Source organism: Paraglaciecola sp. (assembly GCF_030730205.1).
In the GTDB taxonomy this organism is placed as follows: domain Bacteria; phylum Pseudomonadota; class Gammaproteobacteria; order Enterobacterales; family Alteromonadaceae; genus Paraglaciecola.
The window spans coordinates 1-57,671 of the sequence record NZ_JANQVQ010000331.1; the positions used below are offsets into that span (position 1 = coordinate 1).

Below are 57,671 nucleotides of genomic sequence, written 5' to 3' on the forward strand. Positions count from 1 at the left end.
ACTGCAATCGCGATGCGATTGAGTTTTGTGTTTCTTAACATTGTGTGCTTCCTAAGTGTTGTGGTTATCTTATTAGTTTAAGTGCTGCGTATTATTTGTTGTTTTTATTTCATTTATATTACTTTGCTGGTCAACAAACAACCAGTAGTACCCAATCAGCGAAAAAACTTTTATTCGTCATTAAACACTTACGGAACTTATCTACAAAATTCGGACCGAAGGATTGGCTTGTTTACGACGATTCAAATTTTCTCACAGCTAGTCTGCAGATCCCACGCTAAATAAAAACTATTTATTGATATTCATAACTACTTATCAATAGTCTTTATTTATCAAACAATTAGCCATCTTAAATAAACTTATCTATTGCAATAAGTAAGACTAAATGGTCAAATTATCTTAACTGGTAAAAACATAAAAAAGTCATGCCGTTTAAAATAGTTTATCTAAGCAAAAACAGTTTGTTACTTGTGACCATATTTTTAACCTTGCTAAGTGGTTATATGGGTTACCTGAATAAAGAAAAAATAATTGTTGAAATACCCAATTTAATTACTGAATCACTGTCCTGTAAGACCCAATCCTCTACAAATAACGAAAAGTTCGAAGCATTTATTACCGATCAACCCATGGCACAGCAATTATTAACCAACCTTTGCACTAACCCCGTCATTAACCGGCAGTACGGTAAAGTTGAGGTTCATTGGAGCCACAACGAGCAAGAAATCTCTCAATACGTAGGTAAAGGCATCGCCAATTTAGCCTTGGTAAAAGAAAACGTCATGCAGGCTTTTGCGACGCAAGTTACGCACGGTTATAAAATTATTGCTCAATATAAAGACTACTCGGCGTACTTCTTTTCATTGAAAGAAAAGCCTCTTTTAACTAAAGAGTACCTATGGGGCAAAAGACTGGGGCTACTAGACTATCCAAGTAGCCGCTCAGGTCACATTGTACCAAAAAGATTGCTGACAGAGTTAGGCATCGGCGATAACAATATGCAAATCACTTACGTAAAATCCCATGAGGCGCTAAGAGAATTATTAGCAGCAGGAAAGGTAGATATCATTTCAAGTTTTTGGCAAGAGCAAGACAAAGAGCGTTTTTCGGCTAACTATATCACGCCAATCGAAACCCAAGTGAGTGGCAGCAAATGGTATTTAAAAATGGAGACCAACAATACCGATTTACTGTGCGCGCTACAGCAATCCTTATTTGAGCTATCTAACGAAATACATTCGCAATATTACAGTACCTTAAAGCTCGACTCGTATGGCTGCAATACGACCACTGATGCTCAACCTGTGGAGCATAGTAACGATGAACCGTAAGCTATCACTATCTTTATTGTTTTTGGCTCTTTGGCTGCTATTTCAAACGGCTTTTACCCTAGGTCAGCTTTATCAAAATAAATTAAACAATGAGCGATTTATTGCCAGCATTGAAACTCGGGTGGCTTTAGATCTGTCTCGACTGAAATTAGCCAACGAAAAGTTTCGCACCGCTGCTGATCCTGATTCGATAGAACAATATATGGCACAAATGAACGAGAATTTAGCACGGCTTAATTCTTCTGCTCTAATCGTTAGTTTGCAAAATATAGACTTAGCGACCTTAGAACCATCTAATAATGTGCAAAAACGTGTGTTAAAAAGTCCTGAACAAAGCGTTGAAATTGCGATTCAATTATTGCCGATCAATTGGCGGGACGGTTTGACCCTTATCGCACCTCTCTTTGCCTTAATGATTGCAGGTTGGCGTTATCTCACCCCGCCCGCTAAAAGAAGTAGATACAGATTGCCACAAAACACATCTCCTGAACTCGAAGCTGAAATTCAAAAACTCATTATCAATCTCAAAGATAAATCTATTCAATTCGGTTCAGACGGCCCTGCTATTTTGCTACCCAATAAACCATTTTGTTTTTATGCAGCACTTGTGGATTATTGTATTCAAACGGATGCGCCAAATCTAAAACACAATATTGACGTTCCAAATGAACTTATATTGATCGCTAACAAGTATTTTTATCGCTTAATTGAATTGGGTCACACAAAGCGTAAAAGACCTGACTTTGGCGCAAACTTAGACAAAACCTTAAGTGAAATCCGCTCGGCCCTAGACGAAGCTTTTAAACATAATTCAGATATGAAAGACTTATTTTATCCGCCCAAAGCCCAAGGAGAGGGGTCGCGCTCAAAAATGCATAACTACGCTATTACGAATGATCATCCGGAATTAGTAGAGTTTATTGGTAAGTAGCCTTAAGCAGAGTAACTCAACATTTTTACACTTTATCCACTCGTCTTTTCTTGACCAAATGGTCCATTAATCGTAATGTGACTTTCAGAGGTCACCTGAAACCACTGAGACGTATTTAAAATTCAATTTAATGCGCCTTATTGCAGCATAATTTCTACTCTTAAACTGACTTTTATGCCGTTCACTGGTATCTTTCGTGCAATTTCTAAATTTACATTTTGGAGTGGTATGTCTACCCCTTTAGTTATTGCAATATCAGGCGCTTCAGGCTCTGGAAAATCGTTATTTACAGAAAATTTACTCAAAGAATTTTCGGAAGAAGGCAAACAAGTGCAGATCTTGCGTGAAGATCATTACTATCGTGCACAAGATCATTTGCCCATGGCGGAGCGTGAAAAGAATAACTACGATCACCCAAAAGCCTTCGAACATGAGTTATTAGTTGAGCATTTGAAAGCCTTAAAGTTGTGGCAACCTATTCAGTATCCACACTACTGCTATAAGACCCACACTCGTTTGCAGGAAACGGAAACACTTATATCGGCCCCAGTAATTATTATTGAAGGCATTATGTTGTTAGCAAGCCCACCCCTGCTTGAGTTGTTTGATATAAAGATATTTGTCGATACCCCACTAGACATCTGCTTACTGCGCAGAATGAAACGGGATATTGCAGAAAGAGGCAGAACATTAGATTCAGTAGCTAAACAATATGAATCAACGGTTAAACCCATGTACCACCAATTTATCGCTCCAAGTCGATTCACTGCTGATGTGATTGTGACTCAGGGTGGTAAAAATAGAATTGCTTTGGATGTCATAAAATCTCACATCCAACAAAGCTTGTTATAAACACAATAAAAATAAACCTAAAATTAGAATTATAAAAAGGACCCCTAATGATCAGCTTAATCGGTGTTGCACTACTCCTCCTTATTGCGTATTTGCTATCAGCACATCGCAAATCGATTAATTGGCGCACAGTAGGTGGAGCATTTGCAATCCAAGCAGTCATTGGGGCCTTTGTTCTTTATTTCCCGCCTGGTATAAAGATGCTACTCGCACTCACTGAGTACGTGAAAAACATCCTCGCCTACAGTCAAGAAGGCATCAACTTTATCTTTGGCCCTGTTGGTAATAAATCGTTGGGATTTATATTTGCCTTTAATGTACTGCCCGTTATCGTATTTTTCTCTTCCTTAATTACCGTTTTATATCATTTAGGCATTATGTCGTGGGTGATAAGATTGATTGGCGGCTTTTTACAATTTGCCCTTAAAACCAGTCGTCCTGAATCAATGTCTGCTGCAGCAAACATCTTTGTTGGACAAACAGAAGCACCTCTCGTGGTTAAACCTTTTATTCCCCATATGACTAAGTCTGAGCTGTTTGCCATCATGGTAGGGGGGTTAGCCTCTATTGCGGGATCTGTTATGGCGGGATACGCTGGCATGGGCGTTGAAATCAAATATTTGTTGGCCGCTAGCTTTATGGCAGCTCCCGGTGGATTATTAATGGCTAAAATAATTATGCCTGAAACAAAGCAGTTCAAAAATGAATTGACCGAGTTAGAAGGTAAAGATGAGAAATACGCCAATATTTTTGATGCAGCTGCCAGTGGCGCGGCATCAGGTATGAATTTAGCTCTAAATGTCGGGGCAATGTTATTGGCGTTTATCGCTTTAATTGCCTTGTTAAACGGGATCATTGGTTGGGCCGGCGGCTTATTTGGTATGGATGACCTTACCTTTCAAGTTATTTTGGGCTATGTCTTTCAACCCATCGCTTGGGCCTTAGGTGTTCCATGGGACGAAGCCAATATTGCAGGCAGCTTTATCGGGCAAAAAATGGTGGTGAACGAGTTTGTCGCTTACTTAGACTTTTTAAAGTACCAGGCTGATTTGTCGCCGCAAACTCAAGCGATTGTCATCTTTGCACTATGCGGTTTTGCCAACTTTTCGTCCATCGCCATTTTAATGGGGGGCATAGGAGCCTTGGCGCCAACCCGCCGTAAAGAGATAGCTCAACTCGGATTAAAAGCAGTATTAGCGGCCACCTTAGCAAATTTAATGAGCGCCGCCCTAGCCGGACTTTTCTTAAGTTTGTAAACATTTAGACATTTGAACAACAGGTAACGAAATATGTTGGAACTAGTAGCAATAGATTATAGAGACCCTGACGCAGATAAAAAATTTGTTGAATCACTGCATCAAACAGGGTTCGGGGTGTTGAAAAACCACCCTATTGAGCAACAAATGGTGTCACAAATTTATAAAGACTGGCAGGCATTTTTTAATAGTGAAGAAAAACACAATTTTGCCTACGACAAAGCAACCCATGATGGTTTTTTTTCAACCCAAGTATCAGAAACAGCTAAGGGCTTTAAGAAAAAAGACATCAAAGAGTATTTTCATTATTACCCTTGGGGTAGATGCCCTGAAGCATTGAAGCAACAAGCGGTCGATTACTATAAAGCGGCAACTGACCTTGCATCAGAATTGCTATCTTGGGTTGAGAAATACTCACCGGAAACGGTCTCTGCGCTTTATTCACAGTCACTGTCTTCTATGGCTGAAAATAGCGAACAAACCTTATTACGTATTTTACACTACCCACCGCTAACTGGCTCAGAAGAACCTGATGCCATTAGAGCTGCTGCGCACGAAGACATTAACTTGCTTACTATCTTGCCTGCAGCTAATGAGCCTGGATTGCAAGTGAAGGGAACGGGCGATAGCTGGATTGATGTTCCATGTGATTTTGGTAACTTAATTGTAAACATCGGAGACATGTTACAAGAAGCATCAGGCGGGTATTTCCCGTCCACAACCCACCGAGTGATTAACCCTGAGGGAAGCGATCAAAGCAAATCGCGTATTTCTTTACCGCTATTTTTGCATCCTAATCCACAGGTTGTTTTGTCCGAGAGACATACGGCGAAAAGCTATTTACAAGAAAGATTGCGAGAGCTTGGAGTAGCATAAGTAATAATACGACGATAACGCCGACATTTGCTTCGTCGGCGTTATCGTTTATCAGTACATATTAATAAGCAAGTAAACAACTCAACTTAACGCATCCACAGCCAAATTTGGATGTTAGTGCAAAATAGAGTTTTCATTGAATTCAGTTAAAAAACGTAATTTACTTTCATAACGTCTCTCGTCATTGACACTAACGGAAAAATCTTTGGCCAATTGCAAATAGTGCTCAGTTAGGTCCAACTCGCCTAATTCAAAATAGACTTGCGCCAAACCAAAATACACTTCATGTCTTTTTCGATCTAATGCCATCGCGTCTTTGAAATAACTTATCGCCTCTTTGTAATCGCCAGATTCAAGTTTTTGTTCGCCTAAGTTAATGTAAAAATAGGGATTGCTCGCGCGTTTTTCCTCTACCTTAGCGAGTATCCTATTGGCTTGCTCTTCTCGCCCAGAAGAAAGATACAAATAAGACAGATTTTCCCAGGCCGTTAAATTATCTGGATTAAGATCTAGGGCATACCGATAGCTCTCTTCTGCTTGTTTTATATAGCCTTTTAAACGGTATAAAAAGCCCAGATTACCAGCGGTCGACTCAAATGATTCATCCACTAACAAGGCTTTGCGAAAATAGGCATACGCTTCGTCTAATCGGTCATTAATCAGAGCATCAGCGCCTTTATTATTGTAAAACATCGCCATTACAGTGGACTTACTAAGCAGACGTTTTTTAAAATGATTACGAGAAGAAAGTGGGTCAAAGTCCACTAAGAAACCTTTGTTAACAAAAGGATGTTCCGTTTGCGCTGACTTCGGCGATAGACGCAAATTTATGTGTCCATTGAGCATGCTAAATCCTTGGTTGCGCGTCCAGTATTCAGGAATATCGATATCTTGAAACTGCGCCTTAAACCCCGCCTCTTCTGCCAAAGCATAAGTCATGATGGATAAAGAAAGGCAGTTTGCCGCTTTTAATGTAAATGTATCATTGGCCACAGTGTTTGCGTTACCGTCGTACAGAATGTTAAAGTCGGCACGGTCAAATAAGGCGTAAACTAAGGCCTTTATCTGCTCTAAAGGCTCTTGTTGCTCACTGGTAGCACGTTTAACAAAAGCCTTCGCTTCCTCTTCTAATTTAAAAATATCTGTTTCACTTTCAATGATAATTTGATCTGAATGAGTGAAGCCTTCATCATACAAAATAGTATGCACATCAAGCGGGGCACGACTGACAGATTGACAAGCGGTTAACAAAACAGCAAAGCTAAAATGTATCAAATAGAAACTAGCGCGGTTAATAGACGCCATAACAACCCCCTTCTGAACAAAGCCAAAAATCTAGTATCGAAACAGCTTATTAGCGAATGTACTCGTCGCAAGAAACCGCTCACTCAACTTGTTGTTGCTGACAACATCTGACGGCGTAAAAACTCAATTTTAGCAGCGTAGACATTGGCCTCTTCCTGATAACGTGACTTTTGATAAGCTAATTGTAAAAAGTGCTCACTGCGCTTCAACTTACCCAATTCGTAATATGTTTTGGCTAAACCAAAAAATACTTCGTGCAAAGTTTTGTCGAGGGACAGGGCTTTTCTATAGTGGTCAAGGGCAGAATCCCAATTGTGTTTTTCAAACGCGGTCTCTCCCAAACTTAGGTGGTAGAAAGGATTATTTGCACGCTTGCGCTCTAAGCGAGTGAGTATTTCGGCTGCTTTTTCTTCTTGTTGAACATGTTTATACAATAAAGCCAAATTTTGCCAGACAGTTAAATTGTTCGTATCAATATGTAAAGCTAATTGATAAGCCTTTTCAGCCTTTGCATAGTGACCGTTCAGACGATATAAGTAGCCTAAATTTGCCAGTAAATGCGCCTGTCTGGGATCAGCCAAGTAACTCGCGCGAAAATAAGCATAAGCCCTTAAATCGTCTCGGCGCAGCAGCGCATCACTGCCCTTATTGTTGTAAAACAGCGCGATCACCTGCGACTCACTGAGCAAGCTTCGTTTATCGTGCTTTCGCGTTGCTTGCGCATCAAAATCCACTTCAAATCCTTGCCTAGTTAACTCCACATAGGCTCTGTTTTGTTTGGGCACTATTTGCAAATTGATGTGTGAGTTAAGAATACGCTGCCCCTCTCTGCGGGTCCAATATTCAGGAATTTCAACATGCTGAAAGCGCGCACCAAAGCCAAGGTGACGAGCCAAGGCGTAGGTCATGATGGACAAAGATAGACAATTTGCCGCCCTATTTTCAAAAGTCGTCTGGGCTACAGTATTGGCATCAGCTCGATACAACAGATTAAAATCAGAATGATCGAAAATAGCGCGAACCATCGATTTAATCTGCTCTTGAGGGTTAGGAATATTTTTTACAGATTGTTTTGCAAATCCTTTTGCATCATCAGCTAGAAAAAAAATCTCATCGGGACTTTCAATTTTTATTTTTTCAAAATGTAAATATTTGTCATCGACTAACACAACGCTCGCTTGTGTAAATTGAGGGCTTATTGAAGCGCACCCAGACAGCAAGATAAGTAATAAAACACATAGCGCTATACGCATAATAACTGGCCCGTTAAGTGCGCTCCTTAACCAGCAGTTTTACTCCCAAAACGGGCCGGCAAAATGGCGCATGACATATGGTTTATAAAAATGTCGTTTCGTAATAAACTAAGGTCAAACAAATTTGACTCATTGAGTGTAGATGAAAATTGCAATTCTTGGTGCGATGGATGAAGAAATCAGTCTTTTACGCGCTTCACTAACAAACGTTACTGAAAGAAAAATAGCCCATTTGACGGTATATTTTGGTGAGCTTAACAATACCGAAGTTGCCTTAGTAAAATGCGGAATTGGAAAAGTTGCGGCTGCGGTTTCGACCACCTTATTGGTGATGAACTTTCAACCAGACTATGTGATTAATACTGGCTCTGCTGGCGGCTTTTCCAAAGAGAGAGTGATTGGAGATATCGTTATTGCAACTGAGTTACGCCACTATGATGCGGATCTGACTTTTTTTGGTTACGAGTTAGGACAATGTGCGGGCATGCCTGCTAAATATGAATGTGACACAAAGCTAATTACTTGTGCACAACAAGCAATGCAAAGCTTAGATCACATTGGATATGAATTGGGTTTGATCTGTTCAGGCGATTCTTTTGTGGGCAGCGATGAAGGAGCCGAGAAAATTCGACAAAATTTCCCCTCTATTAGTGCCGTGGAAATGGAAGGTGTGGCAATTGGCCAAACTTGTCATTTGTTGAATGTACCTTTTCTTGTCATTCGCTCATTGTCTGATATTGCAGGTGTCACCTCAACGGTGTCTTTCCAAACCTATTTGGAAACTGCCGGCAAACACTCAGCACAAATTGTAATGCAAACCCTTGCTTTACTGGCTAAGCAAAACTAATAGAATGATATCTTGATTGAATTTATTAATTGATCAATTTGGCAGCATTAACTTGCTGCCTTTGTATTCCGTTTTAATTGTGGTTTTAATAGAAAGACACCTTAGATTAGCGGATAAATTTCACCCCTTAACCTTTGCTAAACTTGTTGCTTTGCGTGTAGCATATAAAGTTCATAGTAAAAATCCTGGCACACCCTTACAGCAGATGATAGCAGGCACACTAGCTCCTATTGTGCTACTTTCCCCATTTATGCTTTTGCTAGCTGTACTCATTTATTTATCAGAATACCCCATCTTTTTTGATAGCTTATTACTACTGCTTGCGCTGAGATTTACGCCGGTAATGATGAGGATTAAAAAAGTTGAACGCTGCCTAAAAACCAACAAGAAAACCTTGGCCAAACAACATTTACAGACATTGGTGTTAAGAGAAACCGCACAACTCTCTCCCTTTGGCATAGCAAAAGCAGCCATTGAATCCTTAATGTTGAGATTTGCAGCGCAATTTTGCTGCGTCATTGTTTTATATTTAGTTGGAGGCGGCTTGTTGGCACTCAGTTATCGCCTGCTATTTGAGTTTTCACAATGCTGGCATACTAAACAAGGTAGTTATGCTTATTTTGGCAAACCCATTCGCTTGTGCTTGGCCCTTATTCTATGGCTACCAGCCAGAATTACAGCCCTGTGCTTCATTATAGGGCAAAACATTTCACAAGGGCTCAGAGCGCTCACTCAAGGCAAAAACCTATTATGCAGCCGTTATTTTGTTTTAAGCTTGCAAGGCGCCGCCCTAGGTGTTGAACTCGGTGGTCCAGTATTTTATGGTGATAATAAAGTTCGATTAGCAAAATGTGGAGGCACACGCCCCATCGCCTTAGAGGATATAAACAGAGCACTTAATGGGATTAAAAAAGCCCAATGGGTTTTTCTGACCTTGTGTTTTATCGCTTGCCTGTTACTCAATATAGGGACTTAGCCGCATTGTTTACTATTAAAAAGAATGCTTTGTCATTCATTATCATCATAAGTGCCATGTTTCACTTTTCTGTACAAGCTACTGCGCAACGAATAATAAGTTTAGCGCCACATACTACTGAATTAATTTACGCACTTGGCATGGGAGAGCATCTCGTTGGGGTGAGTGATTACAGTAATTATCCGCCTCAAGCAGAACAACTCCCCTCTGTAGCAAACTACAATGGCCTCGACTTTGAAGCCATTATGCAACTTAAGCCTGATTTAATAGTGGCTTGGCAAGGCGGTAATAAGCCTCAAGATATTGCCCGCTTGAGTTCGTTAGGCTTTAGCGTTTATTCATCAGCGCCTCAATCCCCAGATGATATCAGTAAAGACATTGTGAAATTAGGTGAAACACTGGGACGGAGTGAGCAGGCTTTAATATTAGCTAATCAGTTTCAGGCTGAACTCGACCAGTTAAAGCAGCGTTATCTAACGCAAGCTAAAATCCGAGTTTTTTACTACATGTGGACCGCACCATTGATGACAATAGGAGCTGACGCTTGGGCGACTAAGTTACTTGATATTTGCGGAGCGACTCAAATATTTAACGATTCCATGGTTGCCTATCCTGAAGTCAGTAAAGAACAGGTCATATCACGTCAGCCCACCCTGTTAATTGCCGCGATGAAAATTAAAGAGTTAGATGCCCAACAATTCTGGCAGCCAACACATTCGTTGTTAAAGGCACCTGTTGTTGTGGTTAATCCTGATGAACTTCATCGATTTACGCCACGATTAATCAATGGGTTAACTTCCATGTGCAAACAAATAAATGGTTTCTAAATAGAAATCTGTGCTATTTATCAATGGAGTGATTAAATTCAATTAGCATGACAACGCTAGCAATTTGAAACTGGAGGCTTTATGCGAGGTAATCTCAGTTATCATGATAAGTTTGGCCAATACTCTATGTGGATCGAAGGTAAAATTTTGTTTTGTATTGTCCATGGCGCAATTGGCGAAACCGTCGCGAAACATTTTCATCTTCATTTTTGTCAATTGGCCGATAAATTAGCGCCAAACCCTTGGGCCTATTGTGCCGACTTGTCCGCCTGTGAAGGCTATACTCCAGAAGCGGCAAATCGAGTAAAAGCATCGCACCAATATGGTATTAGTCGGGGTTGCATCGTTGATGCTTACCAAATTTCATCGCCATTACTGATAAATCAGTCACAGAAATTCCGCGAGGCACTTGGCCTAGATACGCATATTAATGATAGGATCTTCAGTAATGATAAAAGCTGCATAGCGTTTCTTACTGCTGAGCTGTCAAAAACCCGAGATCATATTTGAGCCAAATGAATATTACCCTAACCACACCAGCTATGTTATTTCCTGCAATATCCTTGCTACTTCTTGCCTACACCAACCGTTTTTTAACCTTGGCATCGGTGATCAGAAACTTTGATTTAAGCCATCAAACCGACAATGCTCAAGCGCAAATTGCTAATTTACGCTCTCGTATTTTATTGATTAAACGTATGCAAGAAGCTGGTGCCGGTAGTTTCTTTTTGTGTGTTTTGTCGATGTTAGCGGTTTATGCAGACTATCAAGCGATTGGAAGCTCAATTTTTGCCTTTAGCTTAGTTTTGTTGCTGTATTCGCTTTGGCTCTCGGTAAGAGAAATTAGGATATCGGTAGAGGCTTTAGACATGCATTTAAGTTATGTAAATATTCCCATCGGGAAAAAATCAAAATAACTCTTTGTTTTGGGTCTAGTCGTAATAACTAGACCCAAAACCACATTAATAAGCTAAATTAGCTAAGCGTTACCCGAGCGAATTTGCGTTTACCCACTTGGAAAACATACTCAGCAGCATCTTGATAAACCAATTTGCTATCTTGCACTTTTTCACCGTCTTGTTTTACTGCGCCTTGTTTGATCATTCGCATAGCTTCAGACGTGGAAGCAACCAATCCAGCGTCTTTTAATAGATTAGCGACCGGCAAACCAGCAGTACCAAGAGCAAGAGTAAACTCAGGCATTTCATCTGGAATAACATTTTTTTGGAAACGTTGAACAAATTCTTCATGAGCCGATTCGGCGTCAGTGTCAGAATGGAAACGAGCGATAATTTCTTTCGCTAGCGCGATTTTATAATCTCTTGGGTTGCTACCCCCAGCAACTTCCTGTTTAAACTCATTGATGGTGTCTTTGGGCAAAAAACTAAGTAAGTCATAATAACGCCACATCAAGTCATCAGAGATTGACATGATTTTTCCGAACATATCATTAGGCGCATCGGTAATACCGATATAATTACCCAAAGATTTAGACATTTTTTGCACACCATCAAGCCCTTCCAACAAGGGCATCATTAATACTGTTTGCTGACGCTGCCCTTCTGATTTTTGTAGTTCGCGGCCCATCAATAAATTAAAACGTTGGTCGGTACCACCTAATTCGACATCGGCCTTAAGTGCTACAGAGTCCCACCCTTGAACTAATGGATATAAAAATTCATGAATAGCAATGGGCTGATTATTAGCATATCGCTTTTTAAAATCGTCACGCTCTAACATTCGAGCAACTGTCTGGTTGGCCGCTAACTTTATCATCCCAGCCGCCCCCAGTTGCTCCATCCATTCTGAGTTAAAGCGAATGGTTGTTAATTTAGGATCCAGAATTTTGAAAACTTGCTCTTTATACGTTTCAGCATTTGCCAACACATCTTCCTTGGTTAAGGGCTTGCGTGTCACATTTTTGCCAGTTGGATCACCGATCATCCCAGTAAAATCACCGATTAAAAAGATAACCTCATGACCTAGCTGCTGAAACGTTCGAAGTTTATTAATTAAAACAGTATGTCCTAAATGCAAATCAGGTGCGGTGGGATCAAAGCCTGCTTTTATTTTTAAAGGCTTGCCTTCTTTTAATTTAGCAATAAGCTCATCAAGCAAAAGAATATCATCTGCACCTCGTTGAATTTCCGCTATCGCACTCTGCCAATCAACCATCGTTTACAACCTTGCCATTTCATCGTACTTTAAAATTAGCCGCGCATTTTACGTGTCAACCTTTAGCATTGAAAGGGTTGAAACACTTTTTATGTGTTAATTGCTCAGATACCAACAAAAGATAAACTGTTCAAAAAACAAGCAACACCTAGAAAACAATTTCATTTCAGTATATTCTGCAGGGATTCAGTTAGTTTGAGCAGTATTCTTCGTGGCTAAAATCTCCTTAAAGCACTTACCCAAACCCCACAAATGGACAATTTCAGCCCTTGCTGGTGTGTTGTTAGTTCTCATCCTTTTTCCATCTGACCCTGTCAGCGCTTACAAAAACACGCCAGTTCCTACCTTAGAAATTGGTAAACGTTACGACTTAGCTGTTGATTTTAATAACTTACCTGAGGCGGAAATAAGTGCCTTTGATAATGCGATAGAGCGCAAAACTTATAAAGTAAAAAAGGGCGATAACTTAGCCAAAATATTTAACCGCGCCGGACTTACTCCGCAAGAAACCTATCGAGTATCCAAAGTAGAAGATCACGCCAGTAAGTTACTCAGTTTGATGCCGGGTGAATCATTGGGCTTAGAAATTGATGACGAGGGCAAATTAAAATCTCTTAGTTACATGTATTCTCCTACCGAGACCTTATTACTTGAGATTAACGCCGACAACAGCTTTTCAGGTCATATTGAATCTAAGCAAGTAGAAACCCGCTTAAATTACGCCCAAGGTGAAGTATCTAGCAGTTTTTGGAACGCAGGTATTAAAGCGAACTTAAGTGAAAATCAGATCATGAGCCTAGCTGGTATTTTTGGTTGGGATATCGACTTTGCTTTAGAACTGCGAGCGGGTGATAGCTTTTATGTAATGTATGAAGAACACTTTATTGATGGCGAATACATCGAAAACGGCGACATAGTGGCGGCTCAATTTGTCAATCAAGGTGAAACGTACACCGCAATTCGCCATTCTGATGGTAATTTTTATACGCCTGACGGGCGTAGCTTGCGCAAAAGCTTTTTACGCGCACCTGTGAACTTTAAGTATATTAGTTCAAATTTTAACCCCAACCGTTTTCATCCAATTCAGAAACGCTACAAACCACACAATGGTATCGATTATCGAGCAGCAAAAGGCACGCCCGTAGTGGCTGCCGGCGACGGTAAAGTGATCGAAGCGGGATATAATCGTTTTAACGGAAACTATGTGTTTATCCAACATGGTGAAAACTATACGACCAAATACTTACACTTTTCTAAATCTGCTGTAAAAAATGGCGCAAAGGTCAAACAAGGCCAAGTGATTGGTTATGTGGGCGCAACAGGGATGGCAGAAGCGCCTCACTTACATTACGAATTTTTAGTCGATGGTGTACATCGTAACCCTCGCACAGTAGCCTTACCCAAGGCACAGCCAATTGATAAAGCAGAAGCTAAAGCTTTTGCAAGTATCTCTGCACAAAGACTGACGCAGCTAAATAATAATAAACGTATTATGTTGGCGATGAACTAACAGGAGAGAGTTTGTGTCGCAGTTGTATGTTGGCCTTATGTCAGGCACCAGTATGGACGGTGTTGATGTGGCTTTGGTGGATTTCTCTGGCCTTCATCCTCACCTCCTAGATTGCCAAACATTTCCTTATCCTAAACCGTTGCTGGAGGAGCTCCATCAACTTTGTGGCTCAAGTAGTGACGAAATAGTCTTAATGGGGCATGCTGATAGGGCGATTGCAGAAGTCTTTGCTCAGGCGAGTCTGCAAGTCCTCAGAGACAACTATATTCGTCCTGATCAAGTTACAGCCATTGGCTCCCACGGCCAAACTATTCGTCACTTCCCAGCAGGAAACCATGGTTTTAGCTTACAAATTGGCGATCCTAATACTTTAGCCGTAATAACCGGTATCGATGTTATTGCTGATTTTCGGCGTAAAGACATTGCGCTTGGCGGACAAGGCGCCCCACTCGTTCCTGCATTCCACAAAGCAGTTTTTGCTCATCCTAAGCAATCTCGCATCGTCATTAATATTGGCGGCATCGCTAACCTTACCTATTTACCTAAAGATGGCTTGGGCAAGGTATTAGGCTACGATACCGGACCAGGCAATACCCTGATGGACTTATGGTGTAATAAACACACAGGTCAAGCGTATGACTTTAAAGGTGAATGGGCAGCACAAAGTACGGTCTCAGGCAGTTTGTTAGACAGCTTGAGTAAACATGACTATTTTTCACTTTCGCCACCTAAAAGTACTGGCCGAGAATTGTTCAACTTGCCTTGGTTAGAGCAACACATTTCAAAGAGTGCTAAAACCTATAGCCCACAAGAGGTGCAAGCCACCCTAGCGATGTTAACAGCGCAAACTATTGCCCAAGAAATATTACGTTTCCCAGATGTTGAGCAAGTTTATGTATGTGGCGGCGGGGCAAAAAACGAATTTTTAATGGAATGTTTAGAGTCGCTGTTACATGAGTGTGAGTTAAGCACTACTGAGTCTTTGGGCATTGATCCAGATGCTGTGGAAGCCATGGCCTTTGCATGGCTAGCTTACGCCCATAAGCATAAGATAGTGGGAAGCCTAGCAAGTGTGACTGGAGCAAGTCGAGATGCTGTGTTAGGCACATTTTGCCCGGGCCACGAGTCATGAATCAGCGCCGCATATTAGACACTACCGATTTAGCTATTTTGGCACTTTTGTATGAAGATGCTCGATTAAATAATAAGGATATCGCCGAACAAGTAGGACTGGCACCTTCGTCGTGTTTGGAGCGTATAAAAAAATTACAAGCAGACAATGTTATTTTAGGCTCAAACCTAGAAGTAAACTTGCAACTGCTTGGCGGTAATATTCAAGCGATGATTTCTGTTAAGCTATCTGATCACAATCGCGCTACGGTGGTTAATTTACAGCAAAAGTGGTTAGCCTTACCTGAGGTGTTGAGCCTTTTTCACATGGGCGGCGACATTGATTTTTTTGTTCACGTCAGCGTGGCAGACACCTCACATCTGCGGGACTTTGTATTTAATCAAATCACTGCGTTTAACGAAGTCAGTCATGTCGAAACGGCTCTTGTTTACGAACATACTAAGAGTATCACCTTGCCCAGTGTTTAAGGGCTTGCTTCAAGTTCGAAAAACTCAGTAAAGCATTTATATAACTGAGTACCGCTCAGCACTGAAGCTGAAGGAAAATGCAGAATAGCAATCACATCACAAGGTGCAACGATATCAGTTGTAGCGCGCTCATCTTCTAGCGTATCGACATTTAACACCCGCGCTAATACTTGTCCTTTTTTAATGAGTTCACCAGGTTGTGCAAGGTATTCAACTATACCGCCTTGCTGGGTATATAAAATCTTATAATTATTTAAGGTTACAGCAATGCGTCGCATCAATTCAGGTTCAAAGCTATGACTTAAAAAACTTCCTTTAGCACTTAAAAAAGCCATGATACTTTTAGCATCGTATTCGCCATCATTAAAACTAATCACCTCTTGGCTGCCCATTTCTAAGGTAAATGCTTCAACGCCAAAATCGATAGAGGTTTGACGCTTCGCAGACAGTAATTCCTGTAATGTCCACCATGGGCAAAACGTTGCTTCGTCTAAAGCACCAGAGAATACATTAGGGATTAAAATGACATGAGGGATATTAAACGACATAGCTGCTTTTCTAGCATATTCAGGCACATAGATATGACGAGTCGATACAGGTCCATTGTGTAAATCCAACACAAAATCAGCGTCAAATGCCAATTGCTGCAACTTTAAATTTAAACGTTGAGCCAAACCTAGGCCCCACTCCTGCTCAAGTTTTTGTTGAATTTGCTGTTTTATCTGCTGACGAAATTTACATTTAATATCAGGGATAGTCTCATCATTGGTCACCTCCTGAGCAAATTGCTGAACGAGTTTTTCATCAAAAAAATACCCCCTGTTCCAATTCGTCCCGTTGACGGGATCAAATCGTCCAAGGGTGTACTCACCCGCTTTGATATTGGTGCCAACCGGATTACAATTTGGCACTAAGATAATTTCCCCACAAATAGGCAGGGTCTTTAGCCACTGCACCAAATGGTAAATCACCACATTTCCCTGCACTTCAGCGCCATGTATAGAACTTTGGATATACACTTTAGGACCAGGCAGCGTCCCAATAAATCGATAAAGCGGCACGTTCATGTTGCGGCCAGAGGCATTCTGCGCCACAACTAAGTATTCTTTGATAAATTTATTCATGTTTTGGCCTGCTCACCATCAGGTGATCTGAAGGCGTTTACGCTTTGCTTTCGGGAAAGTGTGGCGATATGGATTTTCTGACACCGTTGCCCCAGACTATCGCTTCATTGAACAAGCTATGTAAACGTTTTTGGTCAATTTCTAGTATTTTGGCAATACGAATGACCTTCAGCCAATTACCGCTTTCAAAAGCTTTGACCAATAGTAGATACATCGACAAGTCATTTTGACCACCACACAGAGCCACTTTGACGTCTTCAACCAAGGGCAATTTATCAACCAATACCTTCATTTCCTGATTAAGTAAGGCATCCAATAACGAAAATAACCCCACTAAAAAACCCAGAGGCGGGTTAGATCCCAGTTTTTTCTCTGTGCCCACAAGATCACAGAATTTTGCCCTGACTAATGACAAGTGAATGAGCTCACTTGGTTTATCGCTACTCAAATTAGCAATGGCTAACAAAGCGATAAACTTCTTAATCTCGACTTCGCCCATGTAATTTAATGCATGGCGTAAAGACGTAATTTTATATCGCTTATTAATTGTCGGATTATTAATAAACCGCAATAACATGTATGACAAACCAACATCGTGTTCTATCACACTGTTGATACTATCAATATCAAATGAGGCGCTTGAACTTGCCCCCATAAGCTCCACTAACGTTAGCTGAGAGGTAGGAATGTTCTTCTGAGCAATGGCTTCTGGTCTGGCAAAGAAATAGCCCTGAAAATAATCAAAACCCATCTCGCGATAAATAGCAAAATCCTGTTGCGTCTCTATTTTTTCTGCAATCAGTTGTACGCCGGAGTCTTTATATAAACTGAGCGTTTTGGCCACGCCCTCATAATCATCTTTAACTGTGTTCACTTTAACCATATCGATATATGGCACAAAGTCGCCCCACTTTTGGTCAAGTCGGTGGCCTTCAACAGCTAACTTAAAACCCATGTTTTTTACATGTTTGCAAACCGATAACAGGGTGTCATGGCTAAAAGCGCCATCATAAATTTCAACAATAACATTTTCGGGATCTAGGGAAGAAGGAAAGCCGTTTAACACGGTTTCTGCTTGGAAATTGATGAACGATTTTTTACTGCATGATATGTCGTCAAGGCCTAAAGTAAGATAATTTCTGGCAATTAGCTGGGCTGTAGCTTCATCACGGACAATATCAGGGTAGCAGTTATTCTTCCCATCGCGAAAAAATAGCTCGTAAGCAAAAACTTCTTTTTCTCTATCTAAAACAGGTTGCCGGGCGATAAACGCAAACATGAATATCCTATGAAATAGTTATAGTTATTTTAATGTAGACCGATAATCGAATAAGGGTAAAATTTTCCAGAACCGCAACGACTTAACAAGTGAAGAAGTCGCGTAACTTAGTCGACTAAATACACAAACTGACCAATAAACACACTCATAATCTAACATCTAGGTCAGCGATTAGTCACTAATTAATTGTTTCATTGCATGGCCCCACTTGATTGCTTCATTGTAAAAGCTCTGCGTCATGGCGAGATGAATATCCAACTCTTTGGAGTAGCGGGCGACATTTTGCCAGTGGCCAACTTCGTAAGCTCTTATTAGATTAAGATAACCTTGCAATTCATTCTTTTCACCACAAAGAGCGGCTTTCAATTCATCGCCTAAGGGCAATTTTTCAACAACCGAGCGCATGCTTGAATCTAAAATTGCATCTAGCAAAGAGAACAAACCGAGCAAGAAACCTGTAGGCGGATTTTTAGCCAATTTCATTGCTTGTCCGATAAGCTCGCAAAATTTTGCCCGAACTAAAGACATGTGCAACAACTCAATGGTTTTGCTGTCTCCCAAATTTGCTAAAGCCACCAGCGCGATAAACTTTTTCACTTCAATTTCGCCCATGTAATTTAATGCATGGCGTAAACTACTGATACTATTGCTCTTGTTTATTAACGGGTTATTGATAAAACGTAATAGTTTATAAGACAAAGAGACATCTCGTTCGATAATATCGTTTACCCTACCAAGGTTGAAGTCGGTAGCGGCACTGACACTAATTAAATCGAGTAAGGCAAGTTGGCTTGTAGGTATTCTTTTTTGTTTCACGATCTCAGGACGTGCAAAAAAGTAACCTTGAAAGTAATCAAAGCCTAAGGCCTTGTATTCTTCGAATTCTTCGTGAGTTTCTATTTTTTCTGCAACGAGTTTTATATTAGCTAACTTGAGTTTTTCTATATTACTGCGCATTAGTTGTTGATCGCACTCTACGATGTCAACTTTCACGATATCTGCGTAAGGCAACAGTACGTCCCATTTCGGATCAAACGCGAAATCGTCGAGCGCTAACTTATAACCCATCTCTTTAATATTGATGCAGGCCTGAATAAGTTTTTCACTAAGATTCACTGTTTCAACCACTTCTATAACGACAAGCTTTTGATCAAGGGAAGTAGGAAAGCGATATTCTAATGTGTCTTGGTGAAAATTTATAAACGCTAGCTTTCCACCAGTAATTTCATCAAGACCCATATCGAGATGGTTGTTAGTTAAAATCTTGGATGTTGCTTCATCTGGACAAATATTTGGAAAAAAGTTTTGCTCACCCTCGCGAAAAAGAAGCTCGTAAGCATACAACTCTTTTTTATCATCTAAAATCGCTTGGCGCGCAACATAGCTAAACATAGAAGGTCCGTTACAAAGTGAACTAATAGAGCAGATTAACGTAAAACAGATACTATTAGAATTTTATATTTAACATCAATCATTGATAATAATTTTTTAAGCACTATTTATCACCACTGATGCAATTTTTTACAAATTGTCTGGTCTATTACGTTAGGAAACGATAGATTTATGGTCGCAAAATTAGCATATTTTTGATAAACTTGCTTCCATTGTGTAATACGAGGTTACTATGAGTACAGATTTACGCACATTGACATTGACCGTCCCACAAACTGGGAGCATCGAGACTTACATACAAGCTGTAAGTGGCATCAGCATGCTCAGTGCAGACGAAGAGCGTAGCTTAGCCGAACGTCTTCAACAAGATGATGACTTACAAGCCGCTAGAAAACTGATTATGTCTCACCTACGTTTTGTAGTGCATATCGCTAAATCCTATTCAGGTTATGGTTTGCCTCAAGCAGACCTAATCCAAGAAGGTAATATCGGTCTGATGAAAGCGGTAAAACGCTTTGATCCTACCATGGGTGTTAGATTGGTTTCTTTCGCGGTGCATTGGATCAAAGCGGAAATTCACGAATTTGTGTTACGTAATTGGCGTATTGTGAAAGTGGCTACAACCAAAGCACAGCGTAAATTATTCTTCAATCTACGCAAAAATAAAAAACGTTTGGGTTGGTTTACCCATGCAGAAGTGCAAAAGGTCGCTGAGGAGTTGGGCGTTAGCACAAAAGAAGTGTTGCAGATGGAAGCTCGAATGAGCAGCCAAGATCAGGCGTTTGACTTGTCAGCTGACGAAGATGAAAGCAGCACTTTTGCGCCAGTTCAATATTTAGAAGACAAATCTGCAGATGTTGAAAGCGGTGTAGTAAATGCCAATTGGGATTCTAACGCTTCTGACAAACTATACTCTGCTATTAAAACCCTAGATGAGCGTAGCCAATACATCATTCAAACTCGTTGGTTGTCTGATGATAAAATTACTCTGCAAGATTTGGCTGAAAAATATCAAGTTTCTGCTGAACGAGTTCGCCAAATTGAAAAAAATGCAATGAAAAAATTGCAGAGCGCCATGACTGCCGCCGCTTAGTTGCAAAATTAGGTAACAAAAAAGCACGCTATGCGTGCTTTTTTTATGTTTATACCTATCAAATTGGATAGTTAAACCCATTCGCAATGATAATAGGGTTAACTTAGCTGTTCTTCAGCATCTTCAGAAATAGGTAATACTCCAAATAATCCGGAAAACTCTGCGACTGGTGTATCACCGTCTAATATGGCCACTTGTAATTTAATAAAACACTTTTTATTTTTGAGCAGACCGTCAAATTTGCCATTAAAAGATTCAATGTTACATAAGGCTCGTGGTTGCATGGTAATAGGCTTGTGAAAGTGGATGTTGCCATCACCTAAAACAATATCACCGACCAAGCCTTTTTCTTTGAGCTGTAAAAAGATCATGCCCCAGCCAGTTAACGTTGCCAAAGAAAAAATACTGCCAGCAAACATGGTACCGTGTAAGTTGATGTTTTTATTTAAAGACGCTCTAGTTTCTAAGGTTCGGCCTGAATATTGATAAATCTTAATACCCATTTGTTCACTAATAGGAATGGTCTCATACCAAGTATCTTGCAGTGTTTTACACCACTTGGGATGCAAAAGAATGGTGTTAGGACTGCTTAGCCTTTTAACCATTTGTTGGCGTTTTAGCTTGCCAAATTCATTGGGTGCTTCTTTTTCAATTTCAAAACCAGCACTTTCAAAAAATGGTATTGATATTTGACGACTATTCGTGACTAACCTAATCGCTCCTTCTTCTCGCGCAACCGATTCAAGGGCTGCTAAAATTAATTTAGCTAAACCCTTACCCTGATATTCTTTATCAACAGCAATATGACGGACTTGCGCCTCGTCTGACGAATTCATGTGAATACGACCAACTGCAACAACATCGCCATTGTGATTGCGGATCATTCGATGCTGACTTACCTGCTCGTATTCATCTTTTTCTGAACCTAAGGGGTAATTCCAAGGTTGCCGCAACATTTTCCAGCGCATCTCAAAGTACTGTGCAAAATCTTGTTCGCTAATTGGCGTATCAATTTTATACATAGTTCCTATTTTCTCTTAAGTGGCTACCTACAACACTTCACAAAGGCGAAGCTAGCCGACTATTAAATCCTATTAATGCAGGCTCGGCAATTTATACTTGTAACATGAAGGTCACTGGACCATCGTTTTGCAACGACACCTGCATGTCAGCCGCGTATATCCCTGTTTGGCAAGGCACTGACGACTGCTTCGCTAAATACACGAAATGGTTATACAACTCTTTCCCAAGCGCTGCAGGCGCCCCGCAAGAAAAACTTGGGCGATTACCGCTTTGGGTGTCTGCGACCAAGGTAAATTGCGATACGATCAACAGCTGCCCTTGCACCTGCTGGACATTGAGATTCATCTTGCCATTTTCATCCGAAAACACCCGATAATTAAGAATTTTCTTACACAGTTTTTCAGCACTCAGTTGGCTATCTTGCTGTTCAACGCCCAACAACACCAATAGTCCTTGGTTTATTTCACCAACAACCTCCCCTTCTACCTCCACTTTGGCGTGCTTGACACGCTGAATTAACCCTTTCACGTTGTCTCCTGTAAAAATTTTGCCATGGCTTTAGTTGCCAGACTTAATGCCGCCGCTATCTTGCTTTCAAATGCACTGTGGCCAGATTCAGGAACAATAGTCAGCTGACTGTTTTTCATCACCTGATGCAGGCTATAAGCTGCCTCAAGCTTGCAAACACTATCGTAACGTCCGTGGATTATATTGGTGGGAATATCTTTAATTTTATCGATTTGCTCGATGATAAAATTTTCGGGAATAAAACACTGATTTTTTACGTAGTGACATTCTAAAATCGCCAAACTGATGGCATTGTGCACGTCACCCACCAATTTATCTTCGTCAAATTGAGCATGCAGACGGCTAATACGGGTTTCCCATAAGTACCAAGATTTGATCGCATGCATCTTACTAATTTCATCATCGCTGATAAATAAGTCATGGTAAGCATCAACCAAGGTTTTACGATTTAGTTGGGATTTCACCGGTTCAACAAAATCTTGATAATAGTCGGCAAAAAGCTGTGCTGCACCACCGTCATCAGCGAGAAACCAATCATAATCTTGTTGTCGAGCTAGAAAGATCCCCCTTAGTATTAAGCCGCTTACCGTATCTGGTTGGTCAATCGCAGCTAATAAGGCCAAGGTCGAGCCCCAAGAGCCACCGAATAGTAGCCACTTTTTAATAGCAAAATGTTCACGAATGGCTGAAATATCAGCTAATAAATCTTGGCTAGTATTGTGAGTGATCGCGCCAAAAGGAATGGATTGGCCACAACCCCGTTGATCGAAGCCAATTATCCGGTACAACTGGGGATCAAAAAAACGTCGATAGTCTTGACCTATGCCAGCGCCTGGCCCGCCATGAAGAAACAAAACAGGGATCCCTTTTGGATTTCCGGTTTGTTCAATATACAGGGTATGTCCATTCCGTACAGGCAACATTTGGCTGTCATAAGGCTTAATTGCTGGATATAGCTCACTCATAGGTATTTACACTTCCGGTTTGTCAATTACACAATTATGATTTAACTTAGCTGATGAATACCAGCCCCAAAATACATTAGGAGTTAAAAATGGCAGGACAAGGTTCAGGTGGAAATGTATTAGCCGCTATTTGCAGCTTTTTTATCCCAGGTTTAGGCCAGCTCGTACAAGGCAGAATATTAGCGGCAATACTGTTTTTTATTTTTGCGGGTATATCTGTTGCATTATTTATTCTTTTAGTTGGCTATGTTTTGTACCCCATTATTTGGCTGTGGGGAATCATTGATGCCGCACGTTATAAGGGTAGCCTATGAAAAAGTTAATTTTAGTTAGCCTGATAATTTTAGTCAGTGCATGCCAAAGTGCCTATTATGCGGCGTGGGAAAAAGTGGGGGTTGAAAAGCGCGATATCTTGGTTGACCGTGTTGAAAATGCGAAAGACTCTCAAGAAGAGGCACAAGAACAATTTACCTCCGCACTTGAACAACTGAGCGTTTTAATTAATTTTGATGGCGGAGAACTACAAGACGTATATGACGCCTTAAAAAATGAATTTGAAGCCAGTGAGAAGTCTGCAGAAGAGGTCAGTGCACGTATTAATAAAGTTGAAAGTGTGGCAGAGGCCTTATTTGACGAATGGCAAGACGAGCTAGACCAATATACTAACGCCAGCTTAAAACGTGATAGTCAAGCCAAGTTACGAGATACACAAAAACGCTACAAAACATTGTTAGCGGCCATGCGCAAAGCTGAATCTAAAATGCCCCCCGTACTCGATGCATTGCGCGATAATGTGCTATATCTCAAGCATAACCTGAATGCTAACGCGATTGGTGCATTGCAAGCCGAATTTAAAGGTATTAAAAATGATATTGGAAAACTGATTGTAGATATGAATAAAGCAATCAAAGAATCGAATACGTTTATTGCAAATATGCAAACTGAATAAGCCTTACTATTACATGAGAGAGTAGAGCCTAGCCTTTGCTCTCTTGTTCAAACATCTCTTCTGGCTCTTCGTACAAGTACACCTCTAATACGTGGGTAAATTCTGCCCCCAGTAGCACCACAACCCAAGATAAATACACCCAAACAAATAGAATAGGAATAACTGCTAAAGCGCCATAAATAAGCTGGTAAGAAGGAAAACTGGTTATATAAAAAGCGAAGGCTTTTTTCGATAATTCAAACAACAAAGCGGCAACAAAAGCCCCAGCAATAGCGTACTGGGGTTTTATTCTTTTATTAGGCACAAGCATATAGACCAAAAAGAAGGCGCTAATAGAAGCTAATAGCGGCACTGCTTTTAATAAAAGCGTCGCTAAGCCGGGCGTATATTCATGGGCATAACTGGCTAAGCTCACCAAATAGGAACTCACCAATACGCTTGAGCCAATCAACAGAGGTCCCAAGGTCAATACCATCCAATAAATCGCAAAGGTGAATATCATTGGCCGCTCGCTCTTAGCCTGCCAAATTCGATTCAGTGTTTTGTCGATATTTGATATGAGTAACAAAGCGACCACCACCAGCGATGCAATACCCACTGCGCCCATTCCGGATGCGTTACCGATAAAGGTTGTCATGTACTGTTGCAGTTGCTCACTGGATTGAGGCACTAAATTACCAAAAATTAAGGCCTCTAGTTCACCTCGCGCTTCTGAAAATGCAGGGAATGCCGATAATATCGTGAAAAACACCATAATAAACGGCACCAAAGACAATAGTGAGACATAGGCCAAGTGACCCGCTGAAACCGTAATACGGTCCTGGCTACAATGATCAACAAATAAACGGCCAAACGCCCACGCATGTTTGCTCGCCCCGATACATTTACTTTGCCATTGCATTATTGTCGTCATGACTTGTTTTACTTAGCTCTATTTGGAAGCAGTAAAGCACTGCTTGATTGTCAATTAGCAAGCTAGTTTACCTACTTATCGGCTCTAACTCCAAGCATATGACAAATGGCATAACTTAATTCACTGCGATTTAAAGTATAAAAATGGAAGTTTCGTACCCCTTCTTTCGCTAATACTTTCACCATATCCATCGCAATACTCGCGCCCATCAAATTGCGCGTAGTCTGATCGTCTTGCTCTAAACCATCATACATTTTGTGCAACCACTGTGGTACGTGCACATTAGTGAAACCAGCAAATCGCTGTAAGGTTTGATAGTTTGTCACGGGTAAAATACCGGGCACGATATCCAAATCAATCCCTGCTGCTGCAGCGCGATCTCTAAAACGTAAAAACACCTCTGCATCAAAGAAAAACTGACTGATTGCCTCTGTTGCACCAGCGTCTGCTTTGCGTTTTAAATTAAGTAAATCGAATTGGCTGTTGGGTGCTTCGGGGTGTTTTTCAGGATAAGCCGCAACCGCGATATCAAAATCTGCAACACTTTTTAACAGTGCCACTAAATCAGCAGCATAAGATTGGGGCTTTTCAACGCCAGGGGGCAAGTCTCCCCTTAAGGCAACAATTTTTCGAATGCCGCTGGCCCAATAATCTTTTGCTATTTGAATTAACTCTTCTTTAGTTGCATCAACACAAGTCAAATGCGGTACTGCGGCAATTCCTGTTTCAGCTTGGATACGTTTAACAACATCGTGTGTACGATCTCGCTCACCGCTGTTTGCTCCGTAAGTCACCGACATATAAGCAGGCTTTAATGGAGCCAAACGCTCTACTGATTTCCACAAAGTGCGTTCCATAGCATCTGTTTTAGGCGGGAAAAACTCAAACGAAACATTAATCCCTTTCACTTCAGATAAGGACTGATTTAATGCATCTATGCCTTGTGCATATGACACCATGTTAACTCCAATATAATATTTAGCCGTTTAGACGTCTAAACTAAACTTTGTACGTAAAGCCGTCAAGATGTTTAGCAGTCTATCATTGACCTTTAGCCCGTATTAGTTAGAATTTCGGCGTATAAGAAAGATAAAAGCGAGTAATAATGGCAAATTCAACAAAATGGAATGGCGAATATATTCATCCCTACGCCGACCATGGTAAAAAAAGTGAGTTAGTTAAAAAAGTTACGGTATCTATTCCACTGAAAGTACTTAAAGTATTAACTGATGAACGCACGCGGCGTCAGGTAAATAATTTGCGTCATGCCACTAATTCTGAATTATTGTGTGAAGCTTTCTTGCACGCATTTACTGGCCAACCTTTGCCAGATGATGGAGATCTCGATAAAGATAACGATCTGCATATCCCCAAAGAGGCACGTCGCCAAATGCGTGAGATGGGGCTTGAGATTGAGGACGAAAAAGAATAAACCTACCCTAGCTGCATTATCACTTACGATAATGCAGCTAGAATTATGCTAATTAACACTTACACTGCCAGCAAAAACCCCTTTTAAGCGTAATCGTATTTACCTCCCCTCGCCAACGCCGCTTGATACGCAGCTCTGTCATGCACCTTTTTAACAAAGGCAGCAATATGAGGGAATTGCTGAGCAGCTCCGCGCGACACAGCTGCTTCCAATGGAAAACTCATCTGAACATCTGCCCCCGACATCTGCTCGCCAGCAAACCATGTGTGGCTTGCCAAGTGTTGTTCAATAAACTGCATGTTAGCCGTAATGTTGGGTCCAAAATATCCGCCCATGACCTTATCTGCAATTTTGTTAGCAATGATTTTAACAAAAAATGGTTTTGCATTTGCACGCACCTTATCAAACACCAATTTAGCAACCATCGGTGGCATTAAGGTACCTTCAGCAAAATGCAACCAATAGCTGTATTGTCTATGCGCTTCTGTCCCCATTGGCGGTAACATACTTTCTTTGCCATAGGTGTACGCTAAATATTCAATGATAGCGCCTGATTCTGCGATGGTAATAGCACCATCCGTAATCACTGGAGACTTACCGAGGGGGTGAACTTGCTTCAGCTCTTTGGGCGCTAAATTCGTTTGTGCATCTCTTTGATAAGATTTGATTTCGTAAGGCACACCAAGCTCTTCCAACATCCATAAAATACGTTGTGAGCGAGAGTTATTTAAATGATGAACAATGACCATAGGACTTCCTTTTTATGTCTGATGTGGGTGCTTACGCATTTGTCGATAAATTAGACCATGGCAAAGGCTATTCAATGTCGAGACCAACCGCTAAAGCTTTTTCCATTACTTGTTCTTTTACCCAAGCCCATAAAGCAGGATTTGCTTTTTCGATTGCTGCATTTTTGCTTAAAATTTGCTTGACGCTCACGTTGTGACTCAACCAGCTTTGGCAACCATTCTGCAGGTTTTGCAAAATCGGCATCAAACGGTCTATCGCCTTAGCAAACTGTGCTTCGGGGCTTTTCGCCTCTTCAAACTCTTCCCACAAAGCCAAAAACTCATCACCTAAAGGCGCTGGCAATAAGGCAAATAAGCGTACTGCTGCTGCATGTTCATTGGCGTAATCATCATGATTTGCATCATAAGCAAACTTATCGCCCGTATCGATTTCCACCACATCGTGCAGTAGCAGCATAGTGACAACTTTCAGTTCGTTAACCGACTGACTGGCATAGCGGCTTAAGGTCAGAGCGAGCAAGGCAATCTGCCAACTGTGTTCGGCACTGTTTTCAAAACGTGATAAACCTGCGGGCTTAATCCGTCTTTCAACATTTTTTAGTTTTTCAAGCTCAACAATAAACGCGATGATGGCTTTAAATTCTGCTATCTGTTGCATAAAAGCCCTACTATTTTCCTGAAGGATCGAGGCTTGCGTAATAAGCTGCTAAGTTTTCAATGTCAGTGTCAGTTAAGCCAGATACCATAGGCGACATCAGCATATTTTTTCTTTCACCATCCCTAAACGCTTTTAATTGAAGCACTAAATACTGCGCTTTTTGTCCTGCTAAATTAGGATACATTGGGATCATTGAAACCCCTTTGCTACCATGACACGCATTACAGCTAACGGATTTCGCTTTTCCTGCCTCAATATCGGCCGACCAAACAGAAAAATGCAAGCCAGAGGTGACTGCGATACTGAAGATGAAAATTGTTTTTTTTAATAATGACATCGTGACTCCCTATCTAATGATATTAACAACGGATAACTTTACTTTGGAACGTGTAATTTAATGATCTTAGACCATTCATATGCTAATGAACTCAATGAATTAGTGACGCACCTTAAACCCCAATCGCTAAAGAATGCGCGAGTCGTCGCGATAAATCAATCTTTACGAAGTCAACTAAATCTGCCGTGGGAAACTCAAGACGCATGGCTTAAGGCGCTCTTTTCAGTTAATAGTCCCTTGACCCAACACTCTGTTGCGCAAAAATATGGTGGTCATCAATTTGGACATTGGAATCCCGACCTCGGAGACGGTAGAGGCTTATTACTCAGTGAAGTGGTAACGCCTGAGGGCAAACGATTTGACCTGCACTTAAAAGGCTCAGGGCCTACACCCTACTCTCGGTTTGCCGATGGTCGCGCAGTATTGCGCTCAACAATTCGAGAATACTTGGCGAGTGAAGCCCTGTTTCACTTAGGTATTCCAAGCTCCAGAGCTTTATGCTTGTTAACAAGTGATGAGATGGTTTACCGTGAAAAGTCTGAAAAAGCAGCAATGTTAATCAGAGTAAGTCAGAGCCATCTGCGCTTTGGTCACTTTGAATATTATTTTCACAGCCAGCAACTTGAAAAACTGCAATCTTTGTTTGATTACAGCTTTAAATACCATTTTAGCGAGTATGCTGACCAAGCAAATCCATATGCTTTAATGCTAAGTAAAATTGTCCACGATACCGCGACGATGATCGCCAAGTGGCAAGCCTATGGTTTTAATCATGGCGTAATGAATACCGATAATATGTCGATTCATGGCATTACCTTTGACTTCGGTCCTTATGCCTTTTTAGATGACTTTGACCCTCGCTTTATTTGCAATCACTCTGATCCTCAGGGTCGCTATTCCTTTGACAGTCAACCCGGGATTGGTTTGTGGAATCTCAATGCCTTAGCAATGGCCTTTACTCCTTACTTAAGTCGGCAAGAAATAACCAACATTCTGCAAGAGTACGAACAACAACTGCTCAAAGAGTACGCCAAGATAATGCGCGCTAAATGCGGTTTGATCGAATTTGGCGCCCATAATTCAACTATTATTAACGAATGGTTAGACATGTTGGCGAGCGAAAAAAAGGATTACAGTCAATACTTTAGGTTTTTATGTGATTTTGATCCTACGCTTAAGGATACATCTCTGCGGGATAGCTTCATCGACCGTCCACGCTTTGAACGATGGGCAGAAAGGCTATCCCAATCAATCGCCGAGCAAGATTGGACAAATGAACAACGAAGCGCCAGTATGAAAAAACACAATCCTAATTATATTTTGCGCAACTATTTAGCACAGCAAGTTATCGACCGAGCTGAAGAAGGGGATTTTAGTCTTTTTGATGCTTACTTAACGGCCTTATCTTGCCCTTTTAACGAGCATCCTGAATACGCTAAGTTTGCTGCACCGCCGCCAGATTGGGGTAAAAAAATTGAAATATCGTGCAGTAGTTAAGCTAATGAGCAACATCTTATCATTACCATTTTGCGTATCCTGCTTATGTTTCACAACACATTTTAGAATTAATGCGATAATGTTGTCGCGTATCGCTTATCCATCGGAAAAATAATGCAGCCCAAAAGCCAATTTTTATTCTTGTATCTTTTGTTGATGACTCTGTTTTCAGCCCCCTTGTACGCTGAAAACAAGCAGTCAATAGTACAAATAAGCCACAGCGATAGCCGCCTTAACTTACTTAACCGCATGAGTTGGATGGTGACAGATAGTCACATTCAGTTGTCCGACACACAATTGCTTGAAAATTGGCAGCAAACCTTGCCTAAAGGGCCGCTGGCTTCACATCAGAGCATTTGGGGAAGATTAGAGCTCGATTTTAATTATAGCAGTCAACATAGCTACTTTTTCACCATAGGTAATCCACAACTAGACTACGTGGATTTATACCTATTAGATGATAAAAACCGTATTTTGAGCTCCTACCTATTGGGGGCAAATCGTGAATTTGATAAACGCCCGATTAATCATCGATTGTTTGTTGTGCCACTGACGCCTAGTCAACAGGGTCGAGTGAAAGTTTATATTAAAATCACCGATGACGGCCCCTTGGTAGTTCCCATAGAATTATCAACTCAAGCATCGACCTTAGCCAAAGAACAATTGGTATTAGTAGCCATCGGGTATCTGGGTGGTGGACTGAGTCTTTTGGCCGCATATTTTCTACTTACCTATATCTTTTTACGCAGCCCCATCCGTTTTTGGTTTGCTATCTCGTGTGGTTTGTATTTGTTACTGTCGCTGAATATCTCTGGCTTTATCGCGCAATTGATTGGGGTCAGTGCTTACATATCCCACACCAATAACGCTTTATTTGGTTTGTTGCTGCTTTCTACCGCTAAAGTCTGCTTTGTCATACTTGAACGGGTACCAACGTTTTGGCGCTACTGCTCTTACCTTATCGGTTTTTTGACTATTTTTTCGAGCTTAATACAAAACAGCTATCAGCAAATTACCGGGGCTAGCTTTTTAGCTTTGCTAGAGGGTTTTCTACTGATAGTTTTAGCTCTGTTTTATCATAAAAAAGATAAGGCTTTACCTAACTTGGTTGGCCTAATCGCGTTAACTATTATTTCAACAATCAGCATCATTCAAGTCAGCCTATTTATTTCTGGCACAGTAATAAGCAATTCGGTTACGTGGTTTTTTACCCTAGCGTCGGTGGGCGCCATTATGATGATCGCCTTAGCAATCGAAGCCCATGAACGAGTGTTGGTTAAACGCCAGCAAATTAAACAACAATCCGCTATTACTGACCTTCAACACTTTTATGATTTGTTTCGCAATTCAGCAGAAGGCCTTTATACCTCAACCTTGGATGGTAAATTAATTTCAGTTAATCCTGCTATGTGCAATTTGTTTGGTTATGACAGTGAAGAACAATTGATTGAAAGCGTAACTAATACCAGTCAATTTTACGCTGAACCACGAGACCGAGAGTTACTCCTAGGAGAGCTGTATCAAAACGGCAAAGTCATCGGTAAAGAGCTACGAGGATTGCGCAAGGACGGCAGTGAGTTTTGGTTTTGTATCTCTACCCAAATTAAGCAAGAGAACACCACTAAGTATATGTTTGGCTCAATTTTTGATATTACCGAACGTAAACAATCTAACATTAGCCTCGAGTTTTTGGCCACCCATGATTCGTTAACGGGGGTGTTTAACCGCCGTGAATTTGAAAAACGATTGAGCAATGGCTTACAAGAAGCTCAAAAAAACAACAGTGAATTAACGTTGCTTTACATGGACTTAGATCAATTTAAAGTGGTGAATGACACCTGCGGCCATAAAGCGGGTGATGTACTGATTAAACAGCTCGCACAAAAATTACAAGATGTGGTGCAAGACAAAGGATTGCTGGCGCGGCTAGGTGGCGATGAATTTGGTGTATTACTCTTAGGTGATAATGCCCAAATGGCCTACCTATTAGCGAACAAATTATTGAATACCGTCAAAGAATTTCGTTTTATTTGGGAAAATCGCATTTTTACCTTAGGTGTCAGTATTGGACAGGTGCCTTGGTTTCAAGATATCAAAACCCCCGAACAGCTGTTGAGCATGGCTGATTCTGCTTGTTATTTAGCTAAAGAAATGGGCCGAAACCAAATTCATACTTATTCTTTTCACGACAAGCAAATGCAACGTTATGAATCAGAAATTACTTGGGTTTCAGACATAAACTACGCCTTACAACATGACTGTTTTGTACTGTATTACCAGCACTATCAGTCTTTACAAAAGTCTGCGAGCGGTCATCATTATGAGATATTACTGCGCATGCTTGACCAAGATAACAACATTATTGCGCCCAACGCTTTTTTACCGGCAGCTGAACGCTATAACTTGACCTCTAAAATTGATCGCTGGGTGGTTGAACACTATTTCTCTTGGTTGCAAGCAAACCCCGAACATCAAGAACAGCTAACTCGCTGTAACATTAACCTAAGTGGGCACTCACTCGCTGACAAAGACTTAAAATTATTTATATTAAATGCCTTTGAAAAACATTCGATTCCGTATCATAAAATTTGTTTCGAGATTACAGAGAGCATGGCCATTGTCAAAATGGATGAAACGTTGGAGTTTATTAATACCTTCCATCGTCTGGGTTGCCAGTTTTCACTTGACGACTTTGGCAGTGGCTTTTCATCGTATTCTTACTTAAAAACGTTACCGGTAGACCAAGTTAAGATTGACGGCAGTTTTGTAAAAGATATCTTGCTTGATCCCATTGACATGGCCATGGTGAACTCAATAAATGATGTAGCTAAGGCGATGGGAATGGAAACCGTAGCCGAATTTGTTGAGTCTTCAGAAATTCTGGTTGAATTAGGTAAGATGGGCGTAGATTATGCGCAAGGATATGGAGTAGCCAAACCTACGTCCCTGAGCGAATTTAGCAGCTTAAGCTAATTCGGCGGAAAAATTGCCTTGTAAAATGGCTAAATATGCCCATATCTGGTCAATCAAAGTATCGGTATATTTTTACTTAAGAGTCTAATTTTTTGAATACTACAACGTCCTCACTTTATCAGTATGTCAGTTCGGCCAAATTACCCACGCGTTGGGGATTATTTTATATTCATGGTTTTGTCGAAACCGCCACGGCTCAAGAGCATGTTGCTTTGTCTTTTGGTGAATGGCAGTCTGATGAAGTTATTCCTATTCGTATCCACTCTGAGTGCTTAACCGGGGACGCATTATTTAGCACCCGTTGTGATTGCGGCACCCAATTAGAAAAAGGCTTACAAAATATTGTGGCTAACGGTAAAGGCGTACTATTGTATTTGCGTCAAGAGGGTCGTGGTATTGGCCTCTTAAACAAAATCCGAGCGTATAAGCTGCAAGATAGTGGCATGGACACCGTAGAGGCCAACGAACATTTAGGTTTTGATGCCGATATGCGTGACTATGGTATTTGCAAACTGATGCTTGAAAAATTACAGGTTAAAAAAGTCAACTTGATGACGAATAATCCTAAGAAACTCAAAGCCTTGGAGTCATTAGGAATAGAAGTCGTTAAACGTACCCCGATTGATCACGGAATTACTGATGACAATCGTCACTATATTCGCACCAAAACAGAAAAATTGGGTCATGAGTTTGACCCCCATTTATTGAAATAAGCGGCTTGTTTCTTTCCAATACAGTTATGATTGTGTAAGGCCTTATCTGCTGAGATCTGGCCTTTCATAATATTTAATGTTCTATTCAGTTTTGGTTAAGGCCATTGGGTTTATAACTTAACTTAATGATTGTTATGCAAACCTCCTTGCATAACACCTTGATTAGGAAACTGATATGTCACACCCCAAAAGCAATATTAAACATTACCTATCGCTAATACCCATGCTTGTGGCTTTAAACATTCAGCCAAGTACTGCCCAAACTCAAGTCATTCAATTGAAAGGGCCGGATGCAACAACTCTTGCAAATACCGATGAAACAGCAGTAGAACTCAATCAAGCTGAGCTTGACCAGTTGCTTGCACCTATTGCACTTTACCCAGACACTTTATTATCTCATATCCTTGTTGCAGCAACTTATCCTTTAGAAGTTATTCAAGCCGCTCGGTGGCGTGCAGCCAATGAAGAGTTTGACGAAGACCAAGCTTTAAATGCAGTTGAAGATAAAGATTGGGACCCTAGTGTAAAAGCACTTATCCCTTTTAACGAACTATTACAAAAATTCAGTGACGATTTGGATTGGCTGCAATCATTAGGTGATGCATTTTTAAATAATGAAGGACAAGTGTTAAGCACCGTGCAAAACCTGCGTCAAAAAGCCTATGCCCAAGGTAATTTGAATAACAACGATTACCTTGAAGTGAATCAAGAGAACGATCAAATCACTATTCAACCGGTAAATAGAGAAGTTATTTATGTGCCTTACTACGATACCAGAGTGGTTTACGGTCCTTGGTGGTGGGATACATACCAACCCTATTATTGGACTCGACCTGCTTCGTATGTTTGGCATTCTGGTTTCTATTGGAGTCATCGTTATACCATTACTCCAACATTCTATTTTGGTGGTTTTAGATGGCGCGAGCGTTATGTTTACGCTGATTATAACTACCGAAGCCGTGGTTACAGAAACTGGTCACACAGTAATCGCCAAGTTGTATTAAATAGAGAATATTCAAAATGGCAACACAACCAAGTGCATCGCCGTGGTGTGCACTACACCACTGCGGGTAAAGCCAGCAGTCGAGACTATCGAAATTTAAAAACCAACCCAAATCGCTATGTTACGCACTCTACTGAATATTCAGGACCAAAGCGTCAGCAACTCGATAAACAACGGGTGCTTGACATTAATGAACATAAAAAAGAAAGAACTTATCGAACGGAACACGCCCTACATGATGAAAAGCGAGCGCAAAAAGTTCAACGAGATTTACAGACCAAAAAGTACGATAGCCACGACAGACAGCGTTCGGACAGTAACGCCACCCAGCAACAATGGAATCAAAAACGGGAGAATAAACAACGAGATATATCAGCGAACGCACAACAACAGCGTTTCGAGAAACAAGAGAAAAAAACGAACTGGCAATCTGCTAATACTCAAAAACAACAGAAAACAGATAATCAAAGAACAGAAAAAGCCCAAAATAACAGACAAGAGCAAAGCCACTATCGCGACACGAATAAAACCAACCGTCAGCGAGAATCGTCGCAAAATAACGATCGCAGCCAACGAGGTCATAGGAGTGAAAGTGCCCAACGGAGTAAATCTAACCACGCTGAACGTCGTTCCAAAGAATAAGCAATCAGTTAGGATTTTTTAAGCCAATACTTCTTACTAATAGGTGTTAACACCCTCACACACCTTTTAGTATGAATCTTTTTGATAAATGCTATTGTGCAGCCTGCGGTGTATCGTACGTAACTTGCTTCAAATAACGCAACCAATCTAAGCGTGCTCGCAAAAAAATGCAGTAAAAACAGGCACAAAGCTAGCAACCTCAAGTTCAAATATAGGCAACTCACTCTTCGCAACAAATAAGTGCTAAAAGCTCATATTTTCTCTCCACTGCTCACTGAACTTTGCTAAAATACCCAACACTTTTTACCCAATGGTATGTGCGAATTTATGAAGTTTGAAGGCAGTCATATTCTCTCCGTCAATCAATTTGACCGCGAAGCAATTGAAAAAGTGTTCAGTATTGCCAATCAGATGTTGCCTTATGCAAAACGTGAAAAGCGCACCACAGTATTAGATGGTGCCATACTTGGTAACTTGTTCTTTGAGCCCAGTACACGAACTCGTGTCAGTTTTGGTTCTGCCTTCAATTTACTTGGTGGCGATGTACGCGAAACCACCGGAATGAGCAATTCGGCGCTAGCCAAGGGTGAATCATTGTATGATACAGCCAGAGTGTTGAGTGGATATTCAGATATTATTGCCATGCGCCACCCGGACTCTGGTTCTGTGGCGGAGTTTGCCGAAGGAAGTCGCGTTCCGGTTATTAACGGCGGTGATGGCGCCAACGAACACCCAACCCAAGCTTTATTGGATTTATATACGATTCAAAAAGAGTTGACCTATCATGGCGCTAACATTGATGGTATGCATATCGCGATGATTGGTGATTTAAAATATGGGCGTACAGTTCATTCACTTTCTAAACTTTTATGTTTGTTTAAAAATGTACGCTTTACTTTAATTTCACCCAAAGAATTAGCTATGCCCACAGCGATTATTGATGCAATCGATAAAGCTGGGCATAAGTACACGATCACTGAACAGCTTGAAGGCTATTTAGACGCCGACATTTGTTATCAAACCCGAATTCAGGAAGAACGCTTCCCCTCGCAGCAAGAAGCCAATTTATATCGGGGTAAGTTTCGCTTAAATCAGTCTATTTATACCAAACATTTTCAGTCTAAGACCGTTATCATGCATCCATTGCCTCGTGATTCTCGAGCAGAAGCGAACGAATTAGACAATGACTTAAATATCAATCCTAATCTCGCGATTTTTAGACAAACAGACAATGGCATATTGGTAAGAATGGCACTGTTTGCCTTAACACTAGGTGTACAAGATATTGTGCACAAATTTGATCGTGACGTGCATTGGCACGTAAAGAATTAACTGTTGTGGGTTATGCCACGTTAGAAACACACTGGCATAACACTATTTTTAATGGCCTTAGGGCTTTGTTAAGAAGTAATTATGCAAAAATCAATCGACTTATTTCATCGTGCGCAAAACCATATTCCCGGTGGCGTTAATTCACCAGTGAGAGCATTCAAAGCGGTAGGTGGCACGCCCCCCTTTATCAGCAAGGCTGACGGCCCTTATATCTTCGACGTCGACCAGAAACGTTATATTGACTACGTGCAATCATGGGGACCAATGGTACTTGGCCATAACCATCCTGAGATCCGCAATGCACTAATAGAGGCGGCTCACAAAGGTTTAAGTTTTGGCGCCCCGACTGAAGCGGAAGTCAACATGGCTGAGTTGGTCAACAAGTTAGTCCCCTCTATGGAAATGCTGCGTATGGTCAACTCTGGCACTGAAGCTACCATGAGTGCCATACGCTTAGCCCGTGGTTACACCAATCGCAATAAAATTTTGAAATTTGAAGGCTGTTATCACGGCCACGCGGATTCCTTATTGGTCAAAGCGGGCTCAGGTGCATTAACATTTGGCGTGCCCAGTTCGCCTGGCGTTCCGGCAGATTTTGCTCAACACACCTTAACAGTAGAATTTAACAATCTCGACTCAGTGGCAGAAGCCTTCGCTCAGCACCCTGACGATATCGCGTGTATTATTGTTGAACCTGTCGCAGGCAATATGAACTGCATCCCGCCAGTAGACGGATTTTTAAGTGGCTTACGGGATATCTGTAATCAATATGGCGCCTTACTCATTTTTGACGAAGTGATGACAGGCTTTCGTGTTGCCCTAGGTGGCGCACAGCAAAAATACGCCATCACCCCAGATTTAACCTGCTTAGGGAAGGTAATTGGTGGCGGTATGCCAGTAGGCGCTTTTGGTGGGAAACGTGAAATTATGGAACGTTTAGCACCCGTTGGGCCTGTTTATCAAGCGGGGACTTTATCGGGTAATCCGGTCGCTATGGCGGCAGGTTTAGCGGCGTTAACGGCTATTCAGCAAAATGGACTGTACGAACAACTGACTGAAAATACTAAAATGTTAGCGGAAGGCTTTAAAAGCATGGCCCACAAGCACGGTATTCCAATGACAGTGAATTATGCTGGTAGCATGTTCGGTTTGTTTTTTACCGACGTAGAACGCGTAACGAACTACCAACAAGCGATAAACTGCAATACCAAGCAATTTAATCAGTTTTATCACGGTATGTTAGAAAATGGCGTTTACTTAGCCCCAGCATCATATGAGGCGGGATTTGTATCTGCTGCCCATACAGCTGATATCATCGAGCAAACCTTGCTTATAGCTGATAAAGTGCTAGCTGAAGTGGCTGCCACTAAGTAGTATCAGTCAAATCGGCCTACCAAACCTCGTTTTGTAGGCCATTTTCCTCATTGCTTAAGGGCACATTACATGACCAGTATTGCATGCTAGCTCAGTTGACTCAGCCACTGCCCCTAAGCTTGTTGGTCATCATCGTGGTATATACGCTGCTACTGATCCTTATGTGGCGCAAACTACCACGCCCCGAAAAACAAATGTTTCCTTTACTGAGTGCATCATCGAGCAAAGTAGATGAGCATCAAGATGCTGAAGCCATTCAACGCTTCAAAGAAAAAGCCGATGAATCCATGCGCTTAACTCAGACCTTCCGAAAGTTTGTGCCCAAACAGTTTGTCGATCATTTTGCCAAACACGGTTCTTCATCTCTTGAACTAGGCCGCGCTGATGAAGACGAACTAGCGATCTTATTTTGTGATATTCGCGGCTTTACTGGCCTGTCTGAAAAAATGAGCCCACAAGAATTAATGAATTTTCTCAATTCTTACTTTTTGCGGATGAACGACCCCATTCATCAAAATGGGGGCTTTATCGATAAATTTATTGGTGACGCCATTATGGCTTTGTTTGATCGTCCGGAAGGCGAAAACTCCGACAAAGCGCAAGACGCCATTCGGGCGGCACTTGATTTACGTTATGCCATCAATATTTATAACCAACATCGGAGTAACTCAAATTATCCGCCGATCAATATTGGCATAGGAATTCACTTTGGCCCTGTCATCATTGGTACCGTTGGGTCTGATGATCGCATGGATACCACTGTCATTGGTGATAGCGTGAATATTGCATTTCGCTTAGAAGCCTTAGCGCCACTTTACCAAACAGATATCGTAGTGAGTGCCGCAACCCTTGACGTTGCAGAAGCCAAGGCGCACTTTAGTTTTCGAGTATTAGATCTGGTGAGGGTAAAAGGTCGTCGTTCACCTATAGAAATTTATGAAATCATTGATCACTTACCCATTGAAACCCAGCGTTTGAAATTAGCCAATTCAGACTTAATCGCCAAGGGCTTACGCAATCGTATTAAACAAAACTGGCCTAAAGCGCTAGGGTATTTTGAACAAGCACGGCAGATCAATCCACACGACTCATTGGTAAGACATCACTTAGAACAATGCAAAAAATTACAGCAACTCGAGTTAGGCACTGATTGGGATGGCGCGGTTTTACTGTAATAGTAAAGAACAGCGTTTATTGATTTTTGGCGTGTTGCTTAATAAAGTTTACCGATGGCGCAAAAAAAGCACCGCCAGTTTGGGCATTCATATAATCCAGTAATCTGTCGTACATACCTTGTTCTGTTCCAAATATCATGCTGCGCAACATCTTTTTAAAGGGTTGTGGACTGCTTGCACAACTAACAAACATACTGCCTTGCACCGACATATCCCCAAAAGGCATACTGTGGCGTAATAACTCAATTTTTTCTAGATTATCAGCGCTATGGTGACTGCGCTTGGCGTGCGAGTAGTCAGCCATTTCGTCAGTATCAAAGGGGACATTGGCACTCTTACTGCAGCCCATAATGTCCTCTTGCGTGGACTCATGCAGTAATTGCCAGCTTTGCATATTAATTTGATAGCGTTGCACGTGCACATAGCTGCCACCAGCAAAATCAGGATCCTTGTCACCCACAACTGCAATAGCAAATTTCTGCATGCCCTTGGGATTAGAAACCGACTCCATAAAACCGGTTAATTCACGCCCATCTAAATAGCGAAAACCTCTCACCTCCTCCACTAAATCTACATGAGGTTTAAGTAACTGACAAATTTCGACGCCTAAGGCATGGCATACATCGAGTCTATCGGCGCGAATTTGCACGAATAGGTCGCCAGGTGAAACTGGGGCATTGCGATCTTCGCAATGCATATCAGGAAATGGCGCTAACTCTTGAGGAATCAAACCAGGATACAGCTCGTGCCAATAATGCGCGCCAATGGCGATAATGCCAGACACCATGGCCTCATAATATTCGTCATCAAAATGGGTAAACAATTCCAAAATGTAAGCCAGCTTCGTGCGTATAGCTTCATCTTCATCGTCGACAACGTTGAAGATTAAGTACAAAGAGTGCAAATTCGGCTCTGCACAAATGCCTTTCTGGGCTTGGGTCATATAACCAATAGTCGCTTAAATTTCTTAAGCTAACTATACGTTATTATTGAATTTATTGAAGTTTTTAGTGGCAATTTTGCGCCATAAAAAAACCCCGCTATTTGCGGGGTTATGGCCTTCCTGGCTTAGGTATACGAGAGATTTTTAATCTCTCGGCCCCATGGTGCTTTTATTATTTTTATACCATTTAACTCTTTGAAAAATTAACCGCGTTGGCTAGTGAAATCAGGATAGGCTTCTAAGCCACACTCGCTAATGTCAACACCTTCGAACTCTTCTTCTTCACTGACGCGGATACCGATGACTGCTTTGATAATGGCCCAAACAATTAAGCTCACTACAAATACCCAAACAAAGATGGTAGCAGCGCCAATAAGTTGACCAGAGAAGCTTACGCCGTCGTTAGTCACTGGCACGAGTAATAGACCTAATAAGCCGACTACACCGTGAACCGAAATCGCACCAACAGGATCATCAATTTTTAATTTATCTAAACCTAGAATACTTAATACAACCAAGATACCACCCAAAGCGCCAAACAAGGTTGCTTCTAATGGAGAAGGTGTTAAAGGCTCTGCAGTGATTGCCACTAAACCAGCTAAAGCGCCGTTTAATGCCATGGTTAAGTCCGCTTTTTTGAATAAGATACGCGCTAAAATAAGAGCGGCAACTAAACCACCAGCAGCAGCTGCATTAGTGTTTAAGAATACTAATGCGACTGAGTTAGCACTTTCAACACTGGCAAGGGCTAATACTGAACCACCGTTAAAACCAAACCAGCCCATCCATAAGATAAACGTACCTAGCGTTGCTAAAGGTAGGTTAGAACCAGGAATAGCATGAGTTTTTCCATCAGCGCTATATTTACCTTTACGAGCACCAAGTAATAACACACCGGCTAAGGCTGCAGCAGCACCTGCCATGTGGACGATACCTGAACCTGCGAAGTCAGAAAATCCTAAATCACCAAGAGTGTACATACCAAATACAGACTGTCCGCCCCACGTCCAGCTACCTTCCATTGGATAGATGAATGCTGTCATGACAACTGCGAAAGCTAAGAATGCCCATAACTTCATACGCTCAGCGACCGCGCCAGATACAATTGACATTGCGGTAGCAACAAAAACAACTTGGAAAAAGAAGTCTGAAGCAGGTGAGTACGTAGCTGGCTCTTCGGCTACGCCAGTTGCACCATCCGCAGCGATACCTGATAAGAACATAACAAACTCATCGCCACCGTACATGATTGAGTAACCACAAACCATGAACATGATGCAAGAAATCGCATACAACGCGACGTTTTTAGTTAAAATTTCAGTGGTGTTTTTAGCACGGACTAAGCCCGCTTCTAACATGGTGAAACCAGCAGCCATCCACATGACTAAGGCACCACAGATTAAAAAGTAAAATGTATCGAGGGCATAGCCCAATTCAAATGTAATTTCCATTGTTCTCTCCTAAGCTACTAAATGGCTTCGCCGTCGATTTCACCAGTACGAATACGTACAGCGTGCTCTAAGTCATAGACAAATACTTTACCGTCACCGATTTTTCCGGTTTTAGCCGAACCCACAATGGCTTCCACTAGACGGTCGACATGATCGTCTTGAACTGCAATTTCTAATTTTACCTTAGGCAAAAAATCAACCTGATATTCTGCACCACGGTAAAGTTCTGTATGACCTTTCTGACGACCAAAGCCTTTAACTTCGGTTACAGTTAAACCATCGATTCCAATTTCGGAGATTGCTTCGCGTACATCATCAAGCTTGAAAGGCTTAATGATCGCAGTTACTAATTTCATGGTGTTGCTCCCAGTGTTTTATTGATTTTGTATTGCAAGTCGCTGAACAACACATAACAAGTCCTATGCCACAAACAAAAAACATTATATTTCAATGTGTTAATCAAATTACGACCCCAAAAACATGTTTTTTTTGCACACAATTGGTTCGCAAAACGGTTTTCGACCCACTTTGGTGCATCAAAGCGTTTTGCTGGCCCTGATGAGTAACAAGATAAACAGTCGTCAAAGAAAATTGCTTCCCTTATAATCACTTATCATCATCTCACTTGGTAAACTTTTCTCTGAGCCGGTGAAGCCACACTGTTTCAGCCTAAAAAGGAGCGCGTATGCAATATGAAATAAGTACTGTTAACGACACCGTTACGGTTAAATTTGAGGGGACCCTTAGCGCATTAGATTTAATTTTTATGAATCAAGATCCAAGCTATCGACAAGCGCTGAATCACAACACTAAGTTGTTTTTAGACTTCAGCCAAATTGTTGGCTCAACGCTCACTGCCGAAGATACTACTGGTTTAGCATTATTAGGCAAACGGGATGCCGAAAAAGCCACCAACATCCATTTGGTGATATTGCTTGGGTATGCTGAAGCTGAAAGTATTGGTATGGTTTTAAAAACTATTTTTGCCGGGAGCACTTGGAAAGTAACGGTTGCAGAAACTCGAGACGAAGCTCGACAAGCACTGCAACAATAGAACCTGAGGGGCGAAGGGAACTTTATGCTTTTTATAGGCTCTACGCTTGACGCAAATAAAATGGATAGGTCGATTCGATAAGTGCTAAAAAATCAAAATAGTCGATTGGGCATTATCGTAGTTGCTTCCATTTTAATCCATGCTGTTCTCATTGCCGCGCTTTATTTTGGCAAAAAAGCTCCGATTGCCCTCCCTGAGACGCCGTCAATAATTCAAGCCGAATTGCTGTTTGTAGATACGGCAAGCTTTTTACCTGCCGAAGCATCACAAGCTCAAGAAGAGGAACTGCCCGCTCCCGAGCCAGAACCTGAACCTGAACCTGAACCTGAGAAACCTAAACCAAGCCCAGCGACGACTGAAGAAAAAACGCGAGCACAGGCGATTATTTCTGAGCCGAATGAGCCGACTCCTCTACCAAAGCCAGAGGTAGAAGAACAGCAAGAAGACCAAGAATTGACAGATGACGTCGTGCCTAATGAAACACAAGAGCCTTTTGCCAACGATACCATCTTGTCTGCAACTGAAGCTGTAAAAAGCTCAGAAAACACGATTTATCAACAACCCATACAGGACGTTGCAAAAAGTCAGCTGCATTCACTCCAACAACGTCAGTTAAATAGCTTAGCTGCGCAAGCAGCGAGTGAGTACCGGCAACAGCGTGATCATCCAACAATAGGTGCGCCAGAAGGGGATTCATTCTTAACTGAGGAAGAACGATTTACGCAAAAAATCACAACCAGTGTTGATTGCAGCTCAACCACTAATCAAACGCTAGCGGTTGTGATGGGAATAATGGGCGGTCGAGTAAAATGCAGTGAACCGCCCCCTTTTGATTCATTTATTCAAAAGCGCTTAAACAAACGCGCAGAGTTACCCGCATTGCAAGATAAAAACAAGCCGTAAAACGGGTAGCCCTGGCATCACGCTCTTTGCGATTATCCGAACAATCGTTCCCACAGGCTTTTGGATTTTTCTGGCTTGTTTGACTCACCGATGCAGTTTTTCGGTGCCTTAGGTAAGGCAGCGCTAATGGCAGGCAAGCTCATGGTATTTTTACACCCTGCCTGACTGACCATACCGCTAGCAATGTCAAAATGCGCAATACTGAGGCCCTCAGGAAAACGTCTTACAAACGATTTGGGCGCTTGGCGCTTTTGATAATCGATAAAGATTTGCATTGCGCCGCTGGCACCACTTAGGTTGACCGGTTGATTGTTGTCTTTGCCAATCCATGTTGTCACCAAAATATTATTATCATAACCACTGAACCAGCTATCACGATAATCATCCGTTGTACCGGTTTTACCCGCCATATTGATGTCAGCAAACTGCTGATGAACTTGTTTAGCCGTACCTTCTAACGTTACTTTATGTAGCGCATAATTTAGAAGATAGGTGGCTTGTTCGTCCACCCTTTGCTCGGCCGCTTCAGTAAAGCGCCATAACAAATCGTTATCTGGCGACATGATGTTAGTAATGCTATGCAAGGGTAGATAACGGCCATGATTCGCGATAGTTTGAAACATTTGATTGACTTGTATAGGCGAGAAATTTACCGCGCCTAAGGTCAAAGCAGGATACAAATCAATATCCTCTTCAACGCCTAGCCGCCAAATTGTATCGCTTATCGCGCCTAATCCGAGTTGCATACCTAGCGACACGGTAGGAACATTTAAAGACTGCACCAAAGCCGTCATCAAAGGCACTTGCCCTCTAAAGGTTTTGTCAGAGTTCAGCGGCTCCCACACCTTTCCTTGACTACTCTTTAGGGTGATGGGTTCGTCGGTAAGCAAGGTCGCTAAGTTATACTCAGCAGATTGCTCGAGTGCAGTAAGATAAATGGCTGGCTTGACTAAAGAACCAATGGCGCGCTTCGCATCGATGGCACGATTAAAGCCAGCATAATTAAAGTCTTTGCCTCCCACCAAGGCACGAATTTCACCTCTGGCAATATCCGTTACTACCATCGCACCTTCAAATTCTGTTTTTCCTAAGCGCTTCTCTTGTTTCGCCACGCCTTCTGAAAGAGCAAGCTCGGCCTTAATTTGTGCATTGGTATCTAGGGTAGTAAACACCTTCAAACCCGACTGGCGAATGTCAGGATTAATCAACACTGTATTGAGTTCACGGCGTACCTTATCCATGAAGGCAGGGTGTTTGTCTTTTTTCAAACTCGCACCAGAGGCGAGTTGCAGATTATTGGCGACCGAATTTTTGTAATCCTTAGGCGTCAATAGGTTATTTTCCAACATGATGCGCAACACCAGATCACGGCGTTCTTTAACACGTTCAGGGTGTTTACGTGGATTGTAGTAAGAGGGCCCTTTGATAATACCCACTAACATTGCCATTTCTTCCACACTTAATTCATTGATTGGGCGATCAAAATAAAAGAAACTGGCTAAACCAAAACCGAATACACCATTATTGCCGTTTTGACCAAGGAATACCTCATTTAGATAGGTTTCAAGAATTTCATTTTTGCTGTATTTCGCATCAATGATAATCGCCATGTAGGCCTCTTTTACTTTTCTAGATAAGGATTTTTCATTGGTAAGAAATAGGTTTTTAACGAGTTGCTGTGTAAGGGTACTGGCGCCCTGTACCGCTCTACCCGCTGCAATATTGGCTAACAAAGCCCGCATGATAGACATAGGAGCCACGCCATGGTGTTGATAAAAATCATTATCTTCAACTAACACCAAGGCTTGTAAAAATGCCGGAGGAACATCCTCTAAACGCACTAACATACGGTCTTCGCGGCCCCCACTGACAAGGCGCGTGACGAGCCACGGCTCGAGATCAATTTGTTGCAGGGCATTACCCACGGGCAACTCACTAATTTGGCTCACTCTACCCGAAGTTATAGCAAGTTCGATATGACGAATGTCTTCAGCACCGTGAGGGAAATCAAATTTTCGCCTGACAAAACGAATCTTATTTTGCCCAAGAAGCTGGTACTCTCCCGAACTGTCTGCTCGATTTACCTTGCGATATCCTAGTAACTTAAGCTCTTCGATGATTTCAGACATGCTGATTTCTTGTTTGAGCTCTAAATGTAAGGGACGAGCAAAAATTTGAGCTGGGACCTGCCATTTATTACCACCAAACTTGGCTGAAATTTGGGTATTGAGGTAAAAGCCATAGGCGGTAAATACGACCAGACATACGAGAGTCAATTTCCACCAATGGCGCATCAACCATGCAAATGGATTTAACTTTTGCCACAGTGAACGTTTTTGAGTCGTTGCTGCGCTTGCTTTTGACGTGTTAGATTTTGTGGATTTGCTCATCAGGATAAATTCATTTTCTTTTTAGTGGTGGTGGTCGCAGGAGAACTAGCTGGCTCGTCTGGCCAGAAATGACGAGGATAACGACCTTTCATTTCTTTTTGAACCTGTTTGTAACTTCCTTGCCAAAAACCCACTAAATCTTGGGTTGTTTGCAAGGGCCGATGTGCCGGTGAGAGTATTTCTAAGGTTATCGGGATCAGACCTCGCGCCACTTTTGGGTGTTGTTGCAAGCCATACAGTTCTTGCATACGCACGGCGAGTGTCACCTCTGAATTTTCACCATACGACAAAGGATGATGACGACCACTTGGCAACATTAACTGGGCTGGTAATAATTGCTCAATAGTTTGCCACTGTTGCCAATCAAATTGATTTTTAAGCAAGGCATAAAAGTCAACCTTAGTTAATTGCGCCCAGGTGGTGAGTTGCTCAATAAACGGCAGCAGCCAGGTGTCTAGATCAGATAATAGTGCCGAATTAGACATATCTGGTAAGGGCTCTTGCGGTAACAAACGTTGAGCAAGAGCGACTTTGTGCTGCAGGGATAAACACGCCTCGTTGAAACCAAGCGCTGCAATACCGCGATCTTCAATAATAGTCCGCCAAATTTGTTGTATTTGCTCCGCTGAGGGTTTCGCTAAATTGTCTTTTTGCAGGACTATTTTCCCTATTCTGACTTCTCGAACTGCAGAAATTCTTTCAGCCGATTTATCCCAACTGAGTACGTCTTTACGTTCAATTGTTTCAGCAAAAATAGCCATCACTAAATTGGTACTCAAAGGTTCTGCATAGCGAATTTGCGCGTCATCTTTTTGCTGGTCGGTGATCATCATATTGGCCACAATGAGCCACTCAGCGCCAACCAGAGAGTCATCTGCTTGTAATTTTACGCCAGAGCCTGAGGCTAACAAGTAACGATCGTTTTGCCGACGCTTGGCCAGCCATTGAGGAAAAGCAAAGGACAATATTAAAGACACATCCTCTAAAGGCCATATCGACAATGTAATCTTGAACTTTTTATGCCATTGATGAATTTGCTGCCATACAACATGCTGTTTATTTGCCAGTAAAAAATTAAGACGTGCACTGAACTGTGCGCCTGCTTGTAAGCCCAAGGGATCTTTGTGTTCGAGTAAGGATGCAATAGCACAGGCTAAGCTTAAATGGGCATCACTTTTAACGGCACTTTTTAATAGCATATTGGCCATACTCGGATGACAGCCAATTTGATGCGCTTGGCGTCCTTTTTCAGTGAGCTTTAGTTGCTCATCAACAAACCCTAAACTCTGTAATAACGCCTGTGCCTGCTGTATTTGCGCCACGCTAGGATAGTCTAATAAGGTGAGTTGTCTGATATCCGTACCCCACACAGCCACTTCTAAAACAAACGAAGCCATATCACTTTGCAAGATTTCAGGGCTCGATTGTTGACTTAGGCGTTGCTGCTGCTCTTGACTCCATAAACGATAACATACCCCTGGACCCAGTCGTCCCGCTCGCCCAGCACGCTGCGTGGCGGAGGCTTGAGAGATTTTTTGCAAAGATAACTGACTGATCCCTCGGTTTAAATGAAAAACAGCACGTTTTTCAATGCCACTATCAATAACGACCTCGATGCCTTCAATAGTTAAACTGGTTTCAGCAATATTGGTTGCTAATACAATTTTACGTTTACCCGCGGGACTGGGTTGTAACGCTCGTTGTTGCTGCTGACTACTAAGATCACCATACAAGCTATGAATTTCAACCTGCTCAGCAAAGCGCAGTATTAAACCTTGAGCCACTCGTTTTATGTCTGCAATACCCGGTAGAAATACTAGGACATCTTTTTGATGTTTCGGGAACACCTCTGTGACTAATTTAGTTACTTTGTCAGCCAAGGATGTTTTGCCAGTGTCAGGGCGATAATGAAGGTCAACCGGAAAGCTTCTACCGAGTGATTCTAATACCCGTGCGTCAGGTAATATTTGTTGTAAAGCAGTGACATCCATAGTGGCAGACATTACTAACAAGCGTAAATCTTCCCTCAGACCTTGTTGTACCTCTAAACAGAGTGCCAACGAAAAATCAGCATGCACACTACGCTCATGAAATTCATCAAAAATGATTAACGCTACTTCTGGTAAGTCAGGTTCGTGTTGAAGCATCCGAGTAAGTATGCCTTCAGTAACAATTTCAAGCTTGGTGTTAGCACTTACTTTTACTTCACCTTTTATTCTATAGCCAATGGTTTGACCCACTTGCTCATTTAGTTGTTCTGCTAAGAACTGTGCAATGTTTCGTACCGCAATACGTCTGGGTTGGAGCATAATGATTTTTTGGTCTGCAAATAACGCTGAACGCAACAAACTCAAGGGCAATTCGGTTGACTTACCTGCACCAGGCGGCGCAACAACAATAGCATTGCCCCGTGTAAGTTGAATATGCAACTGCGGCAAAATGGACGTAATAGGTAACAAATAGAATCTCGTTGAACTATAAAGTAAGTGGGGTAAGCTAGCCCTATGATAACAAAATATTGGTAAACCGTATGCGTGCTTTTTTAGGACTTGAGCCTGATGTATCCACTAAACTTGCTATCGACAATTGGCGCACCACATCCCTTCCCCCCTATCCAACTGCAGTACCTGCCGCAAATTTCCACGTGACTTTAGCGTTTTTAGGCACCATCAACCTTGAACAACAAGACAAACTACAACAACAAATTGCGGTGATGGAAGATATTTCAGAATTTAGTGTGAATCTCGATATAGCAGGCTACTGGGCTAAACCCAAAGCCTTCTGGATTGGCTGCTCAAACCATGCTTCAGCGCATCTGCAATTAGTAAAAAAGCTCACTACTGCAGCCCACAGTGCCGATATTGCTACGCAAAAAAATGCTTATCAAGCCCATGTAACGCTAATCAGAAAATGTACTGAAAATCCCCCAGCACCACTGGTCACACCTAATTTTACGTGGCGTTCGCAAGCGTTTCACCTATACGAATCACTTTCAACCGCGAAAGGCGTAGTGTATGCCATCAGACAGTCATGGCCCTTAATGCCTGAGTTAGCTGTGCGTAAAAGAATATAATCACTGTCTGTGAGCGCATCATTCAAGCGAGTGATGCCGATAGAAAGACAACAAATCTTAGACTTAATCTTATCGGCAAATGAAGAAGACTAAAAATGAAGCGATTTACGAGCTATTTTGTGCAACTAACATTAAATGCTTCTTCTTTAGTCTTTTTCATTCTTTACCCACGGCTGAATGTAGGGTCAAATTGGTGTATCTACGACAAGTTTCAGTTCTGAGAATGTAAATGCAGCAAACCTTTAGATTAGTCATCGATTGTCCTGATCAAGTTGGCTTAGTAGCGAACGTGAGTCAGTTTTTAGCTTCACACAATGCCACGATTGTGGAAGCCAATCATCATACGGACTTACAAACTGGACGCTTTTTTATGCGTCATGAAATTCGTGCTGATTCTGTCAGTATGAGTATTGAAAAAATAAAGCTGGCTTTTGCGCCAATTGCTGAACAATTTTCAATGAATTGGAAATTAAGCGATTCGATGCAAAAACAAAAAGTGGTTATGTTAGCTAGCCATGAATCACATTGTTTGATGGATATATTACACCGCTGGCATAGCGGTGAGTTGTATTGCGATATACCCTGCATCATCGCGAATCACCCTCAAATGAAACAATTTGCCGATTGGCATAACATTCCTTTTCATTGGGTTGATTTTAAAGACCAATCCAAAGAGCAAGCCTTTGCCGAGATTGAAAGATTAATTGTTGCTTATCAGGCTGACTTAACGGTATTAGCCCGATTTATGCAGATCATTCCCGATCATCTTTGCCAAAAGTTAGCGGGTAAAGCAATTAATATTCATCATAGCTTTTTACCCTCATTTGCGGGAGCCAAGCCTTACCAACAAGCTTATGACCGGGGGGTAAAACTGATTGGTGCAACATGCCATTATGTGACTAGCGATCTCGATGAAGGACCAATTATTGAGCAAGAAGTGATGCGAATTAGCCACAGCGATAGTTCAGCTGATATGGTTAGAAAAGGGAAAAATTGTGAAAAAACGGCCTTAGCTAATGGTCTTCGTTATCATCTAGAAGACCGTGTTATCATTCACAAACACAAAACAGTTGTGTTTGCTTAATGTCCTTATTTTTAATTCGTCACGGTGAAACAAACAGTAACCGTGACAAAATTATCCAAACGCCTGACACAGAACTGTCAGATCTGGGACATCAACAAGCTTATAAATTAGCCCAGCGCTTTAATATGAATGACGTTGAACATATCTTGTGTAGCGATTACTTGCGCACTAAGCAAACGGCTTCTCCCTTGATTGAGGCGCTAGGTTGCAAGATAAGTTACAGTTCTCTTCTACGAGAGCGAAACTTTGGTGATATTAGAGGCTTATCTTACGATGAGGTTGGTCATGATTTTCATCAAACTGACTATCGACCGGTAAATGGGGAAAGTATCGAGCAGTTCAGCGAACGCACTACTCAAGCTTGGCATTATATTTGTGAACAAAGTCTTAACGCTAAGGGGCATATTCTGGTTATAACCCACGGTCTGGTGCTTAGAGAACTCGTTAAACATCAACTCGACTTAACATTGCATCCCAATTGGCGTATGGCTGAATACGCCAATACCAGTATAATTGAAGTTGATCTGAAGGATTTAAAAACCGTTTATTTACTCTGTGATACCGAGCATTTGAATAATGAAGAGATAAATCAAGGGGGAGTCGTTTAAATTCCTAAGTAAACACTTCACTCCGACTAAAAAGACCCATTATAAGACAACGTGAGCTTGTTATCAGCGAGTCCTCTTTCAAACCAGTTTCCGTACGACTGATTTGTCTGCCACTTTTTACTAGATACCATCAATTCCCAATAGTGGCCTTCTTCTATTCCGTGAATACGAGATGAAGCAAGCCATTCCTGACTACTAGGTAAATCAAATTCGAGCCCTTGGGTTGTTTTAAATTTAACGTCAGACTGGCTGACCATACCAAAGCCAAGGCTCAGTCGTTCAGATACTTGATAACGTGGCACTAAAGAAAGTTCGTAGACTGATACTTTTTGGCTAAATACGCCCCACTGAAGTTGACCTTTCGAATATCCGAGAGACGTTTCAATAGAAAATTGCGGATTAATAGGCTGAGTGATGCGCATTTGGTAATCACGGTGTTTGCAGCCTGAAAACTTTAAGCCATCTGAGGCTACATCGAACATGGTATCCTCAGGCAAGGCGTCCACAACCCACTTAACCGAACGGGTAAGCAATGAATTCTCAGCCAAGCAAGAAAAACTCGATATGAAAATAATTGTAAACAGAATACTTTTCACTGAGATGACCACAAAAAACAACATGACGCTAGTGTAGCTGTTGTAGAATTTTTAAACGTATTACCGATGGCCAATAGGTATTTGATAAAATACCTTTATTTAATGAATGGTGACAAATGATTATTTATTACATTTTTATGCTGCAATTCACAAATTAAGCCTTTAATCTGTCAAGCAAATACACATCTTACTATCCACTGCATGTATAAAAAACATTTAGGTTTCGCCTTTAATATATTGTCTTTAGGCTTATTTTTCCCCGGTATATTACTCACTATGTTTATGCTTGATATGAGTATGCTCGTTGATCTCAGCGGTTCTAGTTTGTCTTCAGCCCTCGTGAATAAAGAGTTATCAATCATAGATACTATTCAAGAATTGTGGCAAGACGATAGAATACTCGTGGCTAGTCTAATTTTTATGTTTACGGTTTGTATTCCGCTCTTAAAGACCATGGTGATGACTGTGGCTTATTTTACTAAAAACCTGATTATGGAACGTCGTTTAGTTAACTTTGTTAATAACATCAGTAAGTGGTCAATGGCTGACGTCTTCGTAGTGGCAGTTTTTTTAGCTATTTTGTCTACTAACCATGCAGACACCGTGAATACCCAACAACTTTCAATATTTGGCTTTAAAATAGTATTTGAAGTCAGTACACAAACATTTTCAGCTGCTGGGGAAGGCTTCTATTATTTCACAGCCTACTGTTTTTTATCCATGTTGGGGACCCAGTTTGCGTCGTCCTATATTCAAAGCAAACAGTGTAGATAGCGCTTTTATTCATAAGAGCTAAGTCTGTCTTGGTGATTTGTGTAATGCAGTAGAATTCTTTGAATCTCGCCGTTTTGCTTTAAGGAATTTATCGCCTTATTTATATCAGGGACTAAATGACTGTATTCGGCCCTTAATCTCATCACCATATACCCCTGAGTATGAATACTTCCTAAACTGATAGGCACATGATGTTTAGCCGACCAATACCTAGCGGCGAATTGTTCCATAATCGCAACGTCGTAACGTTTTTTCGCCAAGCCTAAAATGACTTCACTTTCAGAACGAAAATCTACCCGTTTAAAATGCTCATCATCATAATAGTAATAACCTGAAACCGTGCCGACGGGTTTACCATAAGCAGAAGAAGCCTGTAAATACGACTTAGCATGTACGGGTAAACTGATAAAATATTCACTGATTTGAAATAAGGCATCACTAAAAACAAATCGCTCCTTATCATCGGGAGATAACCAATCAGGATTTACAAAATCGAAGTCTAGTTCATCAGCATATAAGGCCTTCACGGCGCGCTTGGTCGGCATGTAAGAGTAGACAAAATCAATTTTTGCTCGCTGAAACAACAGAGGAGTGAGTTCGATAAAGATGCCTGGATTATTCGGATCGTCAGTAATATCAAATGGCACCCAGGTGCCCTCTATATCACGGTTTCCTCTTAACGTTTGAGAATGCTGTGCATGACAAAAAGGAGTGAGAATAATTATAATCAAACACAGCCTTAGCAAGATATTTTTGACCTTTAGGGCTTGAGCCAGATTTCTTTTATTTTGAGATTGGCACAAATATAGACTAGAAATAAATGTCTCTTCTGAATAACAATGTCATCGAAAAGTAACAGAAATAAGGACGCTTGCACAAGAGAAAATTTTTCAAGCAATCATCAAGACAAGTGTGGATTGATAGGCATTAAAATCAGCCACAGTGAAAACAACGACGCAAACAAAAAAGGCACAGTTCTCACGAACTGTGCCTTTTAGCATTCAAAACTATCGCTTATTGAGCTTTAGTTACGATTTCTACCAATGTCCAATTTTTGGATTTAGACAAAGGACGGCATTCACGTACTGTGACTACGTCGCCTTCGCTACATTGATTAGTTTCATCGTGAGCGTGTAGCTTAGTAGTACGCTTAATGAACTTCCCATAAATAGGGTGTTTTACTTTACGTTCTACCGCAACAGTAATGGTTTTATCCATTTTGTTGCTAACCACACGACCTTGTACTGTACGAATAGTTTGTTCAGTCATTACGCATCAGCCTTTTCAGTCAGAATGGTTTTAACACGCGCAATATTACGACGCACTTTACGAAGACCATCAGTTTTTTCAAGCTGACCAGTACTCGCTTGCATACGCAAGTTGAATTGTTCACGTAATAAACTTAAAAGTTCTGTGTTCAATTCTTCAACGCTTTTTTCTTTCAGTTCTGTCGCTTTCATTACATCACCGTCCGAGTTACAAAGGTGGTTTTAAACGGCAGTTTCGCAGCTGCCAATTCAAATGCTTCGCGAGCTAATGCTTCTGGAACACCGTCCATTTCATATAACACACGACCAGGTTGAATTTGGCATACCCAGTACTCAACGCTACCTTTACCTTTACCTTGACGCACTTCGAGAGGCTTCTGAGTAATTGGTTTGTCAGGGAAAACCCGAATCCAGATTTTACCTTGACGTTTAACAGCACGAGTCATGGCACGACGAGCCGATTCGATTTGGCGAGCAGTCATACGACCACGGCCAACTGCTTTAAGAGCGTAAGTTCCGAAACTTACGTTGCAACCAGTGGCTAAACCACGGTTACGACCCTTATGCATTTTACGGAACTTCATACGTTTAGGTTGTAACATAATTATTAGCCCTCACGCTTAGCAGTACGAGGCTTCTTCTTAGGTGCAGGGGCAGCAGCTGGCTGCTCATGAGTAAGAGGCATTCCGCCTAATACTTCACCTTTAAAGATCCATACTTTTACGCCAATGATACCGTAAGTAGTTAAAGCTTCTGACGTTGCATAGTCGATGTCGGCACGGAAAGTGTGTAATGGTACACGGCCTTCACGATACCATTCAGTACGTGCAATTTCAGCGCCGCCTAGACGACCGCTTACTTCAACTTTAATACCTTTGGCTCCAATTCGCATTGCGTTTTGAACCGCGCGCTTCATAGCACGACGGAACATAACACGGCGTTCTAACTGGCTTGCGATGCTATCAGCAACCAATTGGCCATCTAGTTCTGGCTTACGCACTTCAGCGATGTTGATCTGAGCTGGCACACCGGCTAACTTAGAAACATGCTTGCGGATCTTCTCAACGTCTTCACCTTTTTTACCGATAACTACACCTGGACGAGCAGTGTGAATAGTCACACGGATCGCTTTTGCAGGACGCTCGATAATGATTTTAGACAAAGAAGCCGCTTTAAGCGCTTTAGTCAGATACTGACGTACCTGATGGTCGTTAAAAAGGTTATTTGCATAATCTGCAGTATTCGCGTACCAGGTAGATGTCCATGGTTTGCTGATACCCAGGCGTATACCTGTAGGATGTACCTTCTGTCCCATTATCTTCTCCTAGTTATCAGACACAACAACAGTGATGTGACTGCTACGCTTAAATATACGATCAGCACGGCCTTTGGCTCTTGGCTTAATACGCTTCATAGTTGGACCTTCGTCAACGAAGATTTGTGAGACAGTCAATTCATCGATGTCTGCACCTTCGTTATGTTCGGCGTTCGCAATCGCTGATTCTAATACTTTTTTGATTAGATCGGCGCCTTTCTTCGGACTATAAGTCAAAAGTTCTAGTGCCTTTTCAACGTGTAAACCACGAATTTGATCTGCTACCAAGCGTGCTTTCTGAGCCGAAGTACGGGCATGACAATGTTTAGCTAAAGCTTGCATTTTTATCTCCCTTATCTCTTGGCTTTCTTATCCGCGACATGGCCGCGGTAAGTACGCGTTGGCGCAAATTCGCCCAACTTATGGCCGACCATTTCGTCAGAGACGAATACTGGAACATGTTGGCGACCGTTATGGACCGCAATGGTCAACCCAATCATATCTGGGATGATCATAGAACGACGAGACCAAGTTTTGATTGGCTTCTTGTCGTTCTTTTCCACTGCAGCCTCAACCTTCTTCAACAAGTGTAGGTCTATGAAAGGACCCTTCTTGAGAGAACGTGGCATGGTGAATCCTCGCTATTACTTATTACGACGACGTACGATAAGTTTATCGGTACGCTTGTTACTACGTGTTTTCTTACCCTTAGTAGGAATACCCCAAGGTGTAACAGGATGACGGCCACCAGAGGTACGACCTTCACCACCACCATGTGGGTGATCTACAGGGTTCATGGCAACACCGCGCACTGTTGGGCGAACACCGCGCCAACGAGTTGCACCAGCTTTACCAAGTGAACGTAGCATATGTTCTGCATTACCGATTTCACCTACGGTGGCACGGCAATCTGCCAATACTCGACGAACTTCACCAGAACGTAAACGAAGAGTTATATAACCTTCGGCACGAGCTAGAATTTGCGCGTAAGTACCTGCTGAACGAGCAATTTGTGCGCCTTTACCCGGCTTCATTTCAATGGCATGTACCGTAGTACCCACTGGCATGTTGCGCATTGGTAAAGTATTACCAGCTTTAATCGCTGCATCAGGACCAGATTGAATCTGATCACCGGCTTTTAAGCCTTTAGACGCTAGGATATAACGACGCTCACCATCTGCATAAAGCACAAGTGCAATATTAGCAGAACGGTTAGGATCGTATTCTAAACGCTCAACAACAGCAGGAATGCCGTCTTTGTTACGTTTAAAATCGATTAAACGGTAATGCTGCTTGTGACCACCACCAATGTGACGCACGGTAATGCGACCATTGTTGTTACGACCACCAGACTTGCTATTCTTTTCTAATAAAGGTGCATGAGGTGCGCCTTTATGTAAATCAGGGTTGGTTACCTGAACTACGTGACGACGACCAGGAGAAGTCGGTTTAGCTTTCAATAATGGCATATCTAATCCCCTTCTTACTCTGCGCCGCCAGTGAAGTCGATGTCTTGACCTTCTTTAAGCACGACGTAGGCTTTTTTCCAGTCTTTACGCTTACCAAAAGATGCACCGTGACGTTTAGTTTTTCCCTTAACGTTTAAGGTACGAACAGAGGCGACTTCAACTTCAAACATTTTTTCAACTGCTTGCTTGATTTCTTCTTTGTTCGAATCTTTGGCTACTTTAAGTACAACAGTGTTGTTCTTTTCAGCAGCTAGCGTAGCTTTTTCAGAAACATGTGGTGCTAATAACACCTTAAGTAGACGCTCTTCATTGATCATGCTAACGCCTCCTCTAATTGCTTCACTGCAGCTGCAGTCATCAATACTTTCTCAAATGCAATAAGACTTACTGGGTCAATGCCCTGAACATCACGTACGTCAACTTTATATAAGTTGCGAGCAGACAAGAATAAATTCTCATCAACTTCTGATGTCACAATAAGCACATCTTTAAGTTCAAGAGCAGCTAATTTAGAAAGTAATTCTTTCGTCTTAGGGCTCTCAACTGAAAACTGTTCGACCACGATTAAACGGTCTTGACGTACCAATTCAGACAAGATGCTTTGAATCGCACCACGGTACATCTTCTTGTTAACTTTTTGGCTATGATCTTGTGGCTTGGCAGCAAAAGCTACACCACCTGAACGCCAAATTGGGCTACGGATTGTACCAGCACGGGCACGACCAGAACCTTTTTGTTTCCAAGGTTTTTTTCCACCACCGCGAACTTCAGAGCGTGTTTTTTGTGCTTTAGTACCCTGACGGGCGCCTGCACCGAATGCAACTACTACTTGATGTACTAGTGCTTCGTTAAATTCACGTCCAAAGGTTGCTTCGGATACTTCAAGAGCGCTTTGCGCATCTTTCAATACTAATTCCATCACTTAACTCCCCAGACGTTACGCTTTAACTGCAGCTTTAATGATGACATCGCCACCCGGAGCTCCAGGAACGTTACCTTTCACTAATAAAAGGTTGTTCTCTAGATCAACACGTACTACATCCAAAGACTGAACGGTGATGCGCTTGTTACCAAGCTGACCAGCCATTTTTTTGCCTTTGAAAACTTTACCTGGACTTTGGTTTTGACCAATTGAACCAGGTGCACGGTGAGACAAAGAGTTACCGTGTGAGTTACGTTGATGACTGAAATTCCAGCGTTTAATAACACCAGCAAAACCTTTACCTTTTGAGGTACCCGCTACGTCAACTAATTTAGTTTCAGCAAACATTTCAACAGTTAATTCACTGCCTACTTCAATGCCTTCGCCTTCATTAGCGTCTAAACGGAATTCCCACAAACCGCGACCAGCATCAACACCCGCTTTAGCAAAATGACCTGCTTGAGCTTTGTTAACGCGGCTAGCTTTTTTATCGCCAGCAGTTACTTGTAGCGCTTTATAACCGTCTGTTTCTTCAGTACGTAACTGAGTCACACGATTAGGAGTTGCTTCAATAACAGTCACAGGGATTGAAACGCCATCTTCAGTGAAGATGCGAGTCATACCTACTTTACGACCGATAAGACCAATCGCCATGTTAAAACCCTCTCTTGTTAGCCCAGGCTGATTTGAACATCAACACCAGCAGCCAAGTCCAATCTCATTAAAGCATCTACTGTTTTATCAGTAGGCTCAATGATATCTACCAAACGCTTGTGTGTGCGGATTTCATACTGATCACGTGCATCTTTATTTACGTGAGGAGAAACCAACACTGTGTAGCGCTCTTTACGAGTAGGTAGTGGAATAGGTCCGCTAACCTGAGCACCTGTACGCTTCGCAGTTTCAACGATTTCAGCCGTAGACTGATCGAT

62 protein-coding genes (1 of these 62 running past the window's edge) are annotated in these 57,671 nt (G+C 41.7%); 30 read left to right on the top strand and 32 right to left on the bottom strand.

From position 1 onward, the window contains the following. Positions 1-425 precede the first annotated feature (425 nt). The 5 genes from NWQ57_RS21640 to NWQ57_RS21660 all read left to right on the top strand — a co-directional run bounded on the left by NWQ57_RS21640 (position 426) and on the right by NWQ57_RS21660 (position 5,246). The gene (locus NWQ57_RS21640) at positions 426-1,331 is read left to right on the top strand and encodes a PhnD/SsuA/transferrin family substrate-binding protein (protein WP_306024269.1); all 906 of its coding nucleotides are present in this window, start codon (positions 426-428) and stop codon (positions 1,329-1,331) included. Continuing rightward, a complete protein-coding gene (locus NWQ57_RS21645; protein ID WP_306024270.1) occupies positions 1,321-2,262 on the top strand; it encodes a hypothetical protein in 942 nt (313 codons plus the stop codon). The genes NWQ57_RS21640 and NWQ57_RS21645 overlap by 11 nt, the downstream gene beginning before the upstream one ends. 228 nt (positions 2,263-2,490) lie before the next feature. Then, positions 2,491-3,114, top strand: a complete 624-nt coding sequence (gene udk, locus NWQ57_RS21650; RefSeq protein WP_306024271.1) for a uridine kinase — start codon at positions 2,491-2,493, stop codon at positions 3,112-3,114. A gap of 47 nt (positions 3,115-3,161) precedes the next feature. Continuing rightward, entirely contained in the window at positions 3,162-4,370 is a 1,209-nt protein-coding gene (locus NWQ57_RS21655; protein ID WP_306024272.1) for a NupC/NupG family nucleoside CNT transporter, read from the top strand. 36 nt (positions 4,371-4,406) lie between these two features. Then, on the top strand, positions 4,407-5,246 hold the full coding sequence (locus tag NWQ57_RS21660; RefSeq protein WP_306024334.1) for a 2OG-Fe(II) oxygenase family protein: 840 nt from the start codon (positions 4,407-4,409) through the stop codon (positions 5,244-5,246). Between the two features lie 114 nt (positions 5,247-5,360). Here NWQ57_RS21660 and NWQ57_RS21665 read toward each other — a convergent pair whose 3' ends face one another. Together NWQ57_RS21665 and NWQ57_RS21670 are read right to left on the bottom strand one after the other, a co-directional pair. Then, positions 5,361-6,551 carry a tetratricopeptide repeat protein gene (locus NWQ57_RS21665; protein WP_306024273.1) on the bottom strand — a complete coding sequence of 397 codons (1,191 nt, stop codon included), beginning with the start codon at positions 6,549-6,551 and terminating at the stop codon, positions 5,361-5,363. An 83-nt stretch (positions 6,552-6,634) separates the two neighbouring features. Next, complete coding sequence (locus tag NWQ57_RS21670) at positions 6,635-7,720, bottom strand: tetratricopeptide repeat protein (RefSeq protein ID WP_306024274.1); 1,086 nt, start codon at positions 7,718-7,720, stop codon at positions 6,635-6,637. A gap of 226 nt (positions 7,721-7,946) precedes the next feature. Here NWQ57_RS21670 and mtnN point away from each other — a divergent pair, with 226 nt between their 5' ends. The 5 genes from mtnN to NWQ57_RS21695 all read left to right on the top strand — a co-directional run bounded on the left by mtnN (position 7,947) and on the right by NWQ57_RS21695 (position 11,371). After that, entirely contained in the window at positions 7,947-8,651 is a 705-nt protein-coding gene (gene mtnN / locus NWQ57_RS21675) for a 5'-methylthioadenosine/S-adenosylhomocysteine nucleosidase (protein WP_306024275.1), read from the top strand. A 16-nt stretch (positions 8,652-8,667) separates the two neighbouring features. Then, on the top strand, positions 8,668-9,627 hold the full coding sequence (locus NWQ57_RS21680) for a cobalamin biosynthesis protein (protein ID WP_306024276.1): 960 nt from the start codon (positions 8,668-8,670) through the stop codon (positions 9,625-9,627). Positions 9,628-9,632: 5 nt separating this feature from the next. Continuing rightward, positions 9,633-10,454: a cobalamin-binding protein gene (locus NWQ57_RS21685; protein WP_306024277.1), complete on the top strand. Its 822-nt coding sequence runs from the start codon at positions 9,633-9,635 to the stop codon at positions 10,452-10,454. 81 nt (positions 10,455-10,535) lie between these two features. Further along, positions 10,536-10,964: a hypothetical protein gene (locus NWQ57_RS21690; protein ID WP_306024278.1), complete on the top strand. Its 429-nt coding sequence runs from the start codon at positions 10,536-10,538 to the stop codon at positions 10,962-10,964. A gap of 5 nt (positions 10,965-10,969) precedes the next feature. After that, positions 10,970-11,371: a DUF2721 domain-containing protein gene (locus NWQ57_RS21695; protein WP_306024279.1), complete on the top strand. Its 402-nt coding sequence runs from the start codon at positions 10,970-10,972 to the stop codon at positions 11,369-11,371. 58 nt (positions 11,372-11,429) lie between these two features. On the opposite strand, the gene tyrS is transcribed toward NWQ57_RS21695, so the two are convergent. Continuing rightward, the gene (gene tyrS / locus NWQ57_RS21700; protein ID WP_306024280.1) at positions 11,430-12,629 is read right to left on the bottom strand and encodes a tyrosine--tRNA ligase; all 1,200 of its coding nucleotides are present in this window, start codon (positions 12,627-12,629) and stop codon (positions 11,430-11,432) included. 211 nt (positions 12,630-12,840) lie between these two features. Here tyrS and NWQ57_RS21705 point away from each other — a divergent pair, with 211 nt between their 5' ends. From NWQ57_RS21705 to NWQ57_RS21715, 3 genes are read left to right on the top strand one after another with little or no spacing between them, the layout of a single operon-like run. Next, complete coding sequence (locus tag NWQ57_RS21705) at positions 12,841-14,139, top strand: peptidoglycan DD-metalloendopeptidase family protein (protein WP_306024281.1); 1,299 nt, start codon at positions 12,841-12,843, stop codon at positions 14,137-14,139. A gap of 13 nt (positions 14,140-14,152) precedes the next feature. Further along, positions 14,153-15,271 (top strand): anhydro-N-acetylmuramic acid kinase, encoded by a 1,119-nt coding sequence (locus NWQ57_RS21710; RefSeq protein WP_306024282.1) that lies wholly within the window; start codon positions 14,153-14,155, stop codon positions 15,269-15,271. Continuing rightward, the gene (locus tag NWQ57_RS21715) at positions 15,268-15,738 is read left to right on the top strand and encodes an Lrp/AsnC family transcriptional regulator (protein WP_306024283.1); all 471 of its coding nucleotides are present in this window, start codon (positions 15,268-15,270) and stop codon (positions 15,736-15,738) included. The genes NWQ57_RS21710 and NWQ57_RS21715 overlap by 4 nt, the downstream gene beginning before the upstream one ends. On the opposite strand, the gene NWQ57_RS21720 is transcribed toward NWQ57_RS21715, so the two are convergent. The 3 genes from NWQ57_RS21720 to NWQ57_RS21730 form a co-directional block, all read right to left on the bottom strand. Then, a complete protein-coding gene (locus tag NWQ57_RS21720; RefSeq protein ID WP_306024284.1) occupies positions 15,735-16,862 on the bottom strand; it encodes a succinylglutamate desuccinylase/aspartoacylase family protein in 1,128 nt (375 codons plus the stop codon). The two genes, NWQ57_RS21715 and NWQ57_RS21720, sit on opposite strands and share 4 nt — an antisense overlap. Before the next feature lie 37 nt (positions 16,863-16,899). Beyond that, positions 16,900-18,141: an EAL and HDOD domain-containing protein gene (locus tag NWQ57_RS21725; RefSeq protein WP_306024285.1), complete on the bottom strand. Its 1,242-nt coding sequence runs from the start codon at positions 18,139-18,141 to the stop codon at positions 16,900-16,902. Between the two features lie 171 nt (positions 18,142-18,312). Beyond that, the gene (locus NWQ57_RS21730; RefSeq protein WP_306024286.1) at positions 18,313-19,533 is read right to left on the bottom strand and encodes an EAL and HDOD domain-containing protein; all 1,221 of its coding nucleotides are present in this window, start codon (positions 19,531-19,533) and stop codon (positions 18,313-18,315) included. A gap of 232 nt (positions 19,534-19,765) precedes the next feature. Between NWQ57_RS21730 and rpoH the strand changes: the two genes are divergently transcribed. Then, the gene (gene rpoH / locus NWQ57_RS21735; RefSeq protein WP_306024287.1) at positions 19,766-20,626 is read left to right on the top strand and encodes an RNA polymerase sigma factor RpoH; all 861 of its coding nucleotides are present in this window, start codon (positions 19,766-19,768) and stop codon (positions 20,624-20,626) included. A 98-nt stretch (positions 20,627-20,724) separates the two neighbouring features. Here the strand turns inward: rpoH and NWQ57_RS21740 are convergent, their stop codons facing one another. The 3 genes from NWQ57_RS21740 to pip form a co-directional block, all read right to left on the bottom strand. After that, entirely contained in the window at positions 20,725-21,648 is a 924-nt protein-coding gene (locus tag NWQ57_RS21740) for a bifunctional GNAT family N-acetyltransferase/hotdog fold thioesterase (protein WP_306024288.1), read from the bottom strand. Between the two features lie 91 nt (positions 21,649-21,739). Continuing rightward, a complete protein-coding gene (gene dtd / locus NWQ57_RS21745; protein ID WP_306024289.1) occupies positions 21,740-22,177 on the bottom strand; it encodes a D-aminoacyl-tRNA deacylase in 438 nt (145 codons plus the stop codon). Then, positions 22,174-23,142: a prolyl aminopeptidase gene (pip, locus tag NWQ57_RS21750; protein ID WP_306024290.1), complete on the bottom strand. Its 969-nt coding sequence runs from the start codon at positions 23,140-23,142 to the stop codon at positions 22,174-22,176. The genes dtd and pip overlap by 4 nt, the downstream gene beginning before the upstream one ends. Before the next feature lie 89 nt (positions 23,143-23,231). Here pip and NWQ57_RS21755 point away from each other — a divergent pair, with 89 nt between their 5' ends. Continuing rightward, positions 23,232-23,456 (top strand): hypothetical protein, encoded by a 225-nt coding sequence (locus NWQ57_RS21755; protein WP_306024291.1) that lies wholly within the window; start codon positions 23,232-23,234, stop codon positions 23,454-23,456. Then, positions 23,453-24,091, top strand: coding sequence for a DUF2959 domain-containing protein (locus tag NWQ57_RS21760; RefSeq protein WP_306024292.1), 639 nt, complete (start codon positions 23,453-23,455; stop codon positions 24,089-24,091). Before NWQ57_RS21755 ends, NWQ57_RS21760 begins: the two co-directional genes overlap by 4 nt. 28 nt (positions 24,092-24,119) lie before the next feature. Here NWQ57_RS21760 and NWQ57_RS21765 read toward each other — a convergent pair whose 3' ends face one another. Continuing rightward, a complete protein-coding gene (locus tag NWQ57_RS21765) occupies positions 24,120-24,992 on the bottom strand; it encodes a virulence factor BrkB family protein (protein WP_306024335.1) in 873 nt (290 codons plus the stop codon). Between the two features lie 83 nt (positions 24,993-25,075). Further along, positions 25,076-25,963 carry a methylenetetrahydrofolate reductase gene (metF, locus tag NWQ57_RS21770; protein WP_306024293.1) on the bottom strand — a complete coding sequence of 296 codons (888 nt, stop codon included), beginning with the start codon at positions 25,961-25,963 and terminating at the stop codon, positions 25,076-25,078. 146 nt (positions 25,964-26,109) lie between these two features. Here metF and metJ point away from each other — a divergent pair, with 146 nt between their 5' ends. After that, a complete protein-coding gene (gene metJ, locus NWQ57_RS21775; RefSeq protein ID WP_306024294.1) occupies positions 26,110-26,436 on the top strand; it encodes a met regulon transcriptional regulator MetJ in 327 nt (108 codons plus the stop codon). 83 nt (positions 26,437-26,519) lie between these two features. Here metJ and NWQ57_RS21780 read toward each other — a convergent pair whose 3' ends face one another. From NWQ57_RS21780 to NWQ57_RS21790, 3 genes are all read right to left on the bottom strand, one after another. Beyond that, positions 26,520-27,185: a glutathione S-transferase gene (locus NWQ57_RS21780; RefSeq protein WP_306024295.1), complete on the bottom strand. Its 666-nt coding sequence runs from the start codon at positions 27,183-27,185 to the stop codon at positions 26,520-26,522. A 67-nt stretch (positions 27,186-27,252) separates the two neighbouring features. Next, positions 27,253-27,843, bottom strand: a complete 591-nt coding sequence (locus NWQ57_RS21785; RefSeq protein ID WP_306024296.1) for an HD family hydrolase — start codon at positions 27,841-27,843, stop codon at positions 27,253-27,255. A 10-nt stretch (positions 27,844-27,853) separates the two neighbouring features. Then, a complete protein-coding gene (locus NWQ57_RS21790) occupies positions 27,854-28,180 on the bottom strand; it encodes a cytochrome c (protein ID WP_306024297.1) in 327 nt (108 codons plus the stop codon). 60 nt (positions 28,181-28,240) lie between these two features. Here NWQ57_RS21790 and NWQ57_RS21795 point away from each other — a divergent pair, with 60 nt between their 5' ends. The 7 genes from NWQ57_RS21795 to NWQ57_RS21825 all read left to right on the top strand — a co-directional run bounded on the left by NWQ57_RS21795 (position 28,241) and on the right by NWQ57_RS21825 (position 38,889). Continuing rightward, positions 28,241-29,677: a YdiU family protein gene (locus NWQ57_RS21795; RefSeq protein WP_306024298.1), complete on the top strand. Its 1,437-nt coding sequence runs from the start codon at positions 28,241-28,243 to the stop codon at positions 29,675-29,677. A gap of 114 nt (positions 29,678-29,791) precedes the next feature. Continuing rightward, positions 29,792-32,650, top strand: a complete 2,859-nt coding sequence (locus NWQ57_RS21800) for an EAL domain-containing protein (protein WP_306024299.1) — start codon at positions 29,792-29,794, stop codon at positions 32,648-32,650. 92 nt (positions 32,651-32,742) lie between these two features. After that, positions 32,743-33,363, top strand: coding sequence for a GTP cyclohydrolase II (ribA, locus tag NWQ57_RS21805; protein WP_306024300.1), 621 nt, complete (start codon positions 32,743-32,745; stop codon positions 33,361-33,363). Between the two features lie 175 nt (positions 33,364-33,538). Then, on the top strand, positions 33,539-35,008 hold the full coding sequence (locus NWQ57_RS21810) for a DUF3300 domain-containing protein (RefSeq protein ID WP_306024301.1): 1,470 nt from the start codon (positions 33,539-33,541) through the stop codon (positions 35,006-35,008). Positions 35,009-35,335: 327 nt separating this feature from the next. Beyond that, a complete protein-coding gene (locus NWQ57_RS21815; RefSeq protein ID WP_306024302.1) occupies positions 35,336-36,340 on the top strand; it encodes an aspartate carbamoyltransferase in 1,005 nt (334 codons plus the stop codon). A gap of 81 nt (positions 36,341-36,421) precedes the next feature. Beyond that, positions 36,422-37,714: a glutamate-1-semialdehyde 2,1-aminomutase gene (gene hemL / locus NWQ57_RS21820; RefSeq protein ID WP_306024303.1), complete on the top strand. Its 1,293-nt coding sequence runs from the start codon at positions 36,422-36,424 to the stop codon at positions 37,712-37,714. A gap of 83 nt (positions 37,715-37,797) precedes the next feature. Continuing rightward, positions 37,798-38,889, top strand: coding sequence for an adenylate/guanylate cyclase domain-containing protein (locus tag NWQ57_RS21825; protein WP_306024304.1), 1,092 nt, complete (start codon positions 37,798-37,800; stop codon positions 38,887-38,889). Between the two features lie 16 nt (positions 38,890-38,905). Here the strand turns inward: NWQ57_RS21825 and NWQ57_RS21830 are convergent, their stop codons facing one another. The 3 genes from NWQ57_RS21830 to NWQ57_RS21840 form a co-directional block, all read right to left on the bottom strand. After that, positions 38,906-39,832: a Dyp-type peroxidase gene (locus NWQ57_RS21830; RefSeq protein WP_306024305.1), complete on the bottom strand. Its 927-nt coding sequence runs from the start codon at positions 39,830-39,832 to the stop codon at positions 38,906-38,908. 203 nt (positions 39,833-40,035) lie between these two features. Beyond that, positions 40,036-41,283, bottom strand: coding sequence for an ammonium transporter (locus NWQ57_RS21835; protein ID WP_306024306.1), 1,248 nt, complete (start codon positions 41,281-41,283; stop codon positions 40,036-40,038). Between the two features lie 17 nt (positions 41,284-41,300). Next, positions 41,301-41,639 (bottom strand): P-II family nitrogen regulator, encoded by a 339-nt coding sequence (locus NWQ57_RS21840; protein WP_306024307.1) that lies wholly within the window; start codon positions 41,637-41,639, stop codon positions 41,301-41,303. 329 nt (positions 41,640-41,968) lie between these two features. Between NWQ57_RS21840 and NWQ57_RS21845 the strand changes: the two genes are divergently transcribed. Then, on the top strand, positions 41,969-42,337 hold the full coding sequence (locus tag NWQ57_RS21845) for a hypothetical protein (protein WP_306024308.1): 369 nt from the start codon (positions 41,969-41,971) through the stop codon (positions 42,335-42,337). An 81-nt stretch (positions 42,338-42,418) separates the two neighbouring features. Then, entirely contained in the window at positions 42,419-43,240 is an 822-nt protein-coding gene (locus NWQ57_RS21850) for a hypothetical protein (RefSeq protein WP_306024309.1), read from the top strand. Between the two features lie 32 nt (positions 43,241-43,272). On the opposite strand, the gene mrcB is transcribed toward NWQ57_RS21850, so the two are convergent. Together mrcB and hrpB are read right to left on the bottom strand one after the other, a co-directional pair. After that, positions 43,273-45,630 carry a penicillin-binding protein 1B gene (mrcB, locus tag NWQ57_RS21855; RefSeq protein ID WP_306024310.1) on the bottom strand — a complete coding sequence of 786 codons (2,358 nt, stop codon included), beginning with the start codon at positions 45,628-45,630 and terminating at the stop codon, positions 43,273-43,275. Next, positions 45,630-48,089 (bottom strand): ATP-dependent helicase HrpB, encoded by a 2,460-nt coding sequence (hrpB, locus tag NWQ57_RS21860; protein ID WP_306024311.1) that lies wholly within the window; start codon positions 48,087-48,089, stop codon positions 45,630-45,632. The genes mrcB and hrpB overlap by 1 nt, the downstream gene beginning before the upstream one ends. Before the next feature lie 71 nt (positions 48,090-48,160). Between hrpB and thpR the strand changes: the two genes are divergently transcribed. From thpR to NWQ57_RS21875, 3 genes are all read left to right on the top strand, one after another. Continuing rightward, positions 48,161-48,703, top strand: coding sequence for an RNA 2',3'-cyclic phosphodiesterase (thpR, locus tag NWQ57_RS21865; protein ID WP_306024312.1), 543 nt, complete (start codon positions 48,161-48,163; stop codon positions 48,701-48,703). Positions 48,704-48,932: 229 nt separating this feature from the next. Then, positions 48,933-49,787: a formyltetrahydrofolate deformylase gene (gene purU / locus NWQ57_RS21870; protein ID WP_306024313.1), complete on the top strand. Its 855-nt coding sequence runs from the start codon at positions 48,933-48,935 to the stop codon at positions 49,785-49,787. Next, on the top strand, positions 49,787-50,395 hold the full coding sequence (locus NWQ57_RS21875; RefSeq protein WP_306024314.1) for a histidine phosphatase family protein: 609 nt from the start codon (positions 49,787-49,789) through the stop codon (positions 50,393-50,395). The genes purU and NWQ57_RS21875 overlap by 1 nt, the downstream gene beginning before the upstream one ends. A gap of 26 nt (positions 50,396-50,421) precedes the next feature. On the opposite strand, the gene NWQ57_RS21880 is transcribed toward NWQ57_RS21875, so the two are convergent. Beyond that, positions 50,422-50,943 (bottom strand): hypothetical protein, encoded by a 522-nt coding sequence (locus NWQ57_RS21880; protein ID WP_306024315.1) that lies wholly within the window; start codon positions 50,941-50,943, stop codon positions 50,422-50,424. A gap of 249 nt (positions 50,944-51,192) precedes the next feature. Here NWQ57_RS21880 and NWQ57_RS21885 point away from each other — a divergent pair, with 249 nt between their 5' ends. Further along, positions 51,193-51,765 carry a paraquat-inducible protein A gene (locus tag NWQ57_RS21885; RefSeq protein ID WP_306024316.1) on the top strand — a complete coding sequence of 191 codons (573 nt, stop codon included), beginning with the start codon at positions 51,193-51,195 and terminating at the stop codon, positions 51,763-51,765. A gap of 5 nt (positions 51,766-51,770) precedes the next feature. Here the strand turns inward: NWQ57_RS21885 and NWQ57_RS21890 are convergent, their stop codons facing one another. The 12 genes from NWQ57_RS21890 to rpsJ all read right to left on the bottom strand — a co-directional run. Continuing rightward, positions 51,771-52,496 carry an ABC transporter substrate-binding protein gene (locus tag NWQ57_RS21890; RefSeq protein WP_306024317.1) on the bottom strand — a complete coding sequence of 242 codons (726 nt, stop codon included), beginning with the start codon at positions 52,494-52,496 and terminating at the stop codon, positions 51,771-51,773. 283 nt (positions 52,497-52,779) lie between these two features. Next, on the bottom strand, positions 52,780-53,034 hold the full coding sequence (rpsQ, locus tag NWQ57_RS21895) for a 30S ribosomal protein S17 (protein WP_306024318.1): 255 nt from the start codon (positions 53,032-53,034) through the stop codon (positions 52,780-52,782). Beyond that, entirely contained in the window at positions 53,034-53,225 is a 192-nt protein-coding gene (gene rpmC / locus NWQ57_RS21900; protein WP_306024319.1) for a 50S ribosomal protein L29, read from the bottom strand. The genes rpsQ and rpmC overlap by 1 nt, the downstream gene beginning before the upstream one ends. Next, entirely contained in the window at positions 53,225-53,635 is a 411-nt protein-coding gene (gene rplP, locus NWQ57_RS21905) for a 50S ribosomal protein L16 (protein ID WP_068376635.1), read from the bottom strand. The genes rpmC and rplP overlap by 1 nt, the downstream gene beginning before the upstream one ends. A gap of 5 nt (positions 53,636-53,640) precedes the next feature. Continuing rightward, positions 53,641-54,348 (bottom strand): 30S ribosomal protein S3, encoded by a 708-nt coding sequence (gene rpsC / locus NWQ57_RS21910; RefSeq protein WP_306024320.1) that lies wholly within the window; start codon positions 54,346-54,348, stop codon positions 53,641-53,643. Between the two features lie 9 nt (positions 54,349-54,357). Continuing rightward, positions 54,358-54,690 carry a 50S ribosomal protein L22 gene (rplV, locus tag NWQ57_RS21915; RefSeq protein ID WP_068376641.1) on the bottom strand — a complete coding sequence of 111 codons (333 nt, stop codon included), beginning with the start codon at positions 54,688-54,690 and terminating at the stop codon, positions 54,358-54,360. An 11-nt stretch (positions 54,691-54,701) separates the two neighbouring features. Further along, entirely contained in the window at positions 54,702-54,977 is a 276-nt protein-coding gene (rpsS, locus tag NWQ57_RS21920) for a 30S ribosomal protein S19 (protein ID WP_011573392.1), read from the bottom strand. Positions 54,978-54,992: 15 nt separating this feature from the next. After that, on the bottom strand, positions 54,993-55,817 hold the full coding sequence (gene rplB / locus NWQ57_RS21925) for a 50S ribosomal protein L2 (protein ID WP_306024321.1): 825 nt from the start codon (positions 55,815-55,817) through the stop codon (positions 54,993-54,995). Between the two features lie 14 nt (positions 55,818-55,831). Then, positions 55,832-56,134: a 50S ribosomal protein L23 gene (gene rplW, locus NWQ57_RS21930; RefSeq protein ID WP_306024322.1), complete on the bottom strand. Its 303-nt coding sequence runs from the start codon at positions 56,132-56,134 to the stop codon at positions 55,832-55,834. Next, a complete protein-coding gene (gene rplD, locus NWQ57_RS21935) occupies positions 56,131-56,736 on the bottom strand; it encodes a 50S ribosomal protein L4 (protein WP_306024323.1) in 606 nt (201 codons plus the stop codon). Before rplD ends, rplW begins: the two co-directional genes overlap by 4 nt. An 18-nt stretch (positions 56,737-56,754) precedes the next feature. Continuing rightward, the gene (gene rplC / locus NWQ57_RS21940; protein ID WP_306024324.1) at positions 56,755-57,393 is read right to left on the bottom strand and encodes a 50S ribosomal protein L3; all 639 of its coding nucleotides are present in this window, start codon (positions 57,391-57,393) and stop codon (positions 56,755-56,757) included. Positions 57,394-57,410: 17 nt separating this feature from the next. After that, on the bottom strand, positions 57,411-57,671 hold the 3' portion of the coding sequence (gene rpsJ, locus NWQ57_RS21945) for a 30S ribosomal protein S10 (protein WP_008845776.1). The gene runs 51 nt beyond the window's last position; only the last 261 of its 312 coding nucleotides appear in the window; the start codon falls outside the window, past its right edge; its stop codon occupies positions 57,411-57,413.

Bases quoted from the DNA above. Each gene is read 5' to 3' on its own strand.
- NWQ57_RS21830 (WP_306024305.1), bottom strand. From the start codon at position 39,832: ATGACCCAAGCCCAGAAAGGCATTTGTGCAGAGCCGAATTTGCACTCT.
- NWQ57_RS21840 (WP_306024307.1), bottom strand. From the start codon at position 41,639: ATGAAATTAGTAACTGCGATCATTAAGCCTTTCAAGCTTGATGATGTA.
- NWQ57_RS21800 (WP_306024299.1), top strand. From the start codon at position 29,792: ATGCAGCCCAAAAGCCAATTTTTATTCTTGTATCTTTTGTTGATGACT.
- NWQ57_RS21695 (WP_306024279.1), top strand. From the start codon at position 10,970: ATGAATATTACCCTAACCACACCAGCTATGTTATTTCCTGCAATATCC.
- rpmC (WP_306024319.1), bottom strand. From the start codon at position 53,225: ATGAAAGCGACAGAACTGAAAGAAAAAAGCGTTGAAGAATTGAACACA.
- NWQ57_RS21875 (WP_306024314.1), top strand. From the start codon at position 49,787: ATGTCCTTATTTTTAATTCGTCACGGTGAAACAAACAGTAACCGTGAC.
- purU (WP_306024313.1), top strand. From the start codon at position 48,933: ATGCAGCAAACCTTTAGATTAGTCATCGATTGTCCTGATCAAGTTGGC.
- rpsQ (WP_306024318.1), bottom strand. From the start codon at position 53,034: ATGACTGAACAAACTATTCGTACAGTACAAGGTCGTGTGGTTAGCAAC.
- NWQ57_RS21760 (WP_306024292.1), top strand. From the start codon at position 23,453: ATGAAAAAGTTAATTTTAGTTAGCCTGATAATTTTAGTCAGTGCATGC.
- mrcB (WP_306024310.1), bottom strand. From the start codon at position 45,630: ATGAGCAAATCCACAAAATCTAACACGTCAAAAGCAAGCGCAGCAACG.
- metJ (WP_306024294.1), top strand. From the start codon at position 26,110: ATGGCAAATTCAACAAAATGGAATGGCGAATATATTCATCCCTACGCC.
- rplB (WP_306024321.1), bottom strand. From the start codon at position 55,817: ATGCCATTATTGAAAGCTAAACCGACTTCTCCTGGTCGTCGTCACGTA.
- NWQ57_RS21725 (WP_306024285.1), bottom strand. From the start codon at position 18,141: ATGTTTGCGTTTATCGCCCGGCAACCTGTTTTAGATAGAGAAAAAGAA.
- rplV (WP_068376641.1), bottom strand. From the start codon at position 54,690: ATGCAAGCTTTAGCTAAACATTGTCATGCCCGTACTTCGGCTCAGAAA.
- metF (WP_306024293.1), bottom strand. From the start codon at position 25,963: ATGGTGTCATATGCACAAGGCATAGATGCATTAAATCAGTCCTTATCT.
- rpoH (WP_306024287.1), top strand. From the start codon at position 19,766: ATGAGTACAGATTTACGCACATTGACATTGACCGTCCCACAAACTGGG.
- NWQ57_RS21815 (WP_306024302.1), top strand. From the start codon at position 35,336: ATGAAGTTTGAAGGCAGTCATATTCTCTCCGTCAATCAATTTGACCGC.
- mtnN (WP_306024275.1), top strand. From the start codon at position 7,947: ATGAAAATTGCAATTCTTGGTGCGATGGATGAAGAAATCAGTCTTTTA.
- NWQ57_RS21640 (WP_306024269.1), top strand. From the start codon at position 426: ATGCCGTTTAAAATAGTTTATCTAAGCAAAAACAGTTTGTTACTTGTG.
- NWQ57_RS21755 (WP_306024291.1), top strand. From the start codon at position 23,232: ATGGCAGGACAAGGTTCAGGTGGAAATGTATTAGCCGCTATTTGCAGC.
- rplW (WP_306024322.1), bottom strand. From the start codon at position 56,134: ATGATCAATGAAGAGCGTCTACTTAAGGTGTTATTAGCACCACATGTT.
- thpR (WP_306024312.1), top strand. From the start codon at position 48,161: ATGCGTGCTTTTTTAGGACTTGAGCCTGATGTATCCACTAAACTTGCT.
- NWQ57_RS21795 (WP_306024298.1), top strand. From the start codon at position 28,241: ATGATCTTAGACCATTCATATGCTAATGAACTCAATGAATTAGTGACG.
- NWQ57_RS21645 (WP_306024270.1), top strand. From the start codon at position 1,321: ATGAACCGTAAGCTATCACTATCTTTATTGTTTTTGGCTCTTTGGCTG.
- NWQ57_RS21690 (WP_306024278.1), top strand. From the start codon at position 10,536: ATGCGAGGTAATCTCAGTTATCATGATAAGTTTGGCCAATACTCTATG.
- rplD (WP_306024323.1), bottom strand. From the start codon at position 56,736: ATGGAATTAGTATTGAAAGATGCGCAAAGCGCTCTTGAAGTATCCGAA.
- NWQ57_RS21835 (WP_306024306.1), bottom strand. From the start codon at position 41,283: ATGGAAATTACATTTGAATTGGGCTATGCCCTCGATACATTTTACTTT.
- NWQ57_RS21665 (WP_306024273.1), bottom strand. From the start codon at position 6,551: ATGGCGTCTATTAACCGCGCTAGTTTCTATTTGATACATTTTAGCTTT.
- NWQ57_RS21720 (WP_306024284.1), bottom strand. From the start codon at position 16,862: ATGAATAAATTTATCAAAGAATACTTAGTTGTGGCGCAGAATGCCTCT.
- rpsC (WP_306024320.1), bottom strand. From the start codon at position 54,348: ATGGGACAGAAGGTACATCCTACAGGTATACGCCTGGGTATCAGCAAA.
- NWQ57_RS21780 (WP_306024295.1), bottom strand. From the start codon at position 27,185: ATGGTCATTGTTCATCATTTAAATAACTCTCGCTCACAACGTATTTTA.
- NWQ57_RS21715 (WP_306024283.1), top strand. From the start codon at position 15,268: ATGAATCAGCGCCGCATATTAGACACTACCGATTTAGCTATTTTGGCA.
- rpsS (WP_011573392.1), bottom strand. From the start codon at position 54,977: ATGCCACGTTCTCTCAAGAAGGGTCCTTTCATAGACCTACACTTGTTG.
- rplC (WP_306024324.1), bottom strand. From the start codon at position 57,393: ATGGCGATTGGTCTTATCGGTCGTAAAGTAGGTATGACTCGCATCTTC.
- hemL (WP_306024303.1), top strand. From the start codon at position 36,422: ATGCAAAAATCAATCGACTTATTTCATCGTGCGCAAAACCATATTCCC.
- NWQ57_RS21845 (WP_306024308.1), top strand. From the start codon at position 41,969: ATGCAATATGAAATAAGTACTGTTAACGACACCGTTACGGTTAAATTT.
- NWQ57_RS21825 (WP_306024304.1), top strand. From the start codon at position 37,798: ATGCTAGCTCAGTTGACTCAGCCACTGCCCCTAAGCTTGTTGGTCATC.
- NWQ57_RS21765 (WP_306024335.1), bottom strand. From the start codon at position 24,992: ATGCAATGGCAAAGTAAATGTATCGGGGCGAGCAAACATGCGTGGGCG.
- NWQ57_RS21810 (WP_306024301.1), top strand. From the start codon at position 33,539: ATGTCACACCCCAAAAGCAATATTAAACATTACCTATCGCTAATACCC.
- NWQ57_RS21785 (WP_306024296.1), bottom strand. From the start codon at position 27,843: ATGCAACAGATAGCAGAATTTAAAGCCATCATCGCGTTTATTGTTGAG.
- NWQ57_RS21655 (WP_306024272.1), top strand. From the start codon at position 3,162: ATGATCAGCTTAATCGGTGTTGCACTACTCCTCCTTATTGCGTATTTG.
- NWQ57_RS21885 (WP_306024316.1), top strand. From the start codon at position 51,193: ATGTATAAAAAACATTTAGGTTTCGCCTTTAATATATTGTCTTTAGGC.
- NWQ57_RS21740 (WP_306024288.1), bottom strand. From the start codon at position 21,648: ATGTATAAAATTGATACGCCAATTAGCGAACAAGATTTTGCACAGTAC.
- tyrS (WP_306024280.1), bottom strand. From the start codon at position 12,629: ATGGTTGATTGGCAGAGTGCGATAGCGGAAATTCAACGAGGTGCAGAT.
- NWQ57_RS21730 (WP_306024286.1), bottom strand. From the start codon at position 19,533: ATGTTTAGCTATGTTGCGCGCCAAGCGATTTTAGATGATAAAAAAGAG.
- pip (WP_306024290.1), bottom strand. From the start codon at position 23,142: ATGAGTGAGCTATATCCAGCAATTAAGCCTTATGACAGCCAAATGTTG.
- NWQ57_RS21790 (WP_306024297.1), bottom strand. From the start codon at position 28,180: ATGTCATTATTAAAAAAAACAATTTTCATCTTCAGTATCGCAGTCACC.
- udk (WP_306024271.1), top strand. From the start codon at position 2,491: ATGTCTACCCCTTTAGTTATTGCAATATCAGGCGCTTCAGGCTCTGGA.
- rplP (WP_068376635.1), bottom strand. From the start codon at position 53,635: ATGTTACAACCTAAACGTATGAAGTTCCGTAAAATGCATAAGGGTCGT.